Raw genomic sequence first — 56,425 nt, forward strand, 5'->3', positions numbered from 1 at the left:
AGGCGGCAAAAGAACCAGCCGCCGTGAAATCTGAATCTCGCCCGCAGGATCGCGTTCGCGCGGTGCGTGAACTGCTGCTTTCCGATGAGTATGCCGAGCAGAAGAAAGTGGTGAACAGGTTTATGCTGATCTTATCGACTTTGTATACCCTGGACGCCAAAGCCTTTGGCGATGCCACCGAGTCGCTGCATGGCCGCACGCGTGTCTACTTCGCGGGCAACCAGCAGACGCTGACGCAGAACGGCACGCATACCAAGCCGCAGCATATTCCGGGCACCCCTTACTGGGTGATCACCAATACCAATACCGGCCGTAAGCGCAGCATGGTGGAACATATCATGTTATCGATGCAGTTCCCGGCGGAACTGACCGAGAAAGTTTGCGGTACCCTTTAACCGAAGCGTCAGGGAGAAGCGCCAATGGCCAATCACCCCCGTGCCGGGCAGCCAGCCCGGCAGAGCGATTTAATTAACGTTGCACAATTAACATCGCAGTATTACGTACTGCAGCCTGAACTGGGCAATGCTGAACATGCCGTTAAATTCGGCACCTCAGGTCATCGCGGTAGCGCGGGTCGTCACAGTTTCAATGAAACGCATATCCTGGCCATTGCTCAGGCTATTGCCGAAGAACGTAAAAAGAACGGCGTGACCGGACCCTGCTATGTGGGTAAAGACACCCATGCGCTGTCCGAACCGGCAATTATTTCGGTGCTGGAAGTGCTGGCGGCCAACGGTGTGGATGTGATTGTGCAGCAGGATAATGGCTATACGCCGACGCCTGCGATTTCCAACGCGATCCTTGAGCATAACAAAGCCGGTGCGGCACTGGCGGACGGTATCGTGATTACGCCGTCCCATAACCCACCGGAAGACGGCGGCATTAAGTACAACCCACCCAACGGTGGACCGGCCGATACCAACGTCACCAAAGTGGTTGAGGATCGTGCCAACGTCCTGATTCAGGGCGGTCTGAAAGACGTTAAGCGCATTTCTCTGGATGAGGCCTGGGCGAGCGGCCATCTGCAGGAGCAGGATCTGATCCAGCCTTATATTGAAGGCCTGGCGCAGATCGTGGATATTCCGGCGATTCAGAAAGCCGGTCTGAAAATTGGCGTCGATCCTTTAGGCGGCTCCGGCATTGCCTACTGGCAGCGCATCGCCGAGTTCTACAAGCTCGATCTGACCATCGTAAACGATGCCGTCGATCAGACTTTCCGCTTTATGCACCTTGATAAAGATGGCGTGATCCGTATGGATTGCTCATCCGAGTGTGCGATGGCGGGGCTGCTGGCGCTGCGCGACAAGTTCGATCTGGCCTTTGCCAACGATCCTGATTATGACCGCCACGGCATCGTCACCCCCGCCGGGCTGATGAATCCTAACCACTATCTGGCCGTTGCCGTGAACTATCTGTTCCAGCATCGTCCGCAGTGGGGCAAGGATGTGGCCGTAGGCAAAACGCTGGTGTCCAGCGCGATGATTGACCGTGTTGTGAACGATATCGGCCGCAAGCTGGTGGAAGTGCCGGTAGGCTTCAAATGGTTCGTTGATGGTCTGTTTGACGGGACCTTTGGCTTCGGTGGCGAGGAGAGCGCGGGCGCATCCTTCCTGCGCTTTGACGGCACCCCATGGTCAACCGATAAAGACGGTATCATCATGTGCCTGCTGGCCGCGGAAATTACCGCCGTCACCGGCAAAAATCCGCAGCAGCACTATGATGAACTGGCCGAACGCTTCGGTGCGCCAAGCTACAACCGTATTCAGGCGGCGGCAACGTCAGCCCAGAAAGCGGCCCTGTCGAAGCTTTCTCCTGAGATGGTCAGCGCCGATACGCTGGCGGGCGACCCGATCACCGATCGTCTGACCGCTGCGCCAGGTAATGGCGCATCCATCGGTGGCCTGAAAGTGATGACCAAAAACGGCTGGTTTGCCGCGCGTCCTTCCGGTACTGAAGATGCCTACAAAATCTACTGTGAGAGCTTCCTCGGTGCTGAGCACCGCGAGAAAATCGAGAAAGAAGCGGTAGAAATCGTCAGTGCGGTGCTGAAGAACGCCTGATACTGACGCAGCCATTGCGGATTTGATGACTAAGGCCATTCACTGAATGGCCTTTTTTGTTGCCGTTATTCAGGGAATAAAGCGGTAGCCCACGCCGGTTTCCGTCAGCAGATGCTGGGGCTGGGCGGGGTCGCGCTCCAGCTTTTGCCTCAGATGACCCATGTAGATCCGCAGGTAGTGGCTGTGCTCGACCGCATTCGGTCCCCAGACCTGAACCAGCAGCTGGCGCTGGGTCATCACTTTGCCGGGGTGATTCAGCAGGCTGACCAGCAGGCGAAACTCAATCGGCGTCAGATGCAAATCGCTGCCATCGCGGGTAACCCGCCGGGCAGCAATATCGACGCTGACCTCGCCAAAGGTGATTTGCGCCAGGTCGTGGCTACCGGCGGAAGCCGGACGGTGGCGCAGGGCAACGCGCACTCTCGCCAGCAGTTCCCCGACGCCAAAGGGTTTGGTCAGGAAGTCATCGGCACCGGCATCCAGCGCGTTGATTTTGTCCTGTTCGTCACTGCGGGCCGACAGCACAATCACCGGCATGCTGCTCCACTGGCGCACTTCACGAATAAACTGAATGCCGTCACCGTCCGGCAATCCGAGATCGAGGATCGCCATCTCAGGCTTACGCGTTGCGGCCTCAATCAGCCCGCGGCTGAGCGTATCGGCATCAACGACCCGGAAGTTTTCACCCTCAAGGGCCATACGCAGAAAGCGGCGGATCTCTTTTTCATCTTCAACGATCAGAACAGTAGTCAAGGTGCCTCCGCACCGGCAGTCGGAAAGCCTGGCCGGGAAACGTCATTATGACGGCTAATTTAGCAAAAGATGATGCGGTGCGCCCATCGCTGTTTCACTGCAGGCAGATTTGTTAACAAAGTGATCGTATCCATCTCGGTTTTACATATAAATTAACCATTGCGTAACATAATTACAGTCTGAGCCAAAACAGCACAATTTTTCCGCAAAAAAGTGGTCCGATCAGTAGTAAAATTACATTAAAGGCGGTATTATTTTGTTCAGATTACAGACAATATTTTTAGCCGATTTCAGGAGGACGTATGAATCTTTATCACTCTTATTCACCTACGCGGATTTTCATGCGTCGTGCTGCGGTAGTGCTCGCCGGTGTGTTCGCGCTGCCGGTTATGCTGTTCCGCGCCGACCGTGCCCGTTTTTACAGTTATCTGCACCGGGTGTGGGTAAAAACCAGCGATAAGCCCGTCTGGCTGGCAGAGGCCGAATCAGTCTGCTGCGATTTTTATTAATCCCGCTTCCGGCGCGAGAAGGGTAACGCTAACCCATCGAATTCAATTTCATTTGTTCTTTTTACTATCCCGCCGAGTGCGGGATTTTTTTTGCGCTGAATTGCCCGACTGAGGTTTTAAGGAGAAAAGTCAGCGAAATTGATCTACACTCAAACCTGTACAATAATTTTTGGGTTGTATAGATATGAGCAAAAAAATTCCAGTTGGCATCAGTGCCTGCCTGCTCGGTGAGCGGGTCAGATTCGACGGCGGACATAAGCGCTCTGTTTTCGCAGCAGAGGAGCTGGCTCCCTATCTGCATTACGAACCTGTCTGTCCGGAAATGGCGATTGGTTTGCCTGCTCCCCGACCCGCACTTCGCCTGACTCAGGGTGAAGAGGGCGAAGTCGCCCTGCGCTTCAGCAACGGTAAGGAGTCTGGCGTTGGCGGTCAGGATTCTGCCGTGACCGAAAAGATGCAATCGTTCTCCGCTGAGAAAATCGCGCAGCTTCATCATCTGTGCGGCTACATCGTCTGTGCCAAATCGCCCAGCTGCGGTATGGAGCGCGTGCGCGTCTACCAACCTGATAACAACAACAACAGCAAAGAGGGCGTCGGCATCTTCACGCGTGAACTGATGGCGCAAATGCCGTGGCTGCCGGTTGAAGAAGACGGGCGCCTGCACGATCCCATTCTGCGGGAGAATTTTGTCGCGCGCGTATACGCGTTGCATGAGTTCAATCAGCTGTGGGCGGGCGGTCTGACCCGGGCAAAACTGATGGACTATCACAGCCGATACAAACTGCTGCTGCTCGCTCATTCACAGCCCAAATATCGGGAGATCGGTCCCTTCGTGGCCAAAATGGATCGCTGGGAATCACTGGAGGAGTTCGCTTTTGCCTATCGCCAGCTCCTGATGGATTTGATGAAACTGCCCGCGTCGCGCAGCAACCACACCAACGTGCTGATGCATGTTCAGGGCTATTTCAGGCGCGAGCTGAATTCCCCACAGCGACAGGAACTGTCCACGCTGATTGACAGCTACCGCCGCGGGATCCAGCCTCTGCTGGCACCGATGACCCTGCTGAAACATTATATGGCGCAGTATCCGCATCCCTGGCTGACCGGACAACGCTACTTTTCTCCTTATCCTGAAGCCCTGCGGCTGCGTTATGGATACTAACTGAATTCTGGGAGCATTATGACAACCCACCTGGTCTGGTTGCGTAACGATCTGCGCATTAACGACAACCACGCCCTTTATGCCGCCTGCCGTTCAAACAGCGCGAAAGTCATCGCGCTGTTCATCGCCACGCCGAAACAGTGGCACAGCCACGATATGGCCGCGAAACAGGCGGAGTTTATCTGGCAGAATTTGCAGGAGCTGCAGCAGTCGCTGGCGCAGAAGGGTATTGAGCTGCATCTGGCCGAATGTGATGATTTCAGCGCATCCGTGGATCTGCTGCGGGAATTTTGCCGGGAACACCGCGTTGATCGGATGTTTTATAACTATCAGTACGAGGTGAATGAGCGCCAGCGTGATGCAGAGGCCGAGCGGGTTCTGTTTGATAATGATGTGATGGTGCAGGGATTTGACGACAGCCTGCTGCTGCCGCCCGGCAGCGTGCTGACCGGCAACCGCGAAATGTATAAGGTGTTTACGCCGTTCAGTAAGGCCTTTGTCAAGCGCCTGCAGGAAGGGTTACCCGAATGTTTCTCTGCACCTGCGGTGCGTGAGAACGGGCCGCTGAAAAAGGTCTCTCCGCTTAAACCTTTTGACTATCCGCGGGAAACCCCCGACGACACGCTGTTCCCCGCCGGAGAAAAGGCGGCCATTGCCCGGCTGCGTGAATTCAGCCAGCAGCCGGTGACTCACTATCCCGAGCAGCGGAACCTGCCCGCGCTGGACGGCACCAGCCGCCTGTCCGCCTACTTAGCGGTTGGCGTGCTGTCACCGCGGCAGTGCCTGCACCGACTGCTGAAAGAGCATCCGCGCGGCCTGGAGGACGGTAAGGTTTTTGTCTGGCTGAATGAGCTTATCTGGCGTGAGTTTTACCGCCATCTGATTGTGGCCTGGCCGACCCTGTGCCGCCATCAGCCCTTTGTGCGCTGGACGCGTAAGGTCGCCTGGCGCACATCACCCGAGCATCTTGCCGCCTGGCAGCAGGGGAAAACCGGCTATCCGATTGTGGACGCCGCCATGCGCCAGCTCAACAGCCTCGGCTGGATGCATAACCGGCTGCGGATGATTACCGCCAGTTTCCTGGTAAAAGATCTGCTGATCGACTGGCGGGAAGGGGAGCGCTACTTTATGTCGCAGCTGATTGATGGCGACCTGGCGGCGAATAACGGAGGCTGGCAGTGGGCCGCCTCGACCGGCACCGATGCTGCACCCTATTTCCGCATTTTCAACCCGACCACTCAGGGTGAACGCTTTGATGAGGCGGGCGAGTTCATCCGCCGGTGGCTGCCCGAACTGAAGCAGGTGCCGGAAAAATTCATCCATCAGCCCCACGAGTGGGCAAAGAAAAATAACCAAAGGCTCGATTATCCAGCGCCGATCGTGGAACATAAACAGGCACGCCAGCAAACGCTGGACGCCTTTGAAGCTGCACGAAAACAGATGGATTAATTATGCGCAATAGTGAACTCGAACAGCTGGTTAACCAGTTACTGAATGCCGCCGCCTTCAAGGACTATGGCCCGAACGGGCTACAGGTGGAAGGTAAGAGCGAAATTAAAAAAATCGTCACCGGGGTGACCGCCTGCCAGGCGCTCCTTGACGAAGCCGTGCGGCTGAAGGCGGATGCCGTGCTGGTGCATCATGGCTATTTCTGGAAAAACGAACCGTCAATTATCAAAGGAATGAAACGCCAGCGCCTGAAAACGCTGCTGGCAAACGACATCAACCTGTTTGGCTGGCATCTGCCGTTAGATGCACACCCGGAGCTGGGCAACAACGCTCTTCTGGCGAAGCTGTTCGGCATTGAGGTCAAAGGTGAGGTGGAAGAGCTGCTGTTCTGGGGCGAGTTTGCCCAGCCGATCGGCGGTGAACAGCTGGCGAAGCGCATTGAAGACGTGCTGGGCCGTACCCCCCTGCACTGTGGCGACAATGCGCCGGCACTGATTAAGCGCGTGGCGTGGTGCAGCGGCGGCGGACAGGGCTTTATTGATGCCGCCGCCGCATTTGGCGTGGATGCATTTATCAGCGGTGAAGTCTCCGAACAGACCATTCACAGTGCGCGGGAGCAGGGGCTGCACTTCTTCGCTGCCGGGCATCATGCCACCGAACGCTGTGGTATTCAGGCTCTGGGCGAGTGGCTGGCCGAACATCACGGGCTGGATGTCACCTTTATTGATATAGATAACCCGGCCTGACCCCCTCAGCAACCTGCAGGGGCATCCCCTGCAGGTTGACACTGCTACCGCAATCTCGCATAACTGTTTTCCTGTCCGTCAATGGATATCACTTCCGCTCAGGAGGCTTGAGTGCAGCGAGCACGATGTTATTTGCTGGGAGAACGCACCGTGGTGCTGGAACTGGACCCGCCGGTTTCACTCAGCAGCCAGCAGCGAATATGGGGGCTGGCGCAGCGCCTTCACGATCGTCCCGAAGTCATCGATGTCGTCCCCGGGATGAATAATATTACCGTTGTATTGAGCGATCCGCAGCAAACCGCACTGGATGCCATCGAGTGGCTGCAGCAGTGGTGGGAAACCAGTGAGATCCAGGTAGCGGAATCACGCCTGATCGACATTCCGGTGGTTTACGGCGGTTTGACCGGCCCCGATCTTGATGAGGTGGCACGCTACTGCGAAATGAGCGCCTCACAGGTGGTTGAATGCCACAGCGCCGCTGAATACGTCGTCTATTTTATCGGTTTCCAGCCCGGTTTTCCTTATCTTGGCGGCCTCGATCGTCGCCTTCACACCCCGCGTCGCGCCGAGCCCAGGCTACAGGTTCCCGCCGGGTCAGTAGGGATCGGCGGGGCGCAGACCGGGATTTATCCTCTGGCCACCCCCGGCGGCTGGCAGCTTATTGGCCAGGCGCAAACCACACTGTTTACCCCAGGCCAGCATCCGCCGGTTTTGCTCAGGTCCGGCGACCGGGTGCGTTTTGTGCCACTTAAGGAGGGGATATGCTGAACATCATTCGCGCCGGGATGAGCACCAGCATTCAGGATGCCGGGCGTCACGGCTGGGGTCAGTTTGGCATCAGTCGCTGCGGCGTACTGGATCATCCGGCGATGCAGACGGCCAATATGCTGGTGGGTAACGCACCTGATGAGGCGGTTCTGGAAATCACTCTGGGACAGTTCAGCGCTGAATTTGCTCGCGACGGCTGGCTGGCGCTGACCGGTGCGGGCTGCCACGCTAACCTGGACGGCCAGACGGTATGGACAGGCTGGCGAACTGCGGTAAAGAAAGGGCAGCGCCTCACGCTCAATATGCCGCAGCGCGGTATGCGTAGTTATCTGGCGGTTAACGGCGGATTTGCGCTGGAACCGCAGCTGGGTTCGAAAAGTACCGATCTGAAAGCGGGCTTCGGGGGGCTGGAAGGAAGAAAGCTTCAGGATGGCGATAGGCTGCCGCTCGGTGCCGCGACGCGCGATTTCAGCCAGCCCGCAGGCGTGCGGCAGCTGCTGTGGGGTAACCGGGTACGGGCGCTGCCGGGGCCGGAATATCATGAGTTCAGCGCCGACAGCCGCGAGGCCTTCTGGCGCACCGCATGGCGGCTTAATCCGCAAAGTAACCGGATGGGATACCGTTTGCAGGGACGTAAACTGCAGCGGGAATCCGATCGTGAACTGCTCTCTCACGGGCTGGTTCCGGGCGTGGTGCAGGTTCCTGCCGGAGGCCAGCCGATCGTGCTGCTGGCCGATGCTCAAACTACCGGCGGCTATCCGCGTATCGCCTGCGTGATCGAAGCCGATCTCTATCATCTGGCGCAGCTGCGGCTGGGGGAGCCGATCCACTTTGTTCACTGCACGCTGGAAGAGGCGCTTGCCGCTAAGCGTGAACAGCAGCGCGTGCTGGATCGGATCGCCTGGGGGCTGCGGGAATGAAGATCGATCTCAATGCCGACATCGGCGAAGGGTGCCCTGGTGAAAGGGAACTTCTGCCGCTGGTCACCTCGGTTAACATCGCCTGCGGTTTTCATGCGGGCGATGCTTCAATCATGTTGCAGTCGGTGCGACAGGCGCTGGAGGCCGGCGTGGCGATTGGCGCACATCCCAGTTTTCCGGATCGGGAAAACTTTGGCCGTACGGCGATGCAGCTGCCGCCGGAAGATGTGTATGCGCAGGTTATCTATCAGATCGGAGCACTCAGGGCGCTGACCGAAAGCCTCGGCGGGAGGCTCGTCCACGTCAAGCCCCACGGTATGCTCTACAACCAGGCGGCGAGGGATGCACAGCTGGCGGAGGTGATAGCCATGGCGGTTAAAGCCGTTAATCCGGCGTTAATGATCGTTGGGCTGGCGGGGAGCGAATCCATCCGTGCAGCGCGTGCCGCAGGGCTGGCAACCCGCGAAGAAGTGTTTGCCGATCGCGGCTATCAGGCCGACGGCTCGTTGGTGCCGCGCGGGCAGCCGGGCGCCCTGATTGATAACGCAGAACAGGCTATCCGCCAGACGCTGGATATGGTGCAGCGCGGTGAAGTGCAGAGCAGGGGGGGAGAATGGGTGCCGGTAAGGGCGGAAACCGTCTGCCTGCACGGTGACGGTCCCCATGCGATCGGCTTTGCGCGACAGATTCGCCAGGCTTTTCGTGCGCATCAGATCGACGTCACGAGTCGTTAGGGCCGGGCTGATGAGCGTCTGCACCGCTTTTTTGTAACGGAACCGGGTTCGCGTTCATAAAGTTTTACAACCTGGTTCAGGCACGGCCGGCGACAGAAATCCCTCTGCCGCCGACTTCATTTTGATAACGCAACGGAGTTTGCATGCCAGAAGGTCCAGAAATTCGCCGGGCGGCGGACCGCCTGGAAGAGGCCATTAAAGGGAAGGTGTTAACCGATGTGTGGTTCGCATTTCCTGAACTGCAGGCCCGCCAGCATGAGCTGACAGGGCAGCGCGTTACGGCCATTGAAACGCGCGGTAAGGCACTGCTCACCCATTTTTCCAACGGGATTACGCTCTACAGTCATAATCAGCTTTACGGCGTGTGGCGCGTTGTGACGACCGGAAAACTACCGGACAGCAAGCGCGTACTGCGGGTCAAACTGTCGGCGGCGGACAAAACGCTGCTTTTATACAGCGCATCCGATATCGAACTGCTGGATGCCGACGGCGTGGCCGCCCATCCGTTCCTGAACAGAGTCGGGCCGGACGTACTGGATCTCTCACTCACCGTGGCACAGGTTCGTGAACGGCTGCTGTCTAAGCGGTTTCGCCGCCGTCAGTTCAGCGGACTGCTGCTCGATCAAAGTTTTCTGGCCGGGCTGGGTAACTACCTGCGGGTTGAGATCCTCTGGCAGGCCGGGCTGGCGGCACATCATCGGGCCGAAGACCTGAGCGATGCGCAGTGTGATGTGCTGGCCGATGCGCTGCTGGCGATACCGCGCCTTTCCTACCGGACGCGCGGCGAACCGGATGAAAACCGCCATCACGGCGCAATTTTCAGTTTTAAAGTTTTTCATCGGGCCGGTAAAGCCTGCGAGCGCTGCGGAGAAACCATTGTTAAAACGACGCTGTCGTCCCGACCGTTTTACTGGTGCCCCGGTTGTCAGAAATAAAAAAAGCCGGGATGCAGATCCCGGCTTTTTACTGGTTTGTTTCTGGCGCTGATTAAAAATCAGGCCGGCCTCGCAGTTACTTCTTCAGGCTGGAGGTAAAATCGCGCTTGTCGTAGCCGGTGTACAGCTGACGCGGACGGGCAATTTTCACACCGTCGTCGTGCATTTCTTTCCAGTGTGCAATCCAGCCAACGGTACGCGCCATCGCGAAGATAACGGTAAACATTGAAGAAGGAATACCCATCGCTTTCAGAATGATTCCGGAATAGAAGTCGACGTTTGGATACAGTTTGCGCTCAATAAAGTACGGATCGTTCAGCGCGATGTGCTCCAGCTCCATGGCGACTTCCAGCAGGTCATCTTTCATACCCAGCTCTTTCAGTACTTCATGGCAGGTTTCACGCATCACAGTCGCGCGCGGATCGTAGTTTTTGTACACGCGGTGGCCGAAGCCCATCAGACGGAACGAATCGTTCTTATCTTTGGCGCGGCGCAGGAACTCAGGAATGTGCTCTACGGTGCTGATCTCTTCAAGCATGCGCAGGCAGGCTTCGTTCGCACCACCGTGAGCCGGTCCCCACAGCGAGGCGATGCCCGCGGCGATACAGGCAAACGGGTTCGCACCGGAAGAACCGGCGGTACGTACGGTAGAGGTAGAGGCGTTCTGCTCATGATCGGCATGCAGGATCAAAATGCGATCCATGGCTCTTTCCAGCACCGGATTCACCACATACTCCTCACACGGCGTAGAGAACATCATGTGAAGAAAGTTGCCGGCGTAGGAAAGATCGTTACGCGGATACGCAAACGGCTGACCGATTGAATATTTGTAACACATTGCCGCCATGGTAGGCATTTTAGACAGCAGGCGGAAGGCGGCAATCTCACGATGGCGCTCAATGTTCACGTCCATTGCGTCATGGTAGAAGGCGGCCAGCGCGCCGGTGACGCCGCACATCACGGCCATCGGATGCGAGTCACGACGGAAGCCACGGAACAGATGGTGGATCTGCTCGTGCAGCATGGTGTGGCGAGTCACCGTCGTTCTGAATTCGTCAAACTGCGCTTTCGTTGGGGCTTCGCCGTTTAACAGGATGTAACACACTTCCAGATAATTGGAATGCAGAGCCAGCTGATCGATGGGGAAGCCACGATGCAGCAAAATGCCTTCATCGCCATCGATGTAGGTAATTTTTGATTCGCAGGACGCGGTAGAGGTAAAGCCTGGATCAAAGGTGAAATACCCTTTAGAACCTAAAGCCCGGACATCAATCTCTTCCTGACCTAATGTGCCTTTTAGCACATTAAGTTCAATAGGAGCTTCGCCTTCGAGGGTTAGCGTCGCTTTTTTATCAGCCATTTATAGTCTCCTTAGCGCCTTATATAGGGATCTTTAACACCGGGAAGTGACGCAGTCCCAGCTCATTGTCTGGCGCAGAAGGTAATCATCTCTGTGGCATCTTTAGACGTGCAGGGTACAGAGTGACGGGCGCTCGCGGGCTGGGTTGGGCACATTCCTGAGAGTGTAGCATGGTAGTTAACAGATCCGGTCTAAACATGCTTACGTTATAACCAATACCGTTGCTTTATAAAGAATACGACTCAATGTTACATAACTTGTGCTTAGGGGAAAGTGTATCCCCATAACTTTTGTGCATCATAGAACTTTTATTGCTCAGTTTGTAACAGAGATGTTGAACTTATGTCAAATCAGATAATTAAATTTGTATCAAATATGAAAACCGTGAATGCGATCACTGTTCTATCGAAATGTCTCCAAAGTGTTTGTAGGGGAATTGTAATGAGAATGTGATCCGCCTATACTGCCGCCAGGTCTCCGGGAATACCCTGTTGTAGGAGCCACCCAGCGTTTCATACGCGTCGTTTTGACACTGGATGTTGTTTTAGGTGCCTGGCGCAATGTTTGACTTGTTAACGCTGTCTGACCCGCCCTCAGGACCGGAGGAAGCAAAATAAGAAAAGCTGTGTGGGCAAAACCGTGAAAAAACAAAGACCTGTCAACTTGGATCTCACTACGATCCGGTTTCCCGTTACTGCAATAGCGTCCATTCTCCACCGCGTTTCCGGTGTGATCACCTTCGTGGCGATCGGGATCCTGCTCTGGTTACTGGGTCTGTCACTCTCTTCACCCGAAGGCTTCCAGCAGGCATCTGCCGTGATGGACAGCTTTATCGCTAAATTCATCATGTGGGGCATTCTGACCGCGCTGGCTTATCACATTGCCGGCGGCATTCGCCATTTGATGATGGATTTTGGCTACCTGGGTGAAACGTTAGAAACGGGCAAACTTTCCGCGCAAATTGCGTTCGGTATTACTGTCGTGCTCTCAATCCTGGCTGGAGTCCTTGTATGGTAAGCAATGCTTCTGCACTGGGTCGTAATGGCATCCATGACTGGCTGTTACTCCGTGCCGCCGCCATGGTGATGACCCTCTATGTGATTTATATCCTCGGTTTTCTGGTGATGTCTGGGACCCTGACCTATGACATCTGGCGTGGTTTTTTCGCTTCTTCCTTTACTAAAGTTTTCACCCTTCTGACGCTGTTCTCCATTCTGGTGCACGGCTGGATCGGCATGTGGCAGGTACTGACCGACTACATTAAACCACTGGCAATGCGCATGATGCTGCAGCTGGTGATTGTGGTTGCGCTGTTGGTATATGCAATTTATGGAACTGTAGTGGTGTGGGGTGCGTAATGAGTTTGCCAGTCAGAGAATTTGATGCCGTAGTTATTGGTGCCGGTGGTGCAGGTATGCGCGCGGCATTACAGATTTCCCAATCGGGCCAGACCTGTGCCCTGTTGTCTAAAGTTTTCCCAACCCGTTCCCATACCGTGTCTGCTCAGGGCGGTATCACCGTTGCTCTGGGTAACAGCCACGAAGATAACTGGGAATGGCACATGTACGATACCGTTAAGGGCTCCGACTACATCGGTGACCAGGACGCGATTGAATATATGTGCAAAGTCGGTCCGGAAGCCATTCTGGAACTGGAACATATGGGCCTGCCGTTCTCCCGTCTGGACGATGGCCGTATTTATCAGCGTCCTTTCGGCGGCCAGTCGAAGAACTTCGGCGGCGAGCAGGCTGCCCGTACTGCAGCAGCAGCTGACCGTACCGGCCATGCGCTCCTTCATACGCTGTATCAGCAGAACCTGAAAAACCACACCACTATTTTCTCCGAATGGTACGCGCTGGACCTGGTGAAAAACGCCGACGGTGCCATTGTGGGCTGTACCGCGCTGAACATTGAAGATGGTGAAGTGGTGTACTTCAAAGCCCGTGCGACCGTGCTGGCAACCGGCGGTGCAGGGCGTATCTACCAGTCAACCACCAATGCGCACATCAACACCGGTGACGGCGTGGGTATGGCGCTGCGTGCCGGTGTACCGGTGCAGGATATGGAAATGTGGCAGTTCCACCCGACGGGTATTGCCGGTGCCGGCGTGCTGGTAACGGAAGGCTGTCGTGGTGAGGGTGGTTACCTGCTGAACAAGCACGGCGAGCGCTTTATGGAACGTTACGCGCCAAATGCGAAAGATCTGGCCGGACGCGACGTGGTTGCACGCTCAATCATGATCGAAATCCGTGAAGGTCGCGGCTGCGATGGCCCGTGGGGTCCGCACGCCAAGCTGAAGCTGGATCACCTTGGTAAAGACGTACTGGAAGCGCGCCTGCCGGGGATCCTCGAACTGTCCCGCACCTTCGCCCACGTCGATCCGGTGAAAGAGCCGATCCCGGTTATCCCGACCTGCCACTATATGATGGGCGGCATTCCAACCCGCGTAAGCGGCCAGGCGCTGACGGTAAATGAACAGGGTGAAGATGTGCTGATCCCTGGCCTGTTTGCCGTGGGAGAAATCGCCTGCGTATCGGTACACGGTGCTAACCGGCTGGGCGGTAACTCGCTGCTCGACCTGGTGGTCTTTGGCCGCGCTGCGGGTGTCCATCTTCAGGAGTCTATCGCCGAGCAGGGTGATCTGCGCGATGCGACAGAAGAAGAGATCGACGCGTCGCTGGCTCGTCTGAACCGCTGGAATAACAATGTTTCCGGTGAAGATCCTGCGGAACTGCGTAAAGCGCTGCAGGCCTGCATGCAGAATAACTTCTCGGTATTCCGTGAAGGTGATGCGATGGCGAAAGGCCTGGCCGAGCTTAAAGTTCTGCGCGAGCGCCTGAAAAATGCCCGCCTTGACGATCGTTCCAGCGACTTCAACACCCAGCGCGTTGAGTGCCTGGAGCTGGATAACCTGATGGAAACGGCTTATGCCACTGCGGTGTCGGCTAACTACCGCACTGAAAGCCGTGGAGCGCACAGCCGCTTCGACTATCCTGAGCGTGATGATGCGAACTGGTTATGTCACAGCCTGTATCTGCCGCAAAGTGAAAGCATGACGCGCCGTGAGGTGAACATGCAGCCGAAACTGCGTGCGGCCTTCCCGCCGAAAGCGCGTACTTACTAGTTTGCGGAGAAACACATGAGACTCGAATTTTCCATCTATCGTTATAACCCGGATGTCGACGATGCTCCGCGGATGCAGGACTACACGCTGGAGTCTGAAGAAGGCCGCGACATGATGCTGCTGGACGCGCTGATGCGTCTGAAAGAGAAAGACCCGACGTTAGCCTTCCGTCGTTCGTGCCGCGAAGGGGTCTGTGGTTCTGACGGCATCAATATGAACGGCAAAAACGGTCTGGCCTGCATCACGCCGGTATCCGCGCTGGGCAACGGTAAAAAGAAAATCGTTATCCGCCCACTGCCCGGATTACCGGTTATCCGTGATTTGGTGGTGGACATGGGGCAATTCTATGCTCAGTATGAGAAGATTAAGCCTTACCTGTTGAATAATGGGAAAAAACCACCAGCCAGGGAGCATTTACAACAGCCGGAGCAGCGTGAAAAACTGGATGGCCTGTATGAATGTATTCTTTGTGCATGCTGTTCCACCTCGTGCCCGTCATTCTGGTGGAATCCGGACAAGTTTATTGGCCCGGCAGGCCTGCTGGCGGCGTACCGCTTCCTGATTGACAGCCGCGATACGGAAACCGATGCGCGCCTGGATAATCTGAGCGATGCTTTCAGCGTATTCCGCTGCCACAGTATCATGAACTGTGTCAGTGTTTGTCCGAAGGGGCTGAACCCGACCAAAGCCATCGGCCATATCAAGTCGATGCTGCTGCAGCGCGGCGCATAACAGGTATGCTATCCGGGAACCGCTGGTTCCCGGAGTTTTAACAGGTCATCTTTGTAAGATGTTTCCGATAGAGTGCAGCTGTTGGAAACGTCTTGCAAAGGTTCCCTTACGGGCCGGTCGCTCGTATCGAAGAACCGTATTTCGGTAAGCCGTTTACGCGGCGCGGGACTTGCAAAGGTTCCATTAAACAACCACGGCGAAAAAAAGCAAAAAATGCTTAAGGGATCACAATGCAGAACAGCGCGATGAAACCCTGGCTGGACTCCTCCTGGCTGGCCGGCGCGAACCAGTCCTACATAGAGCAACTCTATGAGGACTTTTTAACCGATCCTGACTCTGTCGATGATGCATGGAAGTCTCTTTTCCAGCAGCTTCCCGGTACTGGGGTTAAACCTGAGCAATTTCATTCCTCCACTCGCGAGTACTTCCGCCGTCTGGCGAAAGATGCATCGCGTTATACCGCTTCCGTTAGCGATCCAGAAACCAACGCCAAGCAGGTCAAGGTTCTCCAGCTGATTAACACCTTCCGCTTCCGCGGGCATCAGCATGCCAACCTCGATCCGTTAGGGCTGTGGAAACTGGAAACGGTTCCGGACCTTGATCCTGCATATCATGGATTAAGCGAGGCTGATTTCCAGGAGAGTTTCAACGTCGGTTCATTTGCCATCGGCAAAGACACGATGAAGCTGTCCGACCTGTATGCAGCACTGAAGCAAACCTACTGTGGTTCAATCGGCGCTGAGTACATGCATATCACCAATACCGATGAGAAACGCTGGATCCAGCAGCGTCTTGAATCAGTAATGGGGCGCGCGTCGTTCTCTGTAGAAGAGAAGAAAGGCTTCCTCAAGCAGCTGACCGCAGCGGAAGGTCTGGAGCGTTATCTGGGAGCTAAATTCCCGGGTGCCAAGCGCTTCTCGCTGGAAGGTGGCGATGCGCTGGTGCCAATGCTCAATGAGATGATCCGTCATGCCGGTAAGAGCGGCACGCGTGAAGTGGTGCTGGGTATGGCGCACCGCGGACGTCTCAACGTGCTGATCAACGTGCTGGGTAAAAGGCCGCAGGAACTGTTTGACGAGTTCTCCGGCAAGCATAAAGAGCACCTGGGTACCGGTGACGTTAAGTACCATATGGGCTTCTCCTCTGATGTTGAAACAGAGGGTGGCAGCGTGCATCTGGCGCTGGCATTCAACCCATCGCATCTGGAAATCGTCAGCCCGGTGGTCATGGGGTCGGTTCGTGCGCGCCTCGATCGTCTTGATGAGCCGAGCAGCAATAAAGTCTTACCGATTACCATTCACGGCGATGCCGCCGTTACCGGGCAGGGCGTGGTTCAGGAAACCCTGAACATGTCGCAGGCACGCGGCTATGAAGTGGGCGGTACCGTGCGTATCGTGATCAACAACCAGATTGGTTTCACCACCTCAAATCCGAAAGATGCCCGTTCGACTCAGTACTGCACCGATATTGGTAAAATGGTACTGGCGCCGATCTTCCACGTGAATGCGGACGATCCGGAAGCCGTTGCCTTTGTCACTCGTCTGGCGTTGGATTTCCGTAACACCTTCAAACGCGACGTCTTTATCGATCTGGTCTGCTATCGCCGTCACGGCCATAACGAAGCTGATGAGCCAAGCGCGACGCAGCCCGTGATGTACCAGAAAATCAAGAAGCACCCTACGCCGCGTAAACTCTATGCTGACAAGCTGGAAGCCGAAAAGGTTGCCAGCCTGGAAGATGCCACGGAAATGGTCAACCTGTACCGTGATGCACTGGATGCTGGCGAATGTGTGGTGCCGGAATGGCGTCCGATGAGCCTGCACTCCTTCACCTGGTCTCCTTACCTGAACCATGAGTGGGACGAGAAATATCCGGAAACTCTCGATCTGAAGCGCCTGCAGGAACTGGCTAAGCGCATCAGCACGGTGCCGGAAGCGGTTGAAATGCAGTCGCGCGTGGCGAAGATTTATAACGACCGTGCCGAAATGGCCGCGGGTAATAAGCTCTTCGACTGGGGCGCAGCTGAAAACCTGGCCTACGCGACGCTGGTTGATGAGGGGATCCCTTGCCGCCTGTCCGGTGAGGATATGGGTCGTGGAACCTTCTTCCATCGCCATGCGGTGATCCACAACCAGGCAAACGGTTCTACCTACACGCCGCTGCAGCACGTACATAACGGGCAGGGCACCTTCAAAGTCTGGGATTCCGTGCTGTCTGAAGAAGCGGTACTGGCCTTTGAATACGGCTACGCCACGGCCGAACCGCGCACCCTGACTATCTGGGAAGCTCAGTTCGGTGACTTCGCCAACGGTGCGCAGGTGGTGATCGATCAGTTCATCAGCTCCGGCGAGCAGAAATGGGGCCGTATGTGTGGCCTGGTTATGCTGCTGCCGCACGGCTATGAAGGTCAGGGTCCGGAGCACTCCTCCGCGCGCCTGGAGCGCTATCTGCAGCTTTGCGCAGAGCAGAATATGCAGGTTTGCGTCCCTTCCACGCCGGCTCAGGTTTACCATATGCTTCGTCGCCAGGCGCTGCGCGGTATGCGCCGTCCGCTGGTGGTGATGTCACCGAAGTCATTGCTGCGTCATCCGCAGGCGGTATCTTCTCTGGAAGAGCTGGCTAACGGCGGCTTCCAGCCGGCGATTGGTGAAATCGATGAACTCGATCCGCAGGGCGTGAAGCGCGTCGTGCTGTGCTCCGGTAAAGTGTATTACGACCTGTTGGATAAGCGCCGTAAAAACGAGCAAACCAACGTGGCTATCGTACGTATCGAGCAGCTGTATCCGTTCCCGCACAAAGCGGTGCAGGATATTCTGCAGCAGTACGCCCACGTGCATGATTTTGTCTGGTGTCAGGAAGAGCCTCTGAACCAGGGTGCATGGTATTGCAGTCAGCATCATTTCCGCGAAGTCGTGCCGTTTGGGGCTTCATTACGTTATGCCGGTCGTCCTGCATCTGCATCACCGGCAGTTGGCTATATGTCCGTTCACCAGAAGCAGCAGCAAGATCTGGTTGATGACGCGCTGAACGTTGAATAAATTAAGGAAAAATAATGAGTAGTGTAGAGATTCTTGTTCCTGACCTGCCAGAATCCGTTGCTGACGCCACCGTTGCCACCTGGCATAAAAAACCCGGCGACAGCGTTAAGCGTGATGAGGTGCTGGTTGAGATCGAAACTGACAAAGTGATTCTGGAAGTGCCCGCTTCAGCAGACGGCGTGCTGGAAGCCATCGTAGAAGATGAAGGCGCAACGGTGATTTCTCGCCAGGTGCTGGGCCGCCTCAAAGAAGGTAATAGCGAAGGTAAAGAAACTTCCGCTAAAGCCGACAGCAAAGAGTCGACTCCGGCACAGCGTCAGAGCGCTTCTCTGGAAGAAGAAAGCAGTGATGCGCTGAGCCCGGCGATTCGTCGCCTGATCGCTGAACACAATCTTGATGCATCCGCCATCAAGGGCAGCGGAGTTGGTGGTCGTCTGACTCGTGAAGATGTTGAGAAACATCTGGCTAAGGCTTCGGCTCCGAAAGCCGCCGAGCCAAAAGCCGCTGAAGCTGCTCCGGCCAGCTCGCTGGGCAACCGCAGTGAAAAACGCGTGCCGATGACTCGTCTGCGTAAACGCGTAGCCGAACGTCTGCTGCAGGCGAAAAACAGCACTGCCATGCTGACGACCTTCAACGAAGTCAACATGCAGCCGATTATGGCACTGCGTAAGCAGTACGGCGATGCCTTCGAGAAACGCCACGGTGTGCGTCTGGGCTTCATGTCCTTCTACATCAAAGCCGTTGTAGAAGCGCTGAAGCGTTATCCGGAAGTGAATGCCTCCATCGACGGTGAAGATGTGGTTTACCACAACTACTTCGACGTCAGCATTGCGGTATCCACCCCGCGCGGTCTGGTGACGCCGGTGCTGAAAGATGTTGATGCCCTGAGCATGGCGGACATCGAGAAGAAAATTAAAGAACTGGCCGTGAAAGGCCGTGACGGTAAGCTGACCGTCGATGAACTGACCGGTGGTAACTTCACCATTACCAACGGTGGCGTCTTCGGTTCACTGATGTCTACCCCGATCATCAACCCACCGCAGAGTGCGATCCTGGGCATGCATGCCATTAAAGATCGTCCTATGGCGGTGAACGGTCAGGTTGTGATTCAGCCAATGATGTATCTGGCACTCTCTTACGATCACCGCCTGATTGACGGCCGCGAATCCGTTGGCTATCTGGTGGCGATTAAAGAGCTGCTGGAAGATCCGGCCCGTCTGCTGCTGGACGTTTAAAACCCTGGCGTGCGGCCCTGTGCCGCACCCATCCTATGTGTAGCCGTTGCTGACGGCTAAGTCTTTTCAGACCTGAATGGATAGAACATCATGAACTTACACGAATATCAGGCAAAACAGTTGTTTGCACGGTATGGCTTACCGGCACCAACCGGTTATGCCTGCACCACGCCACGTGAAGCAGAAGAAGCCGCCTCTAAAATTGGCGCCGGTCCGTGGGTAGTGAAATGTCAGGTTCATGCCGGTGGCCGCGGTAAAGCGGGCGGTGTGAAAGTGGTGAACAGCAAGGAAGACATTCGTGCTTTCGCTGAAAACTGGCTGGGTAAAAACCTGGTCACCTATCAGACTGACGCAAACGGCCAGCCGGTAAATCAGATTCTGGTTGAAGCCGCGACCGATATCGACCAGGAACTTTACCTGGGTGCGGTAGTTGACCGTGCAACGCGCCGCGTTGTGTTTATGGCCTCGACCGAAGGCGGCGTGGAAATTGAAAAAGTGGCGGAAGAAACCCCGCACCTGATTCATAAAATGGCGCTGGATCCACTGACCGGCCCGCAGCCGTTCCAGGGTCGCGAGCTGGCCTTTAAACTGGGCCTGACCGGCAAGCAGATTGGTCAGTTCACCAAAATCTTCATGGGCCTGGCCACGCTGTTCCTGGAACGCGATCTGGCGCTGGTGGAGATTAACCCGCTGGTGATCACCAAGCAGGGCGATCTGGTGTGCCTGGACGGCAAACTGACTGCCGACGGTAACGCCATGTTCCGTCAGCCTGAACTGCGCGAAATGCGTGACCCAAGCCAGGAAGATTCCCGTGAAGCACACGCTGCACAGTGGGAACTGAACTATGTGGCGCTGGAAGGCAACATCGGCTGTATGGTTAACGGCGCAGGTCTGGCGATGGGTACGATGGACATCGTTAAACTGAGCGGTGGCCAGCCGGCTAACTTCCTGGACGTTGGCGGCGGCGCGACCAAAGAGCGCGTTACCGAAGCGTTTAAAATCATTCTGTCCGATGACGCAGTAAAAGCGGTATTCGTAAACATCTTCGGCGGCATCGTTCGCTGTGACCTGATCGCTGACGGTATTATCGGTGCCGTGGCGGAAGTGGGTGTTAACGTACCGGTTGTCGTGCGTCTGGAAGGTAACAACGCTGAACTGGGTGCCAAAAAACTGGCAGACAGCGGCCTGAATATTATTGCAGCAACCAGCCTGAGTGACGCGGCGCAGCGCGTTGTTGCCGCAGCGGAGGGTAAATAATGTCAATTCTGATCGATAAGAACACCAAAGTAATCTGCCAGGGCTTCACCGGTGGTCAGGGTACCTTCCACTCCGAGCAGGCGCTGGCCTACGGCACGCAGCTGGTTGGCGGCGTAACGCCAGGTAAAGGCGGCACCGAACATCTGGGCCTGCCGGTATTTAACACCGTGCGTGAAGCCGTAGAAGCGACCGGTGCAACCGCATCCGTTATCTACGTTCCGGCTCCGTTCTGCAAAGACGGCATCCTGGAAGCTATCGATGCCGGTATCAAACTGATCATCACTATCACCGAAGGTATCCCAACGCTGGATATGCTGACCGTGAAAGTGAAGCTGGATGAAGCCGGTGTGCGCATGATCGGTCCTAACTGCCCGGGCGTTATCACCCCAGGCGAATGTAAGATCGGCATCATGCCGGGCCACATTCATCAGCCAGGCCGTATCGGTATCGTTTCCCGTTCCGGTACCCTGACCTATGAGGCCGTGAAGCAGACCACCGATATCGGTTACGGCCAGTCTACCTGCGTCGGCATCGGCGGTGACCCGATTCCAGGCTCAAACTTCATCGATATCCTGAAGCTGTTCCAGGACGATCCGCAGACCGAAGCGATCGTGATGATTGGTGAAATCGGCGGGAGCGCAGAAGAAGAAGCGGCTGCGTTCATTAAAGAACACGTCACTAAACCCGTTGTGGGCTATATCGCGGGTGTTACCGCGCCGAAAGGCAAGCGTATGGGCCACGCCGGCGCAATCATCGCCGGTGGTAAAGGTACGGCTGACGAGAAATTTGCTGCTCTGGAAGCGGCCGGTGTTAAAACCGTGCGCAGCCTTGCCGACATCGGTGATGCGGTGAAAGCGGTTCTGCCACAAAAATAAGTTAAAAAATCTCGACATGTTGGCCACCTTCGGGTGGCCTTTTTTATGATCCTCTGCCAGGCTTTAAGCAGTTTTATAAAAATGGCTTATTTATTATTTAATATACTATTTCAGGCCATCTCTTAAACTACCCACCTTATTTACTTAATATTTAACCGTTGCGTAAATATGTAGTACAAAGAATTAACATTACCGCGCTTGCTATCATAATACCTACCCGCTAAATCTTATTTTAGATCAAGAAAACGCAAGTTATTTACCAGGTATTTAACTGGAAGAATTTGTCAGTTTTGGTATAAATTGCGCTATATCAAATGGATGTCCAGGCCCAGTACGCAACGGAATTTGATCTGGTTATAAAAAACAATATTGCAGTGATAAACCCCTTTAAATGTAAGTCTATTGGGGCGTATTATAACCCGTGAAAGTCTTACCGAGCTTTTAACCTGTTTGTAACTTTAGATCCTCCTGGCGGGAGGCGTGCTGTTATACGTCTGCGACCAATCCCAGGGATAATTATGTTTTTTCCGGGTCAGCAAAATATACCTGAGTAATTTACTCAATTATTTTTACGACGACCCATTAGCGGAGCAAGGAGTCAAAATGTTGGATATTGTCGAACTGTCGCGGTTACAGTTTGCCTTGACTGCCATGTATCACTTCCTGTTTGTACCATTAACGCTGGGTATGGCGTTTCTGCTGGCAATAATGGAAACGGTTTATGTGCTTTCAGGTAAACAAATCTATAAGGATATGACCAAGTTCTGGGGCAAGTTGTTTGGTATTAACTTTGCCCTTGGCGTCGCAACAGGACTCACCATGGAGTTCCAGTTCGGTACCAACTGGTCCTATTATTCTCACTACGTTGGCGATATCTTCGGAGCGCCACTGGCTATAGAAGGTCTGATGGCGTTCTTCCTGGAATCAACCTTTGTCGGCCTGTTCTTCTTCGGCTGGGATCGTCTGGGAAAAGTGCAGCATATGGCGGTGACCTGGCTGGTCGCTCTGGGGTCTAACCTGTCAGCGCTGTGGATCCTGGTCGCTAACGGCTGGATGCAGAACCCGATTGCCTCCGATTTTAATTTCGAAACCATGCGTATGGAAATGGTCAGCTTCTCGGAGCTGGTCCTGAACCCGGTCGCTCAGGTTAAATTCGTCCATACCGTTGCGGCGGGTTACACCTGCGGCGCGATGTTTATTCTCGGTATCAGCTCTTATTATCTGCTGCGCGGCCGGGATCTGGCATTCGCTAAACGCTCCTTTGCTATCGCGGCCAGCTTCGGCATGGCTGCTATTCTTTCCGTTATCGTGCTGGGCGATGAATCCGGCTACGAAATTGGCGACGTGCAGAAAACCAAACTGGCGGCGATTGAGGCCGAATGGGAAACCCAGCCTGCTCCGGCTGCTTTTACCCTGTTTGGTATTCCGGATCAGGACACGCAGGAAAACAAATATGCGCTACAGATTCCGTGGGCACTGGGCCTGATTGCCACCCGTTCGGTCGATAAGCAGGTCACCGGTTTGAAAGAACTGCTTGGCCAGCACGAAGTTCGTATCCGTAACGGCATGAAAGCCTACGAACTGCTTCAGGAACTGCGCAGCGGTAATCAGGATCCGGCAGTGCGCACCGCCTTCGATGCGGCGAAACACGATCTGGGATATGGCCTGCTGCTGAAACGCTATACGCCGAACGTGACTGACGCCAGCGAAGCGCAGATTGAGATGGCGACCAAAGATTCGATTCCGCGTGTTGCACCACTCTACTTCTCCTTCCGCATCATGGTTGGCTGTGGCGTGCTGATGCTGCTGATTATCGGCCTGTCATTCTGGTCGGTCATTCGTAACCGTATCGGTAACTGCAAAACGCTGCTCAAATGTGCTCTGTACGGTATTCCGCTACCGTGGATTGCGATTGAATCCGGCTGGTTCGTAGCCGAGTATGGTCGTCAACCCTGGGCCATTGGTGAGGTGTTGCCTACTGCCGTCGCAAACTCCTCACTGACCGCGGGTGACCTTCTGTTCTCCATGGGACTGATTTGCGGACTGTATACCCTGTTCCTGGTCGCGGAAATGTACTTGATGTTCAAATTCGCCCGCCTTGGACCCAGCAGCCTGAAAACCGGCCGCTATCACTATGAGCTGACCAGTACTAATTCGCAGCCGGCGCGCTAAGACAGGAGTTCTCAAATGTTGACTTATGAGTTATTGCGTTTTGTCTGGTGGCTGCTGATTGGCGTGCTGCTGATCGGGTTTGCCGTCACCGAAGGCTTTGATATGGGCGTGGGCATGCTGTCGCGTATCCTGGGTAAAACCGATACCGAGCGCCGCGTGATGATTAACAGCATCGCCCCGCACTGGGACGGTAACCAGGTATGGTTGATTACCGCAGGTGGCGCGTTGTTTGCGGCCTGGCCAACGGTTTATGCCGCGGCGTTCTCCGGTTTTTACGTGGCGATGATCCTGGTGCTGGCGTCTCTATTCTTCCGTCCGGTGGGCTTTGATTACCGTTCGAAAATTGAAGACAACCGCTGGCGCGGAATGTGGGACTGGGCCATTTTCATCGGTAGTTTCGTGCCGCCGCTGGTTATTGGTGTGGCTTTCGGCAACCTGTTACAGGGCGTCCCGTTCCATATTGATAGCGATCTGCGCCTGTTCTATACCGGTAACTTCTTCCAGTTGCTGAATCCGTTTGGTTTACTGGCGGGTATCGTCAGCCTGACGATGTTCCTGACTCAGGGTGCAACCTATCTGCAAATGCGCACGGTGGGTGAACTGCATCTGCGCTCACGGATCACCGCACAAATTTCGGCCCTGGTTATGATGGTGTGCTTCCTGCTGGCCGGCGTCTGGGTGGTTTACGGCATTGATGGTTATGTAGTGACCTCCGTTATGGATCATAACGGCGTTTCCAACCCGTTACTGAAAGAAGTCAGCCATCAGGCCGGTGCCTGGATGCGCAACTTCAACAGCGCTCCGGTACTGTGGGTTATTCCTGCTCTGGGAGTGGTGCTGCCACTGCTGACGATTTTGTGTTCACGTCTTGAAAAAGGCGCCTGGGCCTTCCTCTTCTCCTCCCTGACCATGGCCTGCGTGATTCTGACAGCGGGTGTAACGATGTTCCCGTTCGTTATGCCTTCCGTGACCGTGCCAAATGTTAGTCTGACCATGTGGGATGCAACGTCGACTCTGCTGACGCTGAGAGTCATGACCGTAGTGGCAATCATCTTTGTGCCTATCGTCCTGTCTTACACAATCTGGTGTTATTACAAAATGTTCGGTCGTGTGACTAAAGAACAGATTGAAAATAACAGCCATTCTCTCTACTAAGAAGGAGCGACACTATGTGGTATTTTGCCTGGATACTTGGCACATTGCTCGCCTGTGCCTTCGGTGTGATTACCGCGCTGGCGCTGGAGCAGGCGGAAGCAACAGCGAAAGATAAGCACTGATGGGGCAGAGCATCGCTCATCTTTATCGGCTGATGGATAAGGGCCCGTTACGGGCTCTTTCCCTGGTCGCAGCGCTGCTGCTGGCAGGCTGTATGTTTTGGGACCCATCACGTTTTGCTGCCAGCAGCAGCGAACTGGCTATCTGGCAGGGCCTGGTGCTGATGTGGGCCGTGTGCAGTGGCGTCATTCACGGCGTGGGATTTAGGCCGCGCCGCCTGCGCTGGCAGGGATTTTTCTCACCGCTACCGGCATTAATTGTCCTGCTGGCCGGGCTAGGATTTTTCTTTTTGTAGTTTCCTCTGGGGTCAGTGCTGACTGACCCTCACCCCTTTGCCGAATGACCGTCCGTAAATCTTTTTTTAGCTGCTTTTCTGTCAATGTTTGTCTGTTAAATGTGCTGAAATCAGAGAAGTTGTTACCGGCTGATAATTATTTTCGTTCCCCTCTGGCAACCCATTCCAAAGGCGTTATCTCTTGCGTATAGTAGCAACGTTTTCGTGTACCAACGTTTAAGCATTACCGGGATGTAGAGTGAGTACAACGCTGTTTCAATGGCCGGTTCGCGTCTATTATGAAGACACTGATGCCGGTGGTGTGGTTTACCACGCCAGCTATGTCGCTTTTTATGAACGAGCACGGACTGAGATGCTGCGTCAGCGCCATTTCAATCAGCAGGCGCTGCTGGAACAACAGGTCGCTTTTGTCGTGCGTCGTATCACGGTTGATTACCTTGCAGCTGCCCGCCTCGACGATATGCTCGACGTGCAAAGCGAGGTTATTGGCATGAGCAGAACCACCATGACATTTGCCCAACGTATTCTTAATGCAGATGGCCGTGTGCTCAATGAAGCAGAAGTCCTTATCGCCTGCATCAACCCACATCTAATGAAGCCGATAGCGCTTCCCAAGTCTATTGTCGCGGAGTTCAAGCAGTGACTGACATGAACATTCTTGATTTGTTCCTGAAGGCGAGCCTTCTGGTCAAACTTATCATGTTGATTTTGATCGGGTTTTCAATCGCTTCCTGGGCGGTCATTATTCAGCGTACCCGTATCCTCAATGCTGCGACACGCGATGCGGATGCCTTTGAAGACAAGTTCTGGTCGGGTATCGAACTGTCTCGCCTCTATCAGGAGAGCCAGGCGCGCCGCGACGAGCTGGGCGGGTCTGAACAGATTTTCTACGCGGGTTTTAAGGAGTTTGCCCGCCTGCATCGTGCCAACAATCATGCGCCGGAAGCGGTGGTGGAAGGGGCGACTCGCGCAATGCGCATATCGATGAATCGTGAGCTTGAAGCACTGGAAAATCATATTCCTTTCCTCGGTACCGTGGGATCCATCAGCCCTTATATTGGTCTGTTTGGTACGGTATGGGGGATCATGCACGCCTTTATCGCGCTGGGTGCGGTAAAACAGGCGACGCTGCAAATGGTTGCTCCGGGTATCGCTGAAGCACTGATCGCTACGGCAATCGGTCTGTTCGCGGCTATCCCTGCCGTTATGGCCTATAACCGCCTGAATCAGCGTGTGAATAAGCTGGAACAGAACTACGACAACTTCATGGAAGAGTTTACGGCTATCCTGCATCGTCAGGCTTTCACCAGCGACGTAAGCAAGTAAGTCGGAGGTTTTATGGCCAGAAAGCGTGGTCGCGGTCGCCGCGACCTTAAATCCGAAATCAATATCGTTCCATTACTGGATGTGCTGCTGGTGCTGTTGCTGATTTTCATGGCAACCGCGCCGATTATCACCCAAAGCGTGGAAGTTGATCTGCCGGACGCAACCGATTCAAAAACAGTCTCCAGCGATGATAATCCTCCCGTGATTGTCGAAGTCGCGGGCGTGGGGCAGTACAGCCTGGTGGTCGATCACGACCGGATGGAGCAGCTGCCGCCGGAACAGGTGGTCGCCGAGGCGCGAAGCCGCATTACGGCGAACCCGAAGACCGTGTTCCTGATTGGCGGTGCTAAAGAAGTGCCTTATGACGAAATTATTAAGGCGCTGAACTTGCTGCATCAGGCAGGCGTTAAGTCTGTCGGACTGATGACGCAGCCGATCTAATTCATCCGAACCGTTTTTGGGAACCGAGAGTGTCGAAGGCAACCGAGCAAGACGATAAGTTAAAACGAGCCATATCCATTTCCGTGGTGCTGCATATCATTTTGATTGCCGTGCTGGTATGGAGCTCGTTTGACGAAAATATCGACGCCAGCGGCGGCGGTGGCGGTAGCGATATCGACGCGGTAATGGTCGATCCAGGCGCTGTCGTTGAACAGTACAATCGCCAGCAAAATCAGCAAAGCGACAGCAAACGTGCCGAGCAGCAGCGTCAGAAGCAGGCAAAACAGCAGGCCGAAGAGCTGCAGCAGAAGCAGGCGGCTGAACAGCAGCGGCTGAAGCAGCTGGAAAAAGAGCGCCTGCAGGCACAGGAAGACGCTAAGCAGGAGGCAGCCGAACAGGCCGCCGAGCAGAAGCAGGCTGAAGCCGCAGCCAAACAGGCGCAGCAGGAACAGAAACAGGCCGAGGCGGCGGCAGCAAAAGCGAAGGCTGATGCGAAAGCCGAAGCGGACGCGCAGGCTAAGGCGAAAGCGGATGCCCAGGCGAAAGCCAAGGCTGATGCGCAGGCACAGGCTAAGGCCGATGCCGATGCGCAGGCGAAAGCCGCTGCGGATGCCAAGAAAAAAGCGGAAGAAGAGGTCAAAAAGGCCGCTGCTGACGCGAAGAAAAAAGCGGAAGAGCAGGCGAAGCAGGCTGCAGCCGAAGCGGCTAAAGTAAAAGCGACCGCTGATGCGAAGGCGAAAGCCTCCGCAGATGCTAAAGCCGCAGCGGAAGCCAAAGCAGAGGCCGCAGCCGAAGCGAAAGCTCAGGCAGCCGCAGATGCGAAAGAAAAAGCCGCAGCGGAAGCCAAAGAGAAAGCCGCCGCTGAAGCGAAGGCAAAAGCCGATGCGGCCGCGAAAGCCAAAGCTGACGCTGCTGCGAAGGCTAAAGCCGATGCCGCCGCCAAGAAGAAAGCGGCTGCCGAGGCAGCGAAAGATGCCGGCGACGTGGGCGATCTGTTAGGCGATCTTTCCTCCGGTAAGAATGCGCCGAAATCAGGCAAAGCAGCCGGCGGTGGCGGTGCCGCAGGGCAGGGCACGCAGAAGAAATCGGGTGCCTCTGGCGCAGCCATTGACAGCTATCTGGGCCAGGTCAAAGCGGCGATTCAGAGTAAGTTTTATGATGCAGATACATTTGCCGGCAAAAAATGTGATGTGCGGATTAAACTTGCTTCAGATGGAACACTTTTTGATGCCACGTCGGCAGGTGGCGATTCGGCGCTGTGTCAGGCCGCGGTAACGGCGGCTAAGTCCGCACGAATTCCGAAACCACCGAGCGCGGAAGTGTGGCAGGCGGTAAAAGAAGCTACGCTGGAATTTAAACCGTAAGAATGCGGTAACCAGCGGCATGTTGAACTATGTTAAGCATGCCGTACTCTTAGGTTTGTTGATACAAGGCTAATTTATCGTGGGCGTTATGCCCGGATAAGGGAGAAACAATGAAGCAGGCATTTCGTGTAGCGCTGAGTTTTTTACTGCTGTTTGTCGCCGTGGCGCATGCAGAAGTACGCATTGAAATTACTCAGGGTGTGAATTCCGCGCGTCCTATTGGCGTGGTACCGTTTAAGTGGGATGGCCCTGGCGCTGCCCCGGAAGATATTGGTGGCATCGTTGCTGCCGACCTGCGCAACAGCGGGAAATTCAACCCGCTGGACCGTTCACGTTTACCTCAGCAGCCCACCTCTGCCGCTGAAGTGCAGCCTGCTGCATGGACCGCGCTGGGTATTGATGCCGTAGTTGTGGGTCAGGTACAGCCTGGCGCAGACGGCAGCTATCTGGTGTCCTACCAGCTGGTCGATACCTCTGGCAACCCGGGTGCGGTGCTGGCGCAGAACCAGTTCAAAGTCACCAAGCAGTGGCTGCGCTATGCGGCGCATACCGCCAGTGACGAAAGCTTTGAGAAGCTGACCGGTATCAAAGGTGCTTTCCGTACCCGTATCGCCTACGTGGTGACCACCAACGGCGGTCAGTTCCCGTATGAACTACGCGTATCTGACTATGACGGCTACAACCAGTTCGTTGTGCACCGTTCACCGCAGCCGCTGATGTCACCGGCCTGGTCTCCGGACGGCAGCAAAGTGGCCTATGTGACCTTTGAGAGCGGTAAATCAGCGCTGGTAATCCAGACGCTGGCTAACGGCGCTATCCGTCAGGTGGCTTCGTTCCCTCGTCACAACGGCGCACCGGCCTTCTCCCCGGACGGCAGCAAGCTGGCCTTCGCGCTGTCTAAAACCGGCAGCCTGAACCTGTACGTGATGGATATTGGCTCCGGCCAGATTCGTCAGGTAACCGACGGCCGTTACAACAGCACCGAACCGACCTGGTTCCCGGACAGTCAGAGCATTGCCTATACGTCTGATCAGGCCGGACGCCCGCAAATTTATAAAGTCAGTGCAAGCGGCGGTACACCGCAGCGTATTACCTGGGAAGGTTCACAGAACCAGGATGCGGACGTCAGCGCTGACGGCAAATCAATGGTGATGATCAGCACCAACGGCGGCGCTCAACACGTCGCCCGACAAGATCTGGTAACGGGAGCCGTTCAACAATTAACGGACACGTTCCTGGATGAGACGCCAAGTCTCGCACCTAACGGCACAATGGTAATCTACAGCTCAACTCAGGGTATGGGTTCCGTATTGCAGTTGGTTTCGACGGATGGGCGTTTCAAAGCGCGTCTTCCGGCAACTGATGGACAGGTCAAGTTTCCTGCCTGGTCGCCGTATCTGTAATGCATATAAATATGTATGACAAACAATAATTAGGAATCAAAAATGCAACTGAACAAAGTGCTGAAAGGCTTAATGCTGGCACTGCCAGTAATCGCGGTAGCGGCTTGTAGCTCTCACAAGAACAACAACAACGACCAGACCAATGCAGGTCAGGACGGTTCTAACAGCGGCTACAACAACGGCGGCAACATGTCTTCTGACGAGCAGGCGCGTCTGCAGATGCAGCAGCTGCAGCAGAACAACATCGTTTACTTCGGTCTGGACAAATATGACATCCAGTCTGAATTCGCTCAGATGCTGGATGCGCACGCTAACTTCCTGCGTAGCAACCCGTCTTACAAAGTGACTGTAGAAGGCCACGCGGATGAGCGCGGTACTCCTGAATACAACATCGCACTGGGCGAGCGTCGTGCTAACGCAGTTAAGATGTACCTGCAGGGTAAAGGCGTTTCTGCTGACCAGATCTCTATCGTTTCTTACGGTAAAGAGAAGCCAGCTGTACTGGGCCACGACGAAGCAGCCTATGCTAAAAACCGTCGTGCCGTACTGGTTTACTAAGAGACTCACATGATTAGTAGCTTCAGAACTCAACTATTGAGTCTGTCGTTACTGATTGGCATAGCGGCCCCCTGGGCCGCTAATGCCCAGGCAACAATCAGTAGCGTTGGCTCAGGCTCGGTCGAAGACCGCGTCACTACCCTTGAGCGTATTTCTAATGCTCAGGCACAACTCCTCCAGCAGCTTCAGCAGCAGCTTTCCGATACGCAAAATGATATTGATTCTCTGCGCGGTCAGATCCAGGAAAACAGCTATCAGCTGAACCAGGTTGTTGAACGGCAGAAAGGTATCCTTCAGCAGATCGACAGTCTGAGCAGCGGCGGTGCGAATGCCGGTGCGCAGGCCAGCGGTGCGGGAGATGCAGCAGCCGGAGCGGCAGCGGCATCTGGCGCTACGGCAGGCGATACGGCGGCGGCACCAGCGGCCGCGCCGACGCAGAGCGGTGATGCGAATACCGACTACAATGCGGCGGTTGCGCTGGTACTGGAAAAGAAACAGTACGATCAGGCTATCGCAGCGTTTCAGGCCTTTGTAAAAAAGTATCCGGATTCAACCTATCAGCCTAATGCCAACTACTGGCTTGGGCAGTTGAATTATAACAAAGGCAAAAAAGACGACGCGGCCTATTATTTCGCCACCGTTGTTAAAAATTACCCTAAATCACCCAAAAGCGCCGACGCGCTGTTTAAGGTTGGGGTGATCATGCAGGAGAAGGGCGATAAAGCAAAAGCGAAAGCCGTTTACCAGCAGGTCATAAAACTTTATCCAAACAGTGAAGCAGCAAAGCAGGCGCAAAAGCGTTCAGCCGCTCTTTAACTGGTGCGATTTGACCAGAATACGCCTGAATTCTGGTCTTAACGCGTGAAAGCTAAGCAGTTGAACGTAATGTGTTGAAATAGTGGTTGCGCTGGAAATTCAAATCAGTAATATATGCCGCCGTTGCCGGGGGATATGTTAATAGCGTCCAGCAGCACAAAAGTGGGTCGTTAGCTCAGTTGGTAGAGCAGTTGACTTTTAATCAATTGGTCGCAGGTTCGAATCCTGCACGACCCACCACTTTAAAGCAGTAAAGATTTACCGAGCGTAGGGTCGTTAGCTCAGTTGGTAGAGCAGTTGACTTTTAATCAATTGGTCGCAGGTTCGAATCCTGCACGACCCACCATCATTTAGGGTAATACTTAAAGTGATGAGCGATGTAAGTCGCAGCGCAAGAGAAGTACAGCAGTTCTGATATGGGTGATTAGCTCAGTTGGTAGAGCATCTCCTTTACACGGAGGGGGTCGGCGGTTCGAGCCCGTCATCACCCACCATATCGGGTCGTTAGCTCAGTTGGTAGAGCAGTTGACTTTTAATCAATTGGTCGCAGGTTCGAATCCTGCACGACCCACCATCACTTAATGTGATGTACGGTGTAAACCGTGAAGGATGAGAACCGTAAAGGTTCGAGTCGAGCGAAAGCGAGACAACGTTGCGATTAGCGACGGCCCGAAGGGCGAAGTCATCCTGCACGACCCACCATCACTTAGGATAATACTTAAAGTGATGAGCGATGTAAGTCGCAGCGCAAGAGAAGTACAGCAGTTCTGATATGGGTGATTAGCTCAGTTGGTAGAGCATCTCCTTTACACGGAGGGGGTCGGCGGTTCGAGCCCGTCATCACCCACCATATCGGGTCGTTAGCTCAGTTGGTAGAGCAGTTGACTTTTAATCAATTGGTCGCAGGTTCGAATCCTGCACGACCCACCAGTGTTAAGAAGGCGCCCTAAAGGCGCCTTTTTGCTGTCTGCGATTCGGGCAGGGTTCGAACCTGCAGCAGGATCGGGTCGAACGCAGTGAGACAACGTTGCCCACGGCAACGGCCCGGAGGGCGAGGCGAAGCCGAGTCATCCTGCACGACCCACCAGTGTTAAGAAGGCGCCCTAAAGGCGCCTTTTTGCTGTCTGCGATTCGGGCAGGGTTCGAACCTGATTAGCCCAGGCTCTTCCAGATATGCATCACCGCGTAGCTCCGCCACGGACGCCAAGCCTGAGAGCGTTTCTCCGCCTCTTTTGCATCAATCCTCCCCAGGTTATTACGTACAACGATATCGCCCGCAGGAAACGCGTCAGGCCAGCGTAGCGCACGCATCGCCAGATACTGCGCGGTCCAGTCACCAATTCCCGGCAGTGACAGCAGCTGGGTGACCGTTTTGTCGGGCTGACTTATCGCATCCAACAGCAGTGTGCCCTGCGAGCAGGCTTCTGCCAGCGCCAGAATGCAGCGGGTACGGGCGCTGACGATCCCGAGGCTGGCAATATCATCGATACTGCACCGGGCAACCCTCTCCGCCAGCGGCGACAAATGAGTGAGCTGCGGCAACGGGCAGTCAAAGGGGTCGCCGAATGCAGTAGAAAAGCGCCCACCCAGCGTTGCCGCCGCTTTAACGGTAATCTGCTGGCCGAGGATCGCGCGCACGGCCATCTCGAACCCGTCGAACGCCCCGGGTACACGCAGGCCCGGATAAGTCTGTAAAGAAGGCTGCAGTAGCGGATCCTGCCCCAGATGCGCGGCTATCAAATCCGGCCGCGCGCTCAGATCGAACAGGTTTCTCAGGCGGCGGAGCAGGGCAGGCAGCACGGGAGTGAGGGAATGGCTGAACTCCACCTGCAGCATGTTCTTCGCCGCTTTCTGGCGAACCTGGATCCAACCGCAGTGTTGCCCCAGTCTGACCGTGCGGCTGTAGCTTTCCGTATCCACATATTCCACCCCCTGCAGGGCACGAACACGCAGAAAATCCAGCATCGCCTGCCAGTCATACGGCGGTCGATAACCGAGCTGAAGCACGGAAGTATCGCTGGTGTTCATCTCGCTTTCTTTTTCCGCCCCCTCTTTTCTCAGCCGGCTGGGCGGCATGCGGTACTGCGTGCTGAAGGCGTCATTAAAGCGCCGCAGGCTGGAGAAACCGCTGGCAAAGGCAATTTCCGTCACCGGCAGGCGAGTTTCGCTGAGCAGCTGTTTTGCCAGCAGCAGGCGTCGGGTCTGACGAAGCTCCTGAGGAGAGACCCCCAGCTCTTTCTGCACAATACGACGCAGCTGCCGCAGGCTGAGGTCGAAACGGGCTGCGATCTCTTCAAGGCTTTCCACCTGCTCAATAAGCCCTTCATCGATCTGCTGCATCAGACGCTCAGCCACCTGCTGGCCATGGTCAACCGGCGCGTTACCGGGCGCCAGCTCAGGACGGCAGCGCAGGCAGGGACGAAAGCCTGATTTTTCCGCCGCTTCAGCATTCGCAAAAAAGAGGCAGTTGGCTGCACGGGGGGCTTTCACCGGGCAGATCGGGCGGCAGTAAATCCCCGTCGACGTAACGCCAACAAAAAATACCCCATCAAAACGCGAATCGCGAGAAGTGAGGGCGAGGTAAGCTGAGTCCCGATCGATCATGAGCGGCTCCTGGTAGTCGGTGGTCGGGTCAGATTAGCGCGTGAGCTGGCACCTGACTGGCCATATTCGGACATCACACTATTTTATGCCGGTGTCCGAAAACGGCTAGTGCCACGGTGCAAAAAGCGGATAATCACTCGAGAACTGAGACAAGGAGGAAGCAACAAATGAATTACGACTTCAAAATGATGCAGTCGCCGGTTGGCGAGCTTAAGCTGGTCGCCTCTGAACGCGGTCTGGTTGCCGTACTGTGGGAAAATGACGATCCTAAACGCGTACGCTTTCTGCCGCAGGTTGAACAGCCCGATAACCCCATCCTGCTGGAAGCGGAACGCCAGCTGTGGGAATACTTTTCGGGCAAGCGGCGGAAATTTGACCTGCCCCTGGAGTTTGTGGGGACGGAGTTCCAGAAACAGGTCTGGGCGGCGCTGGTCAGCATCCCCTATGGCGAGACCCGTAGCTATGGCGACATCGCGCGTCAGATTGGTAATCCAACGGCGGTACGCGCGGTCGGCGCCGCTAACGGACGTAACCCGCTTTCTATCATTGCCCCCTGCCATCGGGTCATTGGCACCAATGGTAAACTGACCGGTTTTGCCGGCGGTCTGCAGACCAAAGCCTTTCTGCTGCGCATTGAGGGAGGCGGTCAGCTGTGGCCGGAAGAGGCGCTTTAACGATCGGCATCACATCCTGGGGTGAAAATGAAAAACTCAGCGACATTGCTCTATATTTCAGCTATCGTGTTTAGCATATAAAACAAACCAGCCGAAGAGTTGGCGCCGGACGCGGTTCCAGGGCCGTTTCGGTTAAGTTGAAAAAACGAGAGTTGCACTATGAGCCTGATGTTTAATCCCGAAGACGCCATCTATCCGTTTCCGCCTAAACCGGCAAAACTGTCCGACGATGAAAAGCAGTTTTACCGTGCGAAGATTAAACGCCTGCTCAAAGAGCGGGATGCGGTCATGGTTGCCCACTACTACACCGACCCGGAAATTCAGTCACTGGCAGAAGAAACCGGTGGGTGTATCTCAGACTCGCTGGAAATGGCGCGTTTCGGCAGCCAGCACCCGGCCTCCACGCTGCTGGTGGCCGGCGTGCGTTTTATGGGTGAAACCGCCAAAATCCTCAGTCCGGAAAAAACCATTCTGATGCCCACGCTGCAGGCCGAGTGCTCGCTGGATCTCGGCTGCCCCATCGACGAGTTCAGCCGGTTCTGCGACGCGCATCCGGACCGGACCGTGGTGGTTTATGCTAATACCTCCGCGGCGGTTAAGGCCCGTGCTGACTGGGTCGTCACCTCCAGCATTGCCGTTGAGCTGATCGAACATCTCGACAGCCTGGGAGAAAAAATCATCTGGGCACCCGACCGCCATCTGGGACAGTACGTGACGCGTAAAAGCGGGGCTGATGTGCTGTGCTGGCAGGGGGCCTGTATCGTTCACGACGAATTCAAAACTCAGGCGCTGCAGCAAATGAAGGCGCTCTACCCGGAAGCGGCCGTGCTGGTCCATCCCGAGTCGCCGCAGGCGATCGTCGACCTGGCCGATGCGGTGGGATCGACCAGCCAGCTGATTCAGGCCGCGCAGACCATGCCGCATAAAAAAATGATCGTCGCCACCGATCGCGGCATCTTTTACAAAATGCAGCAGGCCTGCCCGGATAAGGAGCTGCTGGAAGCACCAACGGCAGGCGAGGGCGCAACCTGCCGCAGCTGCGCGCACTGCCCGTGGATGGCGATGAACGGCCTTAAAGCGATTGCCGACGGACTGGAGCAGGGGGGCAGTGCCCACGAGATACACGTTGACGAGGCGCTGCGTCAGGGCGCATTGATCCCGCTGAATCGTATGCTAACCTTTGCTGCACAACTCAAACTTAAGGTTAAGGGTAACGCCTGAGCCGTGCTCTTCAGGATAAGGTGGCTATATGGATTTCTTCAGTACCTCAAATATTCTGGTTCATATTCCTCTCGGCAGCGGCGGTTACGATCTCTCGTGGATCGAGGCTATTGGTACCCTGGCCGGTCTGCTGTGCATCTGGCTGGCAAGCCTGGAAAAGATCGTCAACTACGCGTTTGGCCTGCTTAACGTTACGCTCTTCGCCGCGATCTTTTTCCAGATCCAACTGTATGCCAGCCTGCTGCTTCAGCTGTTTTTCTTCGTTGCCAATATTTACGGCTGGTATGCCTGGAGCCGCCAGACCAGTGATAATCAGCAGGTGCTGAGGATCCGCTGGATGCCGCTGCCTAAGGCGCTGATCTGTGCAGTGGTCTGCGTGGTGGCGATTGGGCTGATGACGGTGTACATCGACCCGGTCTTTGCCTTCCTGACGCGAACGTCGGTTTCGCTGATGCAGGGAATGGGACTGAACGTGGTGATGCCTGAGCTACAGCCGGATGCCTTCCCCTTCTGGGATTCGTGCATGATGGTGCTGTCGATTGCGGCGATGATCCTGATGACGCGGAAATACGTTGAGAACTGGCTGTTATGGGTGGTGATCAACATCATCAGCGTGATGATTTTTGCCCGACAGGGGGTTTATGCGATGGCGCTGGAATATGTCATCCTGACGGTAATCGCCCTGAACGGTTCGTGGCTGTGGATTAAAAGCGCGCGCCAGCGCGCTTAACCGTTACCACGGCGCGGCAGGCGGGCGATAAATACCGCCTGCCGCAGTGACAATAGCCACTAGTGATTATGGCCGTGCTGGCTGTGGTTTTCGCCCTGAATCCAGTGCTCATCACAATCATCGCTGTCGCAGCGCTGATACTCCATCTGAACGGTCGCATGCTCAATCTGATAGTCTTCATGCAGATAGCGATGAATACGCTGCAAAAGCGCGTCATGATCGCGGGGCGGTATCACCTGCACATGCAGCGTAATCACCGGTTTTTCCCCCACCTGCCAGAGATGAACATGATGCACATTACGCACTTCAGGAATGTTCAGCGTCAGCGATCGCTGTAGCTTGTCGACATCTATATGCTGCGGCGCACCTTCCAGCAGTTCATGGGTACTCTCTTTAATCAGCATCCAGCCGCTGCGCAGCACCAGCATTGAAACCAGGACCGAAAGGATAGGGTCAATCGGCGTCCAGCCGGTGAACATAACGATCACCGCCGCGGCGATAGCGCCAACCGAGCCCAGCAGATCCCCCAGCACATGCAAAGCCGCCGCACGCACATTGAGATTTTTTTCACTGCTGCCGCGATGCAGCAGCCAGAAAGAGAGGATGTTAGCCAGCAGGCCGCCAACGGCAATCACCAACATCATACCGCCCGCAATGGGCTGAGGATGGGTGAAGCGCTGAATCGCTTCCCAGACAATCAGCACGGTAATCACCAGCAGGGCAATAGCATTCACGAACGCGGCCAGCGTCGTTAAGCGCAGCAAACCAAATGAATGGCGTTTATTCGGGCGACGTTGGGCGAACTGAATGGCCATTAGCGCAACCAGCAGCGCGGCAGCATCGGTGAGCATGTGTCCGGCATCTGCCAGCAGCGCCAGTGAGCCTGAAAGAAGGCCGCCGACGACTTCAGCGACCATGTAGATTGCAGTAACCAGGAAGGCCGCCAACAGGCGGGATCGGTTTCCATCCGCAGCAGAATGACTGTGTGCCATAGGTATCCGGTTGAGTGAACAGACGTTTAATCCACTATATTAATGGATTCGGTGCAACATTTGTATTCTGCTGTCTGTACTCATCGTTCTGACGACAGGGTCATCAACGCGCTGCAGGCAGCCGCCGTGGGAAAGGGAACACCGGGGTCGATAACCGACCCCGGTATCACAGTGACAACATATTGTTACTGCGTGGTGCCATCCGTTTTATGGTTGGCATCGTCACCCACTTTTTTACTGATATCCGGGCATTTACCGTCTTTACACTGTGAATTTTTATGAACTTCTTCGGCATTCATATCCTGATGCGTAGCGCTGGAATCGCCGGTATTGATTTTACTGTTATCAACGTTGTTAGGCTGAAGATTCTGTTTCGCATCCGGTGCTTTAGCCCCGGCATCTGCGGCTGCGTTAGCTGCACCGTTGTTGCTGCTGGTATCTGCGGCCATTGCCGTTGCACTACCCAGGGACATTGCTGCTGTGAGGAAGATAATGGCGAACTTATTCATCATTGTGCTCCATTGAGTTCTGAGTATTAACCAAACCTGCTAAACGGTTTGAAAAGAAATTATCCTGTTGAGAAATAAAGCTCCATAAAGATAACTACTGGCAATCATTAATGGTGCCAATTCCATTTTTCCAGATATTTACATTTAAAATTGTAGTAAAGCGAAGTAGAAAATCAAATTTACCCGCAAAATCTTCAGGGAAAGGCGATTTACAGCGCCGGAGACTCACGATAGATTGGAGCAGATGCGCCTGGTGTGCACTTCGGCAATGAATTAACCTGGAACTATTATGAATTATCAGAACGATGACTTAAGAATCAAAGAGATAAAAGAATTATTACCTCCTGTTGCTCTGTTTGAAAAATTCCCTGCCACGGATAAGGCTGCTGACACAGTATTCCGCGCCCGCCAGGCCATTCATCAGATCCTGCAGCAGCAGGACGATCGCCTGCTGGTGGTGATCGGTCCGTGTTCTATTCACGATGTCACCGCGGCAAAAGAGTATGCCGGACGCCTGCTCAAGCTGCGTGAAGAGCTTAGCGATTCGCTGGAAGTGGTGATGCGCGTCTATTTTGAAAAGCCGCGTACCACGGTCGGCTGGAAGGGGCTGATTAACGATCCCCATATGGACGGCAGCTACCAGATCAACGATGGACTGCGTATTGCACGTAAGCTGCTGGTGGATATCAACGACAGCGGCCTGCCCGCAGCCGGTGAGTTTCTCGATATGATCACCCCGCAGTACGTTGGCGATCTGATGAGCTGGGGTGCCATTGGCGCGCGTACCACGGAGTCTCAGGTACACCGTGAGCTTTCTTCCGGCCTTTCCTGCCCGGTTGGTTTCAAAAACGGTACAGACGGCACGATTAAAGTCGCCATTGATGCGATTGGTGCCGCCGGTGCGCCGCACTGTTTCCTGTCGGTGACCAAGCACGGTCATTCCGCGATTGTGGAAACCAGCGGCAATCAGGATTGCCACATTATTTTGCGCGGCGGCAAAGAGCCAAACTACAGCGCACATCACGTCAGTGCGGTGAAGAGCGGTCTTGAGAAAGCCGGCCTGCCGGCGCAGGTGATGGTTGATTTCAGCCATGCGAACAGCAGCAAGCAGTTTAAAAAGCAGCTGGATGTTTCAACGGATGTGGCGGAGCAGATTGCTTCGGGCGAGCGGGCGATCATGGGTGTGATGATTGAGAGCCATCTGGTTGAGGGTAACCAGAGCCTGGAGAGCGGTGAACCGCTGGTTTACGGTAAAAGCGTGACCGACGGCTGCATTGGCTGGGAAGATACTGAAACCGTGCTGCGCCAGCTGGCGACGGCGGTGAAAGCGCGCCGCGGGTAATGTCCGATTAGCGGTGGGCGGTGGTGCCTGAGCAGGTTTGCATTTGCTACTGCAACAGGCCTGAACTAACGATATCACCAGTTGGCTCTGAAGTTGCGACCCATAGTGCCTGAGCAGACGGGTCGCTGCCCGCTTCGGCGGTCCTCGCGCCGCTTTGCGGTACCCTCACTCCGTTCGTCAGCCTCGCGGACCAGCACAGACGGGGCGTCCTGCCCCGGCTGTGCTTTTCGGCCGCGTCCATGCGGCCAAATCCTGGCTTCCTTTCTCCGCTCAGCGCTGTGGATTGCCCGTCGGGGCAGCAACCCGTCCGCGCTGTGACTCTGGAGTTTTCTTCAGGTCGGATAACATTTTAAATGGCTTCCCTGGCAGCGATAACAATGCTCTGAAGGTGCACAGCCTCTGCCGGGGATCCCGGGCAATCCGCAGCGCTGAGGCGGAAGCAGCTGGCCAGGAGACACCGACAGGACGTCGGTGTCAGGCGAAGTCGGGTCAGGGATGACACGTCTTCGGCGGTCCGACCGGCCGGATGCTGAAAGCGAAGGCATCACGCAGCGCGTGGCGCGAGGACCGGCCGGAAGCCCCGGCAGAGGCTGGGAATCCTACACGGTTTCATCAGCGACAGAATCGCCGTCCCGACCCGGCCCTGTCCCCAAATCGCAGGCAAAAAAAACCGCCATCTCAACGACGGCGGCTTAATTAACTTAGCGAATCTCTACCTCTCGGCAGAAAATTACTTCGCTTTACCCTGGTTTGCTACGGCCGCTGCTTTCGCTGCGATCTCGTCAGCATCACCCAGATAGTAGTGCTTAATCGGCTTGAAGTTTTCATCGAACTCATACACCAACGGCACGCCGGTTGGGATGTTCAGTTCCAGAATCTCTTCTTCGCTCATGTTGTCCAGGTATTTCACCAGCGCGCGCAGGGAGTTACCGTGAGCAGCAATGATCACTTTCTCGCCGCTTTTCATGCGTGGCAGAATAGATTCGTTCCAGTAAGGCAGAACGCGATCGATAGTCAGCGCCAGGCTCTCGGTGGTTGGCAGCTGCTCTGCGGTCAGTGACGCATAGCGCGGGTCGTGGCCAGGGAAACGCTCATCGGCACGATCCAGTTCCGGTGGAGTCACCGCAAAACCACGACGCCACTGCTTAACCTGCTCGTCACCGTATTTGTTCGCGGTTTCCGCTTTATCCAGGCCCTGCAGCGCACCGTAGTGACGCTCGTTCAGACGCCATGATTTCTCAACCGGCAGCCAAACCTGATCCACTTCGTCCAGAATGTTCCACAGCGTGTGGATGGCACGTTTCAGCACGGAGGTGTAAGCAAAATCGAAGGTGAAGCCTTCTTTTTTCAGCAGTTGACCCGCTGCTTTAGCTTCGGTGCGGCCTTTATCAGACAGATCAACGTCGTACCAACCGGTAAAGCGGTTTTCGTTGTTCCACTGGCTTTCGCCGTGACGCACCAGAACCAGCTTAGTTACAGCCATAGCTTAACTCCTTAATAACTTTACGTTTCTATGATAATGGGAATCGGTAAACTGCCGGAGCCTGCGCGCGACAATTTTAATGTGCATTACCATAGCTGAAATCTGCGCAGCGCGTAAGCCCGTCTCGCATGCGTTGCGCGATTTTCATGCGCTTTATCAAACTGCAATCAACTGGTAACGCGTGACCGACTGATACGATTCACCTGGCGCAAGCCAACAGTCCGGCTGCGGCCATTCAGGGTGATTAGGCGAGTCGGGCAGGAACTCACTCTCCAGCGCAATGCCCTGGAAAGCATTATAGACCCCCTGTTCGCGGGCCGGGGTGCCCTCAAGGTAATTCCCGCTGTAAAGCTGCAAAGCCGGCGCCGTAGTAAATACCTTAAGCTGGAGCTGACCGTCCGCAGACCACAGCTCGGCGGCCGGTTCCGGCGAGTCATTTAGCAGGTAAGCGTGGTCGTAGCCTTTCACCTTCTGCTGATCGGCATCTTTCAGGAAATCCTGCACGATGCTTTTCGGCTGACGGAAATCGAAACCGTTGCCTTCTACCGCTTTTAATGGGGCAGAAGGGATACCTTCACCGTCCACCGGCAGATAGTAATCGGCATTCAGCCGCAGGCGATGCTGGCGTGCATCCCCGTGTTCCGCATCCAGATTGAAATAGGCGTGATTGGTCAGATTTACCGGGCAGGGCTTATCCACCGTCGCCTGGTAGCTGATTGACAGCGTATTGTCATCGTCCAGATGATAGCGCAGTGAGACGATCAGCTCGCCGGGGAAACCCTGATCGCCGTCGGGCGAATCAAGGCGATATTCCACCTCGCTTTCACTCTGGCAGACGATCTGCCAGCGACGATGGCTGAAGCCTTCAGGACCGCCGTGCAGCTGATGACTGCCCTGATTGGCACTCAGTTCGATCGTCTCGCCGTTCAGCATCAGCCGCGAATGGGCGATACGGTTGGCATAGCGGCCCACCGTCGCGCCGAGGTAGGCAGACTGATGAAGGTAGTCGGAAGGCGTAGCGCAGCCCAGCAGCGCTTCGCGCACGCTGCCGTCGCGCATCGGAACGCGAGCGGAAAGCCACGTTGCGCCCCAGTCCATAAATGTGGCCACCATGCCGTTGCCGTTGCGCAGGGTGGTGATGCGCCACGGCTGTCCGTCCGGGGCGTGAGAATCGGGTTTTAGCATGGACCGGCTCCTTCTGATGCTTTGCAGACGTAAAACGTCTCTTTAATGCCGGACTGCGCCTCGTACTGCTCCGCCACGGCCGCCTTCACGCTCGCTACGCGATCCTGCGGCATCAGCGCCACCACGCAGCCGCCGAAGCCGCCGCCGGTCATACGCACGCCACCGCTCTCGCCCAGCGCGGCTTTAACAATATCGACCAGCTGATCGATTGCCGGCACGGTGATTTCAAAGTCATCGCGCATTGAGGCGTGAGATTCCGCCATCAGCACCGCCATGCGGGTCAGATCGCCGTTCGCCAGGGCATCGGCGGCTTCCAGCGTGCGGGCATTTTCCGTCAGCACGTGGCGGACGCGTTTTGCCACCAGCGGATCCAGCTCGTTCTGGCGAGCGGTGAACTGTGCCAGCGTCACGTCACGCAGGGAAGACTGGCCGAAGAACGCCGCTCCCTCTTCACACTGCTGGCGGCGGGTATTGTATTCGCTGCCGACCAGGCTGCGGCGGAAGTTAGAGTTGATAATCACCACGGCAATGTCTTCCGGCATCGGAACCGGGCGGGTGCCAAGCGTACGGCAGTCCAGCAGCATGGCGTGATCCTTCTCGCCCAGGGCTGAAATCAGCTGATCCATAATGCCGCAGTTACAGCCAACAAACTGGTTCTCCGCCTCCTGGCCGTTGACCGCAATGGCCGCGCCGTCCAGCGCCAGTCCGTAAAGGTGATTAAAAACGGTGCCCACCGCCACTTCCAGGGAGGCAGAAGAGCTTAAGCCCGCACCCTGCGGCACGTTGCCGCTAATCACCAGATCCGCGCCGCCGAAATCGGGCTGGCGCTGTTGTAAATGCTTCACCACGCCGCGCACGTAGTTGGCCCACATGTATTCCGGGTGGGAAACAATCGGCTGGTCCAGGGAGAAAATATCCTGCTGGCTGTCGTAATCGGCCGCAACAACCCGTACCTGACGGTCGTCGCGTTTCGCACAGCTGATTACCGTCTGATAATCAATCGCGCAGGGCAGCACGAAACCGTCGTTATAGTCGGTGTGCTCGCCAATCAGATTCACCCGGCCGGGCGCCTGGATCGTCTCGGTTGCCGCGTAGCCAAAAGCGTCGTTAAAAATCTGCTGGGTCGTGGTCTTTAAAGTCATGGTTATGCTCCGGTTTCACGGAAATGGATATCGCTGACGGCACGCAGACGTTCGGCTGCCTGTTCCGGCGTTAAATCACGTTGAGTTTCAGCCAGCATTTCGTAGCCGACCATAAATTTGCGCACCGTTGCTGAACGCAGCAGCGGGGGATAGAAGTGTGCGTGCAGCTGCCAGTGCTCGTTGTCGTCACCATTAAACGGCGCGCCGTGCCAGCCCATCGAATAGGGGAAGGAGCACTGGAACAGGTTGTCGTAGCGGCTGGTCAGTTTCTTCAGCGCCAGCGCCAGGTCGTCGCGCTGGGCGTCGCTGAGGTCGGTCAGGCGTTTCACGCTGGCTTTCGGCAGCAGCAGGGTTTCAAACGGCCATGCGGCCCACCACGGCACTACGGCCAGCCAGTGCTCGGTTTCTACTACCGTGCGGCTGCCGTCCTGCCGTTCGCGGGCGCAGTAATCAACCAGCATCGGCGAGCCGTTTTTGGCATACCAGGCGCGCTGCAGATCGTCCTCGCGTTTCGCTTCATTGGGCAGAAAGCTGTTAGCCCACACCTGTCCATGCGGATGCGGGTTGGAGCAGCCCATCGCCGCGCCTTTATTCTCAAAAACCTGCACCCAGGGATAGCTTTGACCCAGCTCGGCGGTTTGCTCCTGCCAGGTTTTCACTACCTGAACCAGACCGTCCAGCGTCAGTTCCGGCAGGGTTTTGCTGTGATCGGGGGAAAAACAGATCACCCGGCTGGTGCCGCGCGCGCTTTCACAGCGCATCAGCAGGTCATCGCTTTCCGGGGCATCCGGCGTATCGGTCATCAGCGCCGCAAAGTCGTTAGTAAAGACGTAGGTGCTGGTGTAATCGGGGTTTTTATCGCCGGTTACGCGGGTATTGCCCGGGCAGAGAAAACAGTCGGGATCGTGTGCAGGCAGCTTCTCCTGCGAGGGCGTTTCCTGCGCGCCCTGCCACGGTCTTTTAGCGCGATGCGGGGAAACCAGAATCCACTGGTCGGACAGCGGATTGTAACGACGATGTGGATGATCCACCGGATTGAATTTTTGCATGTTAAGTCCTGATAACCTTCTGTCTGCGTCAGATCTGATAAAAAAATAGCACAGTCGGAGTGCAGAAAGCGTGATCGAAATGGAAAAAATGGAATCGTTTACACAAACTTTAAAAACGTTAAGGTCGCTGAGGGTAAAGGGTGGTTGAGTTTTTGACAGCTTTCGGTAGTAAAAAAGTGGTAGCGATTACACTACGTGGTTTTAAACGCCATGCGGGTATCCGCAGACCGGCACAGAACGGTCAAAGGGTGAATAAGCAGAACTACGATTGACCAGCAGTTCAGGGCTTTCCTGCTTAAACGGGGAGGAAGGGTGTCACCGGGTATTCAGGCAATGGCGCTGGGATGAGTTGGACTGAAGGCGCGAGGGGCAGGCGGGGCGGATCCACCAATGAACCCGCCCCACACAGGAACTACAGCGTTTCCTGCAGATAGCGATAGCCGTCGCCGTCAGCAATAAAGCTCAGGCGATGGGTAATGCACCGCGGGGCGTCTTCAGCATGATGAGAGACGAACAGCAGCTGAGTGCGGCCTTCGCCAATCAGCACATCAACAAAGCGGCGCACCAGCAGGCGGTTAATCGGATCCAGCCCCTGCAGCGGCTCATCGAGGATCAGCAGCGCCGGGTGTTTGACCAGCGCACGGGCAATCAGCACCAGCCGCTGCTGTCCCCAGGAGAGATCGTGGAACGGCGTATCGCCCTGATGTTCCATCCCCAGCAGGCGCAGCCACTGTTTCGCCAGCGCCTGCTGACGATCGGAGACCGCCTGGTAAATGCCAATCGAGTCAAAATAGCCGGAGATAATCACATTGCGTACGCTGCTGCTGACCCGGTAATCGAGGTGCAGGCTGCTGCTGACATAGCCGATATGCTGCTTGATATCCCAGATGGTTTCCCCGCTGCCCCGGCGGCGGCCAAACAGCGTCAAATCGTTGCTGTAGCCCTGCGGATGATCGCCGGTGATCAGGCTGAGCAGCGTCGATTTACCGGCGCCGTTCGGGCCAACGATCTGCCAGTGCTGATGGCGATCGACCTGCCAGTCGAGATGATTCAGGATAGGGCGATCGTCATAGGAGACTACGCCATCGCGCAGTACGATCAGCGGCGCATCGGCGGCCAGCTGCGGAATAGCCTCCGCGTCGTCGGCTTCCGGCAGCGTCATGCCGTCCAGCTTTTCACTGTGTGCCAGCTGGGCGACCAGCGCCTCGGCAAGGATCGCTTCGCGCGGGCCGGTATGGCTGAGATGGCACTCAGCCAGCACGCCCACCTGCTGAATGAAGTCGGGAATATCATCAAAACGATTTAAGACCAGCACCAGGGTGAAATCAGGCCGCTGCAGTTCCCCCAGTACGCTGGCGAGATTGGTGCGGGAGGCCACATCCAACCCGTCGAAGGGTTCGTCAAGGATCAGCAGATCGGGTTGCGCCATCAGCGCCTGGCACAGCAGGGTTTTACGGGTTTCACCGGTAGAAAGGTATTTAAAGCGGCGATCGAGCAGGTAGGTTATGCCAAACTTCTCCGCCAGCTGCTGGCAGCGCGCCGGGTCGCGCACTTCATCCTGAATAATTTCAGCGGCCGTGCGTCCGGTATCTTCTTCGCCGGGGCTGAGCAGGTCGGTGTTATTACGCTGCCATTCGTCGGCAACCAGCTTCTGCAGCTGCTCCAGCGACAGGCGCACGGGGTGCCTGAATTCGCTAATCGCCTGGCCTTTTGAGGGCTGCAGCTCACCGGAAAGGGCGCGGGCCAGCGACGACTTACCGCTGCCGTTGGCCCCGACGAACGCCCAGCTTTCACCGGCGCGCAGAATCAGATCGTTCAGGTTCAGAGTTCGGGTATCGCTCAGGCGAAATATGCCTTGCGTAATTTGCAACATTGACATTATTCATTCCATTTTATGCATCGCACGGTTATTAGGGGCTTCCCGCCGCACAATGTCAAATCCCGCCCGTTGATTCAGAGCAGCGTCGCGATGATGACCCGATCGGCATTAAAATATGCTGTCACGGCCGAGCCCGGCTGCAGTTTTTGCTGGGCGATAAGCTGATTTTCGACGGTGGCACACAGCGTTTCGCCGCTGCCGAGCGTGACCAGCACTTCGCTGCGGGTTTCACCCTGCTCGATCTGGCTGACGTGGCCCGCCAGCTGATTATCCGCACTGACCTCCTGCTGGGTAATGCCCACCCAGGGCGCTTTAATCAATACCAGCACCTCTTTGCCTGCGCTCAACTGCAGGCGATTGGCGCTTTGCTCCGTGAGCGCAACCCGAATCTGCGTTATACCGTCGGCCAGCTGCACCGTGACATGCTGCTGAACCGGCAAATTATCGCGGCTGACGACGGTGCCATACAGCTGATTACGCGCGCTGGTTTGCAGCGAGAAACGGGCGATTGCGCCCAGCAGGCTGCCTAACGGCGCATCGTCCTGGAGCACATCAAACGCCTTCTGCTGGATCTGCTCCAGCAGCACATACAGCTGGATGAGGCGTTCGCCATAGGGCGTAACGATAGCGCCACCCCCGCCTTTACCGCCGGTGGCACGCTCGACCAGCGTCCTGTCGGCCAGCTGATTCATCTCATTAATCGCATCCCAGGCGCTTTTGTAGCTGATCCCCGCCAGCTTTGCACCCTGGCTTATCGAGCCGCTCTCTTTCACCTGGCGCAGCAGTTCAATGCGACGCGGATCGGCAAACAGCCGCTGCTGTAATTTTAAAATCAGGGCAATTTCGGCCTGCATTGCGCTCTCCCGTGTTCATCATGTTATGGGCGGATTGTAGCAGCAGGGGCAGCGGATGCGTGGGGAATAAATTCAGCACGAAGGCACAAAAGGTCAGTGCAATCCTGTGCACTGCCGTTACAATGGTTTTTTTATTCAGCGAAATGAGGCTTCCATGCTGGAATTACTGAAAGGCCTGGCCGTTGCGATTCTGATGGTCCCCGTGGTGATGGCGATTATACTTGGCCTGATTTACGGATTGGGTGAAGTCTTCAACATTATTTCTAAAATTGGGCATCGTGACCGCCCGGTTAAAGACCACCAGTAACTGATTGTCCCCCTCACGCCCGGCCCGCACCGGGCGTTAGTTTTACCCCTGTTCACTTTCCTGAAATTGACCTCTGATAATGTTCGCCCTCTGTTCGGCAATATTTCTGTGACGTTCGGTGTCTCTGTCGTTATATTACTCGATACATAACGAACCTCTCTGGAGAAGTGCATGTCTGTAAAAATGAACACCTGGCTGACCGCGGCGGTCGTCACCCTGAGCATCAGTGGCCACGCGGTTGCAGCGGATAACATTACCGTTTTCGCTGCGGCGTCGCTGACCAACGCCCTGCAGGATATCGCCAGCCAGTATGAGAAGGGGAAAGACGTGAAAATCGTTTCCTCGTTTGCTTCCTCTTCAACGCTGGCTCGCCAGATTGAGCAGGGCGCACCGGCCGATCTGTTTATCTCTGCCGATCAGCAGTGGATGGACTATGCCGCTGAGAAGAAAACCATCGATGAATCCAGCCGTTTTACACTGCTGGGTAACGATCTGGTGCTGGTGGCTCCGGCCTCTGCCAACGCGCAGAAGGTGGATATCAGCAAAACCACCGACTGGAAAAGCCTGCTGAACGGCCAGCGCCTGGCGGTGGGCGATCCGGACCACGTACCGGCCGGTATTTATGCCAAAGAAGCGCTGGAGAAACTGGGTGCCTGGGATCAGCTGTCCCCGGTGATGGCCCGCAGTAACAGCGTGCGTGCTGCTCTGGCGCTGGTCGAGCGGGATGAAACCCCGTACGGCATCGTCTACGGTTCGGATGCGGTTGCCAGTAAGAAAGTCGTCGTGGTCGGCACCTTCCCCGAAGACAGCCACAAGCCGGTTGAATATCCGGTCGCCATCGTGAAAGATCACAAAAATGCCAACGTCAGCGCCTTCTACGACTACCTGAAAGGACCGCAGGCGGCGGCGATTTTCAAACAGTATGGATTCGCGCCTAAGTCATGATGTTCCTCAGCGATCCCGAATGGCAGGCGGTGGCGCTCAGCCTGAAAGTTTCGGTGGTGGCGGTAGTCTGTAGCCTGCCGTTCGGTATCCTGATGGCGTGGCTACTGGTGCGCCGTCAGTTTCCTGGTAAAACGCTGCTCGACAGCGTTATCCATCTGCCGCTGGTGCTGCCGCCGGTGGTGGTGGGCTATTTGCTGCTGCTGGGCTTCGGGCGGCGCGGGGTGATTGGTGAATACCTCTACGACTGGTTTGGCTTCAGCTTTGCCTTCAGCTGGCGCGGTGCGGCGCTGGCCTCGGCGGTCATCGCTTTCCCGCTGATGGTGCGCGCTATCCGCCTGGCGCTGGAAGCGGTCGACACGCGTCTGGAGCAGGCCGCACGCACGCTGGGGGCCGGGCGCTGGCGGGTGTTTCTGACCATCACGCTGCCGCTGACCCTGCCGGGCATTATTGTCGGCACGGTGCTGGCATTTGCCCGCTCGCTGGGCGAATTTGGTGCCACCATCACCTTTGTTTCCAATATCCCGGGTGAAACGCGCACGCTGCCGTCGGCGATGTACACGCTGATTGAAACACCGGGTGCAGAGGGTGCCGCCGCGCGCCTGTGCGTTATCGCCATCGTGCTGGCGTTGCTTTCTCTGCTACTTTCCGAATGGCTGACCCGCTGGGGTCGTAAGCGTTTAGGTCTTTAATGTTAGAACTTGATTTCAGCCAGCAGCTGGGCGACTGCCTGCTCAGGGTACAGACCAGCCTGCCGGGGCGCGGTATTACCGCGGTGTTTGGCGTCTCCGGCGCGGGGAAAACCTCGCTGATTAACGCCATCGGCGGGCTGACCGTACCACAGCAGGGGCGCATCGTGCTGAACGGCCGGGTGCTGAGCGATACCGCAAAAGGTCTGTGGCTGCCGCCGGAGAAACGCCGCGTGGGCTATGTTTTTCAGGACGCGCGTCTGTTCCCGCACTACCGGGTGCGCGGCAATCTGGAATACGGCATGGCGAAAAGCATGCGCCCGCAGTTCGACAGTCTGGTTCAGCTGCTGGGTATTGAGCCGCTGCTGTCCCGCTTCCCGTGGTCGCTCTCCGGCGGTGAAAAACAGCGCGTGGCTATTGGGCGCGCATTGCTGACCGCGCCGGAAATCATGCTGATGGATGAGCCGCTGGCTTCTCTCGATCTGCCGCGCAAGCGCGAGCTTCTCCCCTATCTGCAAAAGCTGGCGAAGGAAGTCGATATCCCGATTCTGTACGTCAGCCACAGCCTGGATGAGCTGCTGCACCTGGCCGAAAACGTGCTGGTGCTGGATAAAGGGTCGGTCATCGCGAACGGCCCGCTGGAGGCCGTCTGGGCGAGCAGCGCGATGCGGCCCTGGCTGCCGCGCGCCGAGCAGAGCAGCGTACTGCGCGTGCACGTGCTGGAGCAGCATCCCCGCTATGAGATGACCGCGCTGTCGCTGGGCGAGGAACGTATCTGGGTCAGCCGCATTGCTGCGCCGTTGCATAGCCCGATGCGCATCCGCATTAACGCGGCGGACGTGTCGCTGGTGCTGGCACCGCCGGTGGGCAGCAGCATCCGCAACGTTATTCCGGCACAGGTGGTGGAACTGTTGGAGATAGATAATCAGGTTGAGGTGAAGCTGCAGGTCGGGGACAGCGAGCTTTGGGCGCGAATCACGCCCTGGGCCCGCGATGAACTGAATATTAAACCGGATATGTCGCTTTACGCGCAGATCAAAAGCGTGTCGATCACGCCCTGATTACAGAATTTCGCGGTAAATGGTTTCGGCAATCCCTGGTTCGAGGTTGGTGCCGATAACGCGTCCGGCGCGGGCTTTAATGGCCTCGTCGGCGTTGCCCATTGCCACGCCCAGGCCCACCGTTTCCAGCATGCTCAGATCGTTGTAGTTGTCGCCAAAGGCCAGCACGTCACTCATCTGGTAACCCTCTGCGGCCACCCATTCGGCCAGGCGTTTGCCTTTGCTGTTACCGGCTTTGGCAATATCAACCTGATCGTGCCACGACCACTCGCAGGCCAGGCCGAGTTCATCCTCAACCTTCTGCGCGAAGCGCTGCAGTTCTGCCGTGTCCTGGTGAGAAACGGCAAATTTCCAGATCGACTGCGCGCTCTGCGCCGCACCGGCCAGGCTGTCGACATGCAGGAAGGTCGGGCGCTGTGATTCCGGCAGCGTCAGCCCCCAGTTAATTGTGCGGGTAACATGGCCGGTTTCGGCCTGATACAGCATGGCGTCATCCACATACAGCAGTCCGTGGATCGCGGCGGCGTCGAGCATTTCAATCACGCGCTGCGCCTGATCTTTCGGCAGCGGATCGGAATGTAAGACTTTTTTCGCCTGGTAATCATACAAATAGGTGCCGTTGCAGCAGATTGCAGGTGTATCCAGCGCCAGTGCCTGATAAAAAGGATGGATAGCGACATGATGGCGACCGGTAACGATCAACACTTTTACCCCGGCCTGGCGCGCTTTAGCCAGCGCTTCCAGCGACTCGGGGAGAATGGTTTTATTCGGCGTTAAAAGCGTGCCGTCCAGATCAAGGGCGATGATGCGATAGCTCATATGCGTTTCCGTGACTAAATGTGAGTAAAAGAGTGTACACCCTGTGACGCCGGCCACAAAACCGACGCGCGCAATCAACGATTACGACCCCGAAGACTTAACAAGGAGCATTCATGAAACACGTTGTTTATACCGCCAGTCCTGAGAGCCAGCAGATCCACGTCTGGCAGCTGAATGAGGATGGCGCGCTGACGCTGTTGCAGGTTGTCGATGCGCCGGGCCAGGTTCAGCCGATGGTGGTCAGCCCGGACAAAACGTTCCTGTACGTGGGCGCACGTCCGGACTTCCGCGTGCTGGCGTATAAAATCGACAGTGAAGGCAAACTGAAAGAAACGGGGCACGCATCGCTGCCGGGCAGCCCGACCCATATTTCCACCGACCGCGAAGGGCGCTTTATCTTTGTCGGTTCCTATAACGATGCCTGCGTCAGCGTCAGCCCGATCGGCGATAACGGCCTGCCTGGCGAACCTGCTCAGGTTATTAAGGGCCTGGACGGCTGCCACTCGGCGAATATCGACCTCGGTAACCAGTCGCTGTTTGTCCCGGCCCTGAAGCAGGACCGTATCGCGCTGTTTGAGCTGGCGCAGAACGGTGAACTGACCCCGCGTGCGCAGGCCGAGGTGAAGACTACCGCCGGTGCCGGTCCGCGCCATATGGTGTTCCATCCGAACCAGAAGTTTGCCTACTGCGTAAACGAACTGGACAGCAGCGTGGACGTCTGGGCTCTGGGTGACAAAGTTGAGAAAGTGCAAAGCCTGGATATGATGCCGGAAGGCTTCAGCGACACGCGCTGGGCGGCGGATATTCACATCACCCCGGATGGCCGCTTCCTCTACGGCTGCGACCGCACCGCCAGCATTATCACCGTATTCAGCATCAGTGATGATGGGGCCACGCTGACCATTGAAGGCTACCAGCCAACCGAAACCCAGCCGCGCGGATTTAACATCGACAGCAGCGGGCAGTATCTGATTGCGGCTGGGCAGAAATCGCACCATATCGCAGTGTACAAAATCGCGGGCGATAACGGTCTGTTACAGGAGCTGGCGCGCTATGCGGTAGGCCAGGGACCAATGTGGGTTACCATTAGCGCACTCTGACAGTCCGCTGACAGGGAATAAAAAAGGCAATCCGGGGATTGCCTTTTTTTTGCGCGACGATCGCCAGATTTTAGCCATGACCGCGCAGCGTCGGGATATTGCTATCGCGCAGCATCAAACCCTGCGCGATAGCCCGTAAGCCCAAATCAGGCGTAAATGGCGGTAATTGCCGCGCTGCCCAGCGTGTGGAAATGCACGTTAAAGCCAACCATTGCCGCGCTGGCGTTTTCGTCCACCTCCAGCTTTTCCACGTCCAGTGCGTGAACGGTGAAAATATAGCGGTGGTGTTCACCTTTTGGCGGTGCCGCGCCGCCGTAGCCGGCGGTGCCGAAGTCGGTGCGGGTTTCCAGCGAACCGGCCGGCAGTGCGGCGACGCCAGAGCCCGCGCCTTCCGGCAGTTCACGGGTATCCGCGGGCAGGTTTGCCACCACCCAGTGCCACCAGCCGGAGCCGGTTGGCGCATCGGGATCGTAGCAGGTCACCACAAAGCTTTTCGTTCCGGTCGGAACGTCATCCCACGCCAGATGCGGCGACAGATTTTCACCCTGATAACCCATGGCATTCAGCACCTGGCGCTCCGGCAGCTTGTCGCCATCGTTAAAACTCTTGCTAAACAGTTTCATTCCTTCTCCCGTCAGTGAGGATGTCAGCCATTTTCAGCCGCTCTGCGGCGGCAACGTTTATTCCGGCTGCCTCGGCAGCCAACGCCGAAAAGGTATCACATGCCGCCGCGTTCATCAGTGAAGTATTCGTGGCTCACGGCTTCATCTTTATGAGTGATGAAGCCGCATTGCCTCGATATCTGTACCTGGGCTCCTTTGCTGCATTGCTCACGGGGATGAAGATCTTTGCCGAATTACGCTGGCCTATCGCCCGCCACCCGCACCACCACCTTGCCGAAGTTTTTCCCCTCCAGCAGTCCAATCAGCGTTTCCGGCGCGTTATCCAGACCGTCGACAATATCCTCGCGGAACGTCAGGCGATCTTCCGCCACCCACTGGCTCATCTGACGGAAGAATTCGTCGAAGCGGTGGCCGTAATCCTGATTGATAATAAAGCCCTGCACGCGCAGACGCTTACGCAGGATAGCGCTTTGCAGCAGCGGCAGGCGGTCAGGACCGGCGGGCAGATCGGTGCTGTTGTAATCAGCAATCAGACCGCAGACGGGGATGCGTCCTTTGGTATTCATCAGCGGCAGGACGGCGTTAAACACTTTGCCTCCCACGCTTTCAAAATAGACGTCGATCCCTTCCGCGCAGTGGCGGCTGAGCTGCTGCGCCAGGTTGTCGTCGCGATGGTCCAGGCAGCGGTCGAAGCCCAGCACCTGTTCGGCATAGCGGCATTTTTCTGCACCGCCGGCAATGCCCACCACGTGGCAGCCTTTCAGTTTGGCAATCTGGCCCACCAGCGAGCCGACCGCGCCGGTCGCTGCGGCCACCACCACGGTTTCACCGGGCTGCGGGTTGCCGATATCCAGCAGCCCCATGTAGGCGGTAAAGCCGGGCATACCCAGAATCCCCAGCGCGTGGGAAGGGTGCTTCAGTACCGGGCCGCTCAGCTTAAACAGATCCCGGCCATCGGACAGGGAAAAATCCTGCCAGCCGCTGTTGCTGACTACCCAGTCGCCGACGGCGTAGTCGGCATGTTCAGACTGCTCGACAACTGAGACGGTGCCGCCGCACATCACTTCGCCCAGCCCGACGGGCGCCACGTAGGACGGTGCATCGCTCATCCGCCCGCGCATGTACGGGTCGAGTGAAAGCCACACGGTGCGCAGCAGCACCTGGCCGGATTGGGGGACAGGGACGTGCTGGGCTTCCAGACGGAAGTTGTTTTCCGTCGGTGCGCCGTGCGGGCGCGAAGCCAGCAGGACGCGACGATTGGTTTGCTTATCTTGTGGCATAAAAGAACCTCCGCTTTCTCGTGCCCGGCTTCAGTGCCGCACACACAATGCTAAAAGCGTAGTGCATACGGCCTGCGGCTGCCTCGCGCTGCGTGCCCTCAGGCTGTTTTAAACAGCTGCGGATCGTCCACGGCCGCGGCCACAGCAGCGGTCAGCTTTGCCAGCTCGGCGCCGGAAATAATATAGGGCGGCATCAGATAAATCAGTCGACCGAAAGGACGGATCCACACGCCGTGCTCCACGAAGAAGCGCTGAATGGCGGCCACGTTTACCGGCCGACGGGTTTCCACTACGCCAATCGCGCCCAGCACCCGCACGTCGGCCACTTCGGTGGACGCTTTTAACGGCATCAGTCCCGCACGCAGCCGCGCTTCAATCGCCGCTACCTGTTCGGGCCAGTGGTTTTCTTCCAGTATCGCCAGCGACTCGGCCGCAACCGCACAGGCCAGCGGGTTAGCCATAAACGTCGGGCCGTGCATAAAGCAGCCTGCCGCGCCGTTACTGATGGTGTCCGCCACCTGCCGGGTGGTCAGCGTGGCGGAAAGCGTCATGGTGCCGCCGGTCAGGGCTTTGCCCACGCAGAGGATATCCGGGGCGATCCCCGCGTGCTCACAGGCGAACAGCCTGCCGGTGCGGCCAAAGCCGGTGGCTATCTCATCGGCGATCAGCAGCAGCTGATAGCGGTCGCAAAGCTCACGGACCCGCTGCAGGTAGCGTGGATGATAAAAACGCATCCCGCCCGCGCCCTGCACAATCGGTTCGAGGATCACCGCGCTGAGCTGGCGATGGTGGGTGACGATCAGCGCCTCCAGCGCGTCGGCATCGTCCTCCCGCCACGAATCGTTAAACCGGCACGTCGGTGCGGGGGCAAACAGATGCTCGGGCAGATAGCCCTGATACAGGCTGTGCATCGAGTTCTGCGGATCGCACACCGACATCGCCGCAAAGGTATCGCCGTGGTAGCCGTTACGCAGGGTCAGAAAGCGCTGGCGCTTTTCGCCGCGCGCCTGCCAGAACTGCAGCGCCATCTTCATTGCCACCTCAACCGCTACCGAACCGGAATCGGCCAGGAACACGCATTCCAGCGGCGCGGGCGTCATGGCGACCAGCCGGCGGCACAGCGCCACCGCCGACGGATGAGTGATGCCGCCAAACATCACGTGCGACATCTGCGTCATCTGCTTCTGCAGCGCCTGATTCAGGCGCGGATGGTTATAGCCGTGAACCGCCGCCCACCACGACGACATGCCGTCAACCAGCTCGTGGCCATCGGCCAGCTGTAACCGACATTCCTGCGCGGCGACCACCGGATAGCAGGGCAGCGGATCGCACATTGAGGTGTAGGGATGCCAGATATGGTCACGGTCAAAAGCAAGATCGGCTGGATTCATAAATCACTTGTAAACCAAAAATAAAAAATTTAGTTTACAAGTATAACCAGGCCGTGAAGACAAATGACAGACTTTTTTGGAGCAAGCAATGGCAAAACGTTGGACCCTTTCACAGACGCAGGCGCTGTTTGATAAGCCGTTTCTCGAACTGATGTTTGAAGCGCAGCAGATACACCGCCAGCATTTTGACCCGCGCCAGGTCCAGGTCAGCACGCTGCTGTCGATCAAAACCGGTGCCTGCCCGGAGGACTGCAAGTACTGTCCGCAAAGCGCGCGTTATAAAACCGGGCTGGAATCGGAGCGGCTGATGGAAGTGGAGGAGGTGCTGAACTCCGCCCGCAAGGCGAAAGCCGCCGGATCCGGCCGCTTCTGCATGGGTGCGGCGTGGAAAAATCCGCACGAACGCGATATGCCCTATCTGGAGCAGATGGTGCAGGGGGTGAAGGCGATGGGGCTGGAAACCTGTATGACCCTCGGGACGCTGAGCGCGCCGCAGGCGCAGCGGCTGGCCTCCGCCGGGCTGGATTTCTACAATCACAACCTCGACACCTCGCCGGAGTTTTACGGCAGCATCATCACCACCCGCAGCTATCAGGAACGCCTGGATACCCTTGGAAAAGTGCGCGATGCCGGGATTAAGGTCTGCTCCGGCGGCATCGTTGGCCTGGGCGAAACGGTCAGCGACCGGGCCGGTCTGCTGGTGCAGCTGGCGAATCTGCCGACGCCGCCGGAAAGCGTGCCGATTAATATGCTGGTGAAAGTGAAGGGCACGCCGCTGGCGGATAACGAGGACGTTGATCCGTTTGATTTTATCCGCACCATTGCCGTAGCAAGGATTATGATGCCGCGATCCCACGTGCGGCTCTCCGCCGGGCGTGAGCAGATGAGCGAGCAGACCCAGGCGATGTGCTTTATGGCCGGCGCTAACTCGATTTTCTACGGCTGTAAGCTGCTGACCACGCCAAACCCGGAGGAGGACAAAGACCTGATCCTGTTCCGCAAGCTGGGCCTCAATCCGCAGCATACCGGCACCCACGCCGGAGATAACGAACAGCAGCAGGCGCTGGCAGCCCAGCTGATGACCGCCGACACCGAACAGTTTTACAACGCGGCACTGTAATGAGCTGGTCGCAACGTCATCAGCAGGCGCTGGAGCAGCGCCGCCAGAACGGCCAGTACCGCCAGCGCACGGTCTGTGAGCAGGCCGACGCCCGCAGCCTGTGCGCGGCGGGCACGGATTTC

General features: G+C 56.3%; 55 protein-coding genes, 6 tRNA genes and 2 other RNA genes (2 of these 63 running past the window's edge). 48 read left to right on the forward strand and 15 right to left on the reverse strand.

Features of this window, described 5'->3' with window-relative positions; translation table 11 throughout:
* Together seqA and pgm are read left to right on the forward strand one after the other, a co-directional pair.
* Positions 1-395, forward strand: partial view of a replication initiation negative regulator SeqA gene (gene seqA / locus PGH32_RS02235; RefSeq protein ID WP_337893073.1) — the 3' portion only. It extends 148 nt beyond the left edge of the window; 395 of the gene's 543 nt are visible here — the last part of the coding sequence; its start codon lies beyond the left edge, outside the window; its stop codon occupies positions 393-395.
* 24 nt (positions 396-419) lie between these two features.
* On the forward strand, positions 420-2,060 hold the full coding sequence (gene pgm / locus PGH32_RS02240; protein WP_337893074.1) for a phosphoglucomutase (alpha-D-glucose-1,6-bisphosphate-dependent): 1,641 nt from the start codon (positions 420-422) through the stop codon (positions 2,058-2,060).
* A gap of 69 nt (positions 2,061-2,129) precedes the next feature.
* Here the strand turns inward: pgm and kdpE are convergent, their stop codons facing one another.
* Positions 2,130-2,813: a two-component system response regulator KdpE gene (kdpE, locus tag PGH32_RS02245; RefSeq protein WP_314418155.1), complete on the reverse strand. Its 684-nt coding sequence runs from the start codon at positions 2,811-2,813 to the stop codon at positions 2,130-2,132.
* Positions 2,814-3,115: 302 nt separating this feature from the next.
* On the opposite strand from kdpE, the gene PGH32_RS02250 reads away from it, so the two are divergent.
* The 8 genes from PGH32_RS02250 (at position 3,116) to nei (ending at position 10,036) form a co-directional block, all read left to right on the forward strand.
* Entirely contained in the window at positions 3,116-3,322 is a 207-nt protein-coding gene (locus PGH32_RS02250) for a YbfA family protein (RefSeq protein ID WP_337893075.1), read from the forward strand.
* Positions 3,323-3,506: 184 nt separating this feature from the next.
* Complete coding sequence (locus PGH32_RS02255) at positions 3,507-4,484, forward strand: YbgA family protein (RefSeq protein ID WP_314418152.1); 978 nt, start codon at positions 3,507-3,509, stop codon at positions 4,482-4,484.
* Positions 4,485-4,502: 18 nt separating this feature from the next.
* Positions 4,503-5,933 (forward strand): deoxyribodipyrimidine photo-lyase, encoded by a 1,431-nt coding sequence (gene phrB, locus PGH32_RS02260; protein ID WP_337893076.1) that lies wholly within the window; start codon positions 4,503-4,505, stop codon positions 5,931-5,933.
* Positions 5,934-5,935: 2 nt separating this feature from the next.
* Positions 5,936-6,679 (forward strand): type 2 GTP cyclohydrolase I, encoded by a 744-nt coding sequence (locus PGH32_RS02265; RefSeq protein ID WP_337893077.1) that lies wholly within the window; start codon positions 5,936-5,938, stop codon positions 6,677-6,679.
* Between the two features lie 111 nt (positions 6,680-6,790).
* Entirely contained in the window at positions 6,791-7,447 is a 657-nt protein-coding gene (pxpB, locus tag PGH32_RS02270; protein WP_314418148.1) for a 5-oxoprolinase subunit PxpB, read from the forward strand.
* Positions 7,441-8,367, forward strand: coding sequence for a 5-oxoprolinase subunit PxpC (gene pxpC, locus PGH32_RS02275; protein WP_337893078.1), 927 nt, complete (start codon positions 7,441-7,443; stop codon positions 8,365-8,367). Before pxpB ends, pxpC begins: the two co-directional genes overlap by 7 nt.
* The gene (gene pxpA / locus PGH32_RS02280; RefSeq protein ID WP_337893079.1) at positions 8,364-9,101 is read left to right on the forward strand and encodes a 5-oxoprolinase subunit PxpA; all 738 of its coding nucleotides are present in this window, start codon (positions 8,364-8,366) and stop codon (positions 9,099-9,101) included. Before pxpC ends, pxpA begins: the two co-directional genes overlap by 4 nt.
* Positions 9,102-9,244: 143 nt before the next feature.
* Positions 9,245-10,036, forward strand: a complete 792-nt coding sequence (gene nei / locus PGH32_RS02285; RefSeq protein ID WP_337893080.1) for an endonuclease VIII — start codon at positions 9,245-9,247, stop codon at positions 10,034-10,036.
* 76 nt (positions 10,037-10,112) lie between these two features.
* Here the strand turns inward: nei and PGH32_RS02290 are convergent, their stop codons facing one another.
* Positions 10,113-11,396 carry a citrate synthase gene (locus tag PGH32_RS02290; protein ID WP_123336543.1) on the reverse strand — a complete coding sequence of 428 codons (1,284 nt, stop codon included), beginning with the start codon at positions 11,394-11,396 and terminating at the stop codon, positions 10,113-10,115.
* A gap of 627 nt (positions 11,397-12,023) precedes the next feature.
* Between PGH32_RS02290 and sdhC the strand changes: the two genes are divergently transcribed.
* The 27 genes from sdhC (at position 12,024) to PGH32_RS02425 (ending at position 32,394) form a co-directional block, all read left to right on the forward strand.
* Positions 12,024-12,413 (forward strand): succinate dehydrogenase cytochrome b556 subunit, encoded by a 390-nt coding sequence (gene sdhC, locus PGH32_RS02295; RefSeq protein WP_105591080.1) that lies wholly within the window; start codon positions 12,024-12,026, stop codon positions 12,411-12,413.
* Positions 12,407-12,754, forward strand: coding sequence for a succinate dehydrogenase membrane anchor subunit (gene sdhD / locus PGH32_RS02300; protein WP_314418140.1), 348 nt, complete (start codon positions 12,407-12,409; stop codon positions 12,752-12,754). The genes sdhC and sdhD overlap by 7 nt, the downstream gene beginning before the upstream one ends.
* Positions 12,754-14,520 carry a succinate dehydrogenase flavoprotein subunit gene (sdhA, locus tag PGH32_RS02305; protein ID WP_314418139.1) on the forward strand — a complete coding sequence of 589 codons (1,767 nt, stop codon included), beginning with the start codon at positions 12,754-12,756 and terminating at the stop codon, positions 14,518-14,520. Before sdhD ends, sdhA begins: the two co-directional genes overlap by 1 nt.
* A 15-nt stretch (positions 14,521-14,535) precedes the next feature.
* Positions 14,536-15,252 carry a succinate dehydrogenase iron-sulfur subunit gene (locus tag PGH32_RS02310; RefSeq protein WP_105591083.1) on the forward strand — a complete coding sequence of 239 codons (717 nt, stop codon included), beginning with the start codon at positions 14,536-14,538 and terminating at the stop codon, positions 15,250-15,252.
* Positions 15,253-15,482: 230 nt separating this feature from the next.
* On the forward strand, positions 15,483-18,290 hold the full coding sequence (gene sucA / locus PGH32_RS02315) for a 2-oxoglutarate dehydrogenase E1 component (protein ID WP_314418135.1): 2,808 nt from the start codon (positions 15,483-15,485) through the stop codon (positions 18,288-18,290).
* 14 nt (positions 18,291-18,304) lie between these two features.
* Entirely contained in the window at positions 18,305-19,525 is a 1,221-nt protein-coding gene (odhB, locus tag PGH32_RS02320; protein ID WP_314418134.1) for a 2-oxoglutarate dehydrogenase complex dihydrolipoyllysine-residue succinyltransferase, read from the forward strand.
* A 90-nt stretch (positions 19,526-19,615) separates the two neighbouring features.
* Positions 19,616-20,782, forward strand: a complete 1,167-nt coding sequence (gene sucC / locus PGH32_RS02325) for an ADP-forming succinate--CoA ligase subunit beta (protein ID WP_105591086.1) — start codon at positions 19,616-19,618, stop codon at positions 20,780-20,782.
* Positions 20,782-21,657, forward strand: coding sequence for a succinate--CoA ligase subunit alpha (gene sucD, locus PGH32_RS02330; protein ID WP_105591087.1), 876 nt, complete (start codon positions 20,782-20,784; stop codon positions 21,655-21,657). The genes sucC and sucD overlap by 1 nt, the downstream gene beginning before the upstream one ends.
* Before the next feature lie 603 nt (positions 21,658-22,260).
* Positions 22,261-23,829 carry a cytochrome ubiquinol oxidase subunit I gene (gene cydA, locus PGH32_RS02335; protein WP_337893081.1) on the forward strand — a complete coding sequence of 523 codons (1,569 nt, stop codon included), beginning with the start codon at positions 22,261-22,263 and terminating at the stop codon, positions 23,827-23,829.
* A 15-nt stretch (positions 23,830-23,844) separates the two neighbouring features.
* A complete protein-coding gene (gene cydB, locus PGH32_RS02340) occupies positions 23,845-24,984 on the forward strand; it encodes a cytochrome d ubiquinol oxidase subunit II (RefSeq protein WP_314418131.1) in 1,140 nt (379 codons plus the stop codon).
* Between the two features lie 14 nt (positions 24,985-24,998).
* Complete coding sequence (gene cydX / locus PGH32_RS02345) at positions 24,999-25,106, forward strand: cytochrome bd-I oxidase subunit CydX (RefSeq protein WP_105591090.1); 108 nt, start codon at positions 24,999-25,001, stop codon at positions 25,104-25,106.
* Positions 25,106-25,399, forward strand: coding sequence for a cyd operon protein YbgE (gene ybgE, locus PGH32_RS02350; RefSeq protein ID WP_314418130.1), 294 nt, complete (start codon positions 25,106-25,108; stop codon positions 25,397-25,399). The genes cydX and ybgE overlap by 1 nt, the downstream gene beginning before the upstream one ends.
* Before the next feature lie 238 nt (positions 25,400-25,637).
* Entirely contained in the window at positions 25,638-26,042 is a 405-nt protein-coding gene (gene ybgC / locus PGH32_RS02355; RefSeq protein ID WP_314418129.1) for a tol-pal system-associated acyl-CoA thioesterase, read from the forward strand.
* Between the two features lie 5 nt (positions 26,043-26,047).
* Positions 26,048-26,725, forward strand: a complete 678-nt coding sequence (tolQ, locus tag PGH32_RS02360) for a Tol-Pal system protein TolQ (protein ID WP_314418868.1) — start codon at positions 26,048-26,050, stop codon at positions 26,723-26,725.
* Between the two features lie 12 nt (positions 26,726-26,737).
* Positions 26,738-27,166: a colicin uptake protein TolR gene (tolR, locus tag PGH32_RS02365; RefSeq protein WP_314418127.1), complete on the forward strand. Its 429-nt coding sequence runs from the start codon at positions 26,738-26,740 to the stop codon at positions 27,164-27,166.
* Between the two features lie 29 nt (positions 27,167-27,195).
* A complete protein-coding gene (tolA, locus tag PGH32_RS02370) occupies positions 27,196-28,530 on the forward strand; it encodes a cell envelope integrity protein TolA (RefSeq protein WP_337893082.1) in 1,335 nt (444 codons plus the stop codon).
* A gap of 110 nt (positions 28,531-28,640) precedes the next feature.
* Positions 28,641-29,933, forward strand: coding sequence for a Tol-Pal system beta propeller repeat protein TolB (gene tolB, locus PGH32_RS02375; protein ID WP_314418123.1), 1,293 nt, complete (start codon positions 28,641-28,643; stop codon positions 29,931-29,933).
* 42 nt (positions 29,934-29,975) lie between these two features.
* Positions 29,976-30,491, forward strand: coding sequence for a peptidoglycan-associated lipoprotein Pal (gene pal, locus PGH32_RS02380; RefSeq protein ID WP_123336515.1), 516 nt, complete (start codon positions 29,976-29,978; stop codon positions 30,489-30,491).
* Between the two features lie 9 nt (positions 30,492-30,500).
* On the forward strand, positions 30,501-31,307 hold the full coding sequence (gene cpoB, locus PGH32_RS02385) for a cell division protein CpoB (protein WP_337893083.1): 807 nt from the start codon (positions 30,501-30,503) through the stop codon (positions 31,305-31,307).
* A gap of 164 nt (positions 31,308-31,471) precedes the next feature.
* A tRNA-Lys gene (locus PGH32_RS02390) sits at positions 31,472-31,547 on the forward strand.
* A gap of 30 nt (positions 31,548-31,577) precedes the next feature.
* Positions 31,578-31,653, forward strand: a tRNA-Lys gene (locus PGH32_RS02395).
* 72 nt (positions 31,654-31,725) lie between these two features.
* Positions 31,726-31,801, forward strand: a tRNA-Val gene (locus PGH32_RS02400).
* Positions 31,802-31,805: 4 nt separating this feature from the next.
* Positions 31,806-31,881: transfer RNA gene (locus tag PGH32_RS02405), tRNA-Lys, on the forward strand.
* A 14-nt stretch (positions 31,882-31,895) separates the two neighbouring features.
* Positions 31,896-32,009: non-coding RNA, RtT sRNA (locus PGH32_RS02410), on the forward strand.
* 72 nt (positions 32,010-32,081) lie between these two features.
* Positions 32,082-32,157, forward strand: a tRNA-Val gene (locus PGH32_RS02415).
* Between the two features lie 4 nt (positions 32,158-32,161).
* Positions 32,162-32,237, forward strand: a tRNA-Lys gene (locus tag PGH32_RS02420).
* Between the two features lie 32 nt (positions 32,238-32,269).
* Positions 32,270-32,394: non-coding RNA, RtT sRNA (locus PGH32_RS02425), on the forward strand.
* Between the two features lie 65 nt (positions 32,395-32,459).
* Here the strand turns inward: PGH32_RS02425 and PGH32_RS02430 are convergent.
* Entirely contained in the window at positions 32,460-33,911 is a 1,452-nt protein-coding gene (locus tag PGH32_RS02430) for an AlkA N-terminal domain-containing protein (RefSeq protein ID WP_337893084.1), read from the reverse strand.
* A gap of 167 nt (positions 33,912-34,078) precedes the next feature.
* Between PGH32_RS02430 and PGH32_RS02435 the strand changes: the two genes are divergently transcribed.
* The 3 genes from PGH32_RS02435 (at position 34,079) to pnuC (ending at position 36,536) form a co-directional block, all read left to right on the forward strand.
* Positions 34,079-34,585 (forward strand): methylated-DNA--[protein]-cysteine S-methyltransferase, encoded by a 507-nt coding sequence (locus PGH32_RS02435; RefSeq protein ID WP_314427292.1) that lies wholly within the window; start codon positions 34,079-34,081, stop codon positions 34,583-34,585.
* Between the two features lie 159 nt (positions 34,586-34,744).
* Entirely contained in the window at positions 34,745-35,806 is a 1,062-nt protein-coding gene (gene nadA / locus PGH32_RS02440) for a quinolinate synthase NadA (protein WP_314427294.1), read from the forward strand.
* 28 nt (positions 35,807-35,834) lie between these two features.
* Positions 35,835-36,536 carry a nicotinamide riboside transporter PnuC gene (gene pnuC / locus PGH32_RS02445; protein WP_337893085.1) on the forward strand — a complete coding sequence of 234 codons (702 nt, stop codon included), beginning with the start codon at positions 35,835-35,837 and terminating at the stop codon, positions 36,534-36,536.
* A 59-nt stretch (positions 36,537-36,595) separates the two neighbouring features.
* Here pnuC and zitB read toward each other — a convergent pair whose 3' ends face one another.
* Both zitB and PGH32_RS02455 read right to left on the reverse strand, forming a co-directional pair.
* The gene (zitB, locus tag PGH32_RS02450; protein ID WP_337893086.1) at positions 36,596-37,528 is read right to left on the reverse strand and encodes a CDF family zinc transporter ZitB; all 933 of its coding nucleotides are present in this window, start codon (positions 37,526-37,528) and stop codon (positions 36,596-36,598) included.
* A 185-nt stretch (positions 37,529-37,713) separates the two neighbouring features.
* A complete protein-coding gene (locus PGH32_RS02455; RefSeq protein WP_199735099.1) occupies positions 37,714-38,040 on the reverse strand; it encodes a YbgS-like family protein in 327 nt (108 codons plus the stop codon).
* Between the two features lie 286 nt (positions 38,041-38,326).
* On the opposite strand from PGH32_RS02455, the gene aroG reads away from it, so the two are divergent.
* Positions 38,327-39,379 (forward strand): 3-deoxy-7-phosphoheptulonate synthase AroG, encoded by a 1,053-nt coding sequence (gene aroG / locus PGH32_RS02460; protein ID WP_337893087.1) that lies wholly within the window; start codon positions 38,327-38,329, stop codon positions 39,377-39,379.
* A gap of 730 nt (positions 39,380-40,109) precedes the next feature.
* On the opposite strand, the gene gpmA is transcribed toward aroG, so the two are convergent.
* The 6 genes from gpmA to modE all read right to left on the reverse strand — a co-directional run bounded on the left by gpmA (position 40,110) and on the right by modE (position 46,971).
* Positions 40,110-40,862, reverse strand: a complete 753-nt coding sequence (gpmA, locus tag PGH32_RS02465; protein WP_012441996.1) for a 2,3-diphosphoglycerate-dependent phosphoglycerate mutase — start codon at positions 40,860-40,862, stop codon at positions 40,110-40,112.
* Positions 40,863-41,018: 156 nt separating this feature from the next.
* Positions 41,019-42,047 (reverse strand): galactose-1-epimerase, encoded by a 1,029-nt coding sequence (galM, locus tag PGH32_RS02470; protein ID WP_337893088.1) that lies wholly within the window; start codon positions 42,045-42,047, stop codon positions 41,019-41,021.
* Positions 42,041-43,189: a galactokinase gene (galK, locus tag PGH32_RS02475; RefSeq protein WP_337893089.1), complete on the reverse strand. Its 1,149-nt coding sequence runs from the start codon at positions 43,187-43,189 to the stop codon at positions 42,041-42,043. Before galK ends, galM begins: the two co-directional genes overlap by 7 nt.
* A gap of 2 nt (positions 43,190-43,191) precedes the next feature.
* Entirely contained in the window at positions 43,192-44,238 is a 1,047-nt protein-coding gene (gene galT, locus PGH32_RS02480) for a galactose-1-phosphate uridylyltransferase (protein ID WP_337893090.1), read from the reverse strand.
* A gap of 412 nt (positions 44,239-44,650) precedes the next feature.
* Positions 44,651-46,117 (reverse strand): molybdate ABC transporter ATP-binding protein ModF, encoded by a 1,467-nt coding sequence (modF, locus tag PGH32_RS02485; RefSeq protein ID WP_337893091.1) that lies wholly within the window; start codon positions 46,115-46,117, stop codon positions 44,651-44,653.
* A gap of 74 nt (positions 46,118-46,191) precedes the next feature.
* Positions 46,192-46,971 (reverse strand): molybdenum-dependent transcriptional regulator, encoded by a 780-nt coding sequence (modE, locus tag PGH32_RS02490; protein ID WP_337893092.1) that lies wholly within the window; start codon positions 46,969-46,971, stop codon positions 46,192-46,194.
* Positions 46,972-47,125: 154 nt separating this feature from the next.
* Here modE and PGH32_RS02495 point away from each other — a divergent pair, with 154 nt between their 5' ends.
* From PGH32_RS02495 to modC, 4 genes are all read left to right on the forward strand, one after another.
* Positions 47,126-47,278, forward strand: coding sequence for an AcrZ family multidrug efflux pump-associated protein (locus PGH32_RS02495; protein ID WP_314427321.1), 153 nt, complete (start codon positions 47,126-47,128; stop codon positions 47,276-47,278).
* A gap of 171 nt (positions 47,279-47,449) precedes the next feature.
* Positions 47,450-48,223: a molybdate ABC transporter substrate-binding protein gene (gene modA / locus PGH32_RS02500; RefSeq protein ID WP_314427323.1), complete on the forward strand. Its 774-nt coding sequence runs from the start codon at positions 47,450-47,452 to the stop codon at positions 48,221-48,223.
* Positions 48,223-48,912 (forward strand): molybdate ABC transporter permease subunit, encoded by a 690-nt coding sequence (gene modB, locus PGH32_RS02505; protein WP_337894252.1) that lies wholly within the window; start codon positions 48,223-48,225, stop codon positions 48,910-48,912. Before modA ends, modB begins: the two co-directional genes overlap by 1 nt.
* Positions 48,912-49,970, forward strand: a complete 1,059-nt coding sequence (gene modC / locus PGH32_RS02510) for a molybdenum ABC transporter ATP-binding protein ModC (protein WP_314427325.1) — start codon at positions 48,912-48,914, stop codon at positions 49,968-49,970. Before modB ends, modC begins: the two co-directional genes overlap by 1 nt.
* On the opposite strand, the gene PGH32_RS02515 is transcribed toward modC, so the two are convergent.
* Positions 49,971-50,789: a pyridoxal phosphatase gene (locus tag PGH32_RS02515; RefSeq protein ID WP_123332202.1), complete on the reverse strand. Its 819-nt coding sequence runs from the start codon at positions 50,787-50,789 to the stop codon at positions 49,971-49,973. It lies immediately after the preceding gene.
* 113 nt (positions 50,790-50,902) lie between these two features.
* Here PGH32_RS02515 and pgl point away from each other — a divergent pair, with 113 nt between their 5' ends.
* Positions 50,903-51,889, forward strand: a complete 987-nt coding sequence (gene pgl / locus PGH32_RS02520) for a 6-phosphogluconolactonase (RefSeq protein ID WP_337893093.1) — start codon at positions 50,903-50,905, stop codon at positions 51,887-51,889.
* Positions 51,890-52,035: 146 nt separating this feature from the next.
* Here pgl and PGH32_RS02525 read toward each other — a convergent pair whose 3' ends face one another.
* The 3 genes from PGH32_RS02525 to bioA all read right to left on the reverse strand — a co-directional run bounded on the left by PGH32_RS02525 (position 52,036) and on the right by bioA (position 55,183).
* The gene (locus PGH32_RS02525; RefSeq protein WP_314427332.1) at positions 52,036-52,512 is read right to left on the reverse strand and encodes a kinase inhibitor; all 477 of its coding nucleotides are present in this window, start codon (positions 52,510-52,512) and stop codon (positions 52,036-52,038) included.
* A gap of 233 nt (positions 52,513-52,745) precedes the next feature.
* On the reverse strand, positions 52,746-53,792 hold the full coding sequence (locus tag PGH32_RS02530; protein ID WP_337893094.1) for an NADP-dependent oxidoreductase: 1,047 nt from the start codon (positions 53,790-53,792) through the stop codon (positions 52,746-52,748).
* 98 nt (positions 53,793-53,890) lie between these two features.
* Positions 53,891-55,183 carry an adenosylmethionine--8-amino-7-oxononanoate transaminase gene (gene bioA, locus PGH32_RS02535; protein WP_337893095.1) on the reverse strand — a complete coding sequence of 431 codons (1,293 nt, stop codon included), beginning with the start codon at positions 55,181-55,183 and terminating at the stop codon, positions 53,891-53,893.
* An 88-nt stretch (positions 55,184-55,271) separates the two neighbouring features.
* Here bioA and bioB point away from each other — a divergent pair, with 88 nt between their 5' ends.
* Both bioB and bioF read left to right on the forward strand, forming a co-directional pair.
* Positions 55,272-56,303 (forward strand): biotin synthase BioB, encoded by a 1,032-nt coding sequence (bioB, locus tag PGH32_RS02540; RefSeq protein WP_337893096.1) that lies wholly within the window; start codon positions 55,272-55,274, stop codon positions 56,301-56,303.
* A protein-coding gene (gene bioF / locus PGH32_RS02545) for an 8-amino-7-oxononanoate synthase (RefSeq protein WP_337893097.1) crosses the window boundary here: on the forward strand, positions 56,303-56,425 show its start. The gene runs 1,029 nt beyond the window's last position; the window shows 123 of its 1,152 coding nt (coding positions 1-123); its start codon is at positions 56,303-56,305; its stop codon lies off the right edge, out of view. Before bioB ends, bioF begins: the two co-directional genes overlap by 1 nt.

It is taken from the genome of Erwinia sp. SLM-02 (assembly GCF_037450285.1).
Classification (GTDB): domain Bacteria; phylum Pseudomonadota; class Gammaproteobacteria; order Enterobacterales; family Enterobacteriaceae; genus Erwinia.

Bases quoted from the DNA above. Each gene is read 5' to 3' on its own strand.
- pgm (WP_337893074.1), top strand. From the start codon at position 420: ATGGCCAATCACCCCCGTGCCGGGCAGCCAGCCCGGCAGAGCGATTTA.
- PGH32_RS02250 (WP_337893075.1), top strand. From the start codon at position 3,116: ATGAATCTTTATCACTCTTATTCACCTACGCGGATTTTCATGCGTCGT.
- PGH32_RS02255 (WP_314418152.1), top strand. From the start codon at position 3,507: ATGAGCAAAAAAATTCCAGTTGGCATCAGTGCCTGCCTGCTCGGTGAG.
- phrB (WP_337893076.1), top strand. From the start codon at position 4,503: ATGACAACCCACCTGGTCTGGTTGCGTAACGATCTGCGCATTAACGAC.
- PGH32_RS02265 (WP_337893077.1), top strand. From the start codon at position 5,936: ATGCGCAATAGTGAACTCGAACAGCTGGTTAACCAGTTACTGAATGCC.
- pxpC (WP_337893078.1), top strand. From the start codon at position 7,441: ATGCTGAACATCATTCGCGCCGGGATGAGCACCAGCATTCAGGATGCC.
- pxpA (WP_337893079.1), top strand. From the start codon at position 8,364: ATGAAGATCGATCTCAATGCCGACATCGGCGAAGGGTGCCCTGGTGAA.
- nei (WP_337893080.1), top strand. From the start codon at position 9,245: ATGCCAGAAGGTCCAGAAATTCGCCGGGCGGCGGACCGCCTGGAAGAG.
- PGH32_RS02290 (WP_123336543.1), bottom strand. From the start codon at position 11,396: ATGGCTGATAAAAAAGCGACGCTAACCCTCGAAGGCGAAGCTCCTATT.
- sdhD (WP_314418140.1), top strand. From the start codon at position 12,407: ATGGTAAGCAATGCTTCTGCACTGGGTCGTAATGGCATCCATGACTGG.
- sdhA (WP_314418139.1), top strand. From the start codon at position 12,754: ATGAGTTTGCCAGTCAGAGAATTTGATGCCGTAGTTATTGGTGCCGGT.
- PGH32_RS02310 (WP_105591083.1), top strand. From the start codon at position 14,536: ATGAGACTCGAATTTTCCATCTATCGTTATAACCCGGATGTCGACGAT.
- sucA (WP_314418135.1), top strand. From the start codon at position 15,483: ATGCAGAACAGCGCGATGAAACCCTGGCTGGACTCCTCCTGGCTGGCC.
- odhB (WP_314418134.1), top strand. From the start codon at position 18,305: ATGAGTAGTGTAGAGATTCTTGTTCCTGACCTGCCAGAATCCGTTGCT.
- sucC (WP_105591086.1), top strand. From the start codon at position 19,616: ATGAACTTACACGAATATCAGGCAAAACAGTTGTTTGCACGGTATGGC.
- sucD (WP_105591087.1), top strand. From the start codon at position 20,782: ATGTCAATTCTGATCGATAAGAACACCAAAGTAATCTGCCAGGGCTTC.
- cydA (WP_337893081.1), top strand. From the start codon at position 22,261: ATGTTGGATATTGTCGAACTGTCGCGGTTACAGTTTGCCTTGACTGCC.
- cydB (WP_314418131.1), top strand. From the start codon at position 23,845: ATGTTGACTTATGAGTTATTGCGTTTTGTCTGGTGGCTGCTGATTGGC.
- cydX (WP_105591090.1), top strand. From the start codon at position 24,999: ATGTGGTATTTTGCCTGGATACTTGGCACATTGCTCGCCTGTGCCTTC.
- ybgE (WP_314418130.1), top strand. From the start codon at position 25,106: ATGGGGCAGAGCATCGCTCATCTTTATCGGCTGATGGATAAGGGCCCG.
- tolQ (WP_314418868.1), top strand. From the start codon at position 26,048: ATGAACATTCTTGATTTGTTCCTGAAGGCGAGCCTTCTGGTCAAACTT.
- tolR (WP_314418127.1), top strand. From the start codon at position 26,738: ATGGCCAGAAAGCGTGGTCGCGGTCGCCGCGACCTTAAATCCGAAATC.
- tolB (WP_314418123.1), top strand. From the start codon at position 28,641: ATGAAGCAGGCATTTCGTGTAGCGCTGAGTTTTTTACTGCTGTTTGTC.
- pal (WP_123336515.1), top strand. From the start codon at position 29,976: ATGCAACTGAACAAAGTGCTGAAAGGCTTAATGCTGGCACTGCCAGTA.
- cpoB (WP_337893083.1), top strand. From the start codon at position 30,501: ATGATTAGTAGCTTCAGAACTCAACTATTGAGTCTGTCGTTACTGATT.
- PGH32_RS02430 (WP_337893084.1), bottom strand. From the start codon at position 33,911: ATGATCGATCGGGACTCAGCTTACCTCGCCCTCACTTCTCGCGATTCG.
- PGH32_RS02435 (WP_314427292.1), top strand. From the start codon at position 34,079: ATGAATTACGACTTCAAAATGATGCAGTCGCCGGTTGGCGAGCTTAAG.
- nadA (WP_314427294.1), top strand. From the start codon at position 34,745: ATGAGCCTGATGTTTAATCCCGAAGACGCCATCTATCCGTTTCCGCCT.
- pnuC (WP_337893085.1), top strand. From the start codon at position 35,835: ATGGATTTCTTCAGTACCTCAAATATTCTGGTTCATATTCCTCTCGGC.
- zitB (WP_337893086.1), bottom strand. From the start codon at position 37,528: ATGGCACACAGTCATTCTGCTGCGGATGGAAACCGATCCCGCCTGTTG.
- PGH32_RS02455 (WP_199735099.1), bottom strand. From the start codon at position 38,040: ATGATGAATAAGTTCGCCATTATCTTCCTCACAGCAGCAATGTCCCTG.
- aroG (WP_337893087.1), top strand. From the start codon at position 38,327: ATGAATTATCAGAACGATGACTTAAGAATCAAAGAGATAAAAGAATTA.
- gpmA (WP_012441996.1), bottom strand. From the start codon at position 40,862: ATGGCTGTAACTAAGCTGGTTCTGGTGCGTCACGGCGAAAGCCAGTGG.
- galM (WP_337893088.1), bottom strand. From the start codon at position 42,047: ATGCTAAAACCCGATTCTCACGCCCCGGACGGACAGCCGTGGCGCATC.
- galK (WP_337893089.1), bottom strand. From the start codon at position 43,189: ATGACTTTAAAGACCACGACCCAGCAGATTTTTAACGACGCTTTTGGC.
- galT (WP_337893090.1), bottom strand. From the start codon at position 44,238: ATGCAAAAATTCAATCCGGTGGATCATCCACATCGTCGTTACAATCCG.
- modF (WP_337893091.1), bottom strand. From the start codon at position 46,117: ATGTCAATGTTGCAAATTACGCAAGGCATATTTCGCCTGAGCGATACC.
- modE (WP_337893092.1), bottom strand. From the start codon at position 46,971: ATGCAGGCCGAAATTGCCCTGATTTTAAAATTACAGCAGCGGCTGTTT.
- PGH32_RS02495 (WP_314427321.1), top strand. From the start codon at position 47,126: ATGCTGGAATTACTGAAAGGCCTGGCCGTTGCGATTCTGATGGTCCCC.
- modA (WP_314427323.1), top strand. From the start codon at position 47,450: ATGTCTGTAAAAATGAACACCTGGCTGACCGCGGCGGTCGTCACCCTG.
- modB (WP_337894252.1), top strand. From the start codon at position 48,223: ATGTTCCTCAGCGATCCCGAATGGCAGGCGGTGGCGCTCAGCCTGAAA.
- modC (WP_314427325.1), top strand. From the start codon at position 48,912: ATGTTAGAACTTGATTTCAGCCAGCAGCTGGGCGACTGCCTGCTCAGG.
- PGH32_RS02515 (WP_123332202.1), bottom strand. From the start codon at position 50,789: ATGAGCTATCGCATCATCGCCCTTGATCTGGACGGCACGCTTTTAACG.
- pgl (WP_337893093.1), top strand. From the start codon at position 50,903: ATGAAACACGTTGTTTATACCGCCAGTCCTGAGAGCCAGCAGATCCAC.
- PGH32_RS02525 (WP_314427332.1), bottom strand. From the start codon at position 52,512: ATGAAACTGTTTAGCAAGAGTTTTAACGATGGCGACAAGCTGCCGGAG.
- PGH32_RS02530 (WP_337893094.1), bottom strand. From the start codon at position 53,792: ATGCCACAAGATAAGCAAACCAATCGTCGCGTCCTGCTGGCTTCGCGC.
- bioA (WP_337893095.1), bottom strand. From the start codon at position 55,183: ATGAATCCAGCCGATCTTGCTTTTGACCGTGACCATATCTGGCATCCC.
- bioB (WP_337893096.1), top strand. From the start codon at position 55,272: ATGGCAAAACGTTGGACCCTTTCACAGACGCAGGCGCTGTTTGATAAG.